Source organism: Coriobacteriia bacterium, assembly GCA_018368455.1.
Lineage (GTDB): Bacteria > Actinomycetota > Coriobacteriia > Coriobacteriales > UMGS124 > JAGZEG01.
In genome coordinates, this window is record JAGZEG010000008.1 from 115344 (window position 1) to 170233 (window position 54890).

Genomic DNA, 54890 nt, shown 5'->3' on the forward strand with positions numbered 1-54890 from the left:
CCGCCGTCGTAGTGAACGCAAGGTCGTTGATGGCGTCGAGCAGCGTGTCGCAATTGGCCGCCGCCAGCTTGTCGGCATCGATGCCCAACGTGGACAGTCGGCCACGCACGTAGGCACGCGTCTCGTCAGAGAGCAGCGGGTTGCGGCAGAACCCCCGGTAGAGCAGGTAGGAGAACTTCGAGGGCAGCTTCTTTTGGTCGCCGCCGCCCTTGAAGAACCACTGGGGACTCACGATGATCGCGACCTTGCGGTTCTTGACGCGGTAGCCGTAAGCGCCCGCGGCGATGGCGTGCCACAGCGACTGGTCGTACGCCTCTCCGATGAATGTCATGTCGACGCCGGTGACGTTCTCGCCGAACACGACCTGGGGGCACTGCCGCACCAGGCTCTTAGAGATATAGAACTCCGACGAGCCGAACGTCAGGTAGCCGTCAGCGCTCATGTTCGTCAGCGTGAAGTCGACGTTCTCGGACTTGGGGCCCGAGTAGACGTAGTCGTAGAGGCGCAGGTTGTCGGCCTGCCCCTGCGAGGGCAGCCCCCAACGGTCCAGCGCGCCCAGGCCGCCGGCCGCCAGGGCAAGCCCGGCCGCCGCGCCCAGAAAGACGCGCCGCCCCATGACGGGACCGCGATCCTCGGAAGCCACTCTGTCCTCACCAGTCGGCACGTCCGTCCCCTGTTCCTATAGCCGCTGCTCGATCTGGTAGACGATGAGGTTCACCGTGTTCATCTCGCTGCGCTCGACCTCGGTCGGCGCGATGGAGACGCCGAACTCGTCCTCGATGCGCACGAGCAGCTCGATGGCGCCCATGGAGTCGAGGAATCCCAACTCGAACAGGTCCTCGTCGAGGTGGTCGCGCACCTCATCGTCATCGCAGATGTCCTCGAGCAGGTCGAGCACTCGCCCGAGCAGCTCGTCGTGCGTCAGCTTGTCGCCAGCCATATCCCAGTTCCCTTCCACTTTCCTATCCCAGGTGCAGCATCGTCGCCATCTGGCCCGAAAAGATGGCCAAACCGATGACGACGAGCTGCAGCGTCACGAACCACGACACGACGCGGTACCACACGCTGCGGTGGTGCCGCTTGTAAAACGCCCGCTTCTCGAAGCCCTCAGTGCCCGCCAGCAGCAGGCCGTGATAGAGCCCGTAGACGAGATAGCCCGGCACGAGGCCGTGCCACACGCCCATGACCAGCATGTTGAGTACGAGGCCCACCTGGGCGCAGCGCAGGTTGCTCTTGAACCAGTGGTGCCGCAGCGCCGTGCGCGAGAAGCGCATGAACACGAAGTCGCGCAGCCAAAACGACAGCGTCATGTTCCAGCGGTTCCAGAAGTCCTTGAGATCGGTCGCCAGAAACGGCGCATGGAAGTTGCGCGGCACGCGGACGCCGAAGCAGTAGCCCGCGCCCATCGCCATGAAGCCGGCGCCGGCGAAGTCGAAGAACAGGTAGAGCGCGTAGGCGTAGGCGCACCTCACCTGGGCGAGCAGCTCCGTGCCGAGTGGGCCGCTCCCCCACGCCTGGGGCGCGTACCCCTTGTGGCAGATCGGCGCGAGCACCATGGCGTACACCATGCCGAGCAGCACGAGCAAGATGCCGCGTCCCAGCAGACCCGCGTACTCGTCGCGGCTCGGCACGCGCTCGATGTCAGCGAGGAAGCGGCGGCTGCGATCGATGGGGCCGGAGGTGAACACGGGGAAGAACAGCATGAACGCCAGGTAGTCGCGCACGCGCATGCGCTGCACAAGGCCGTCGTGCGTCTCGATGAGCACCTGGAGCGCCTTGAACGTGAGGTAGGAGATGCCCATGAAGCCCAGGATGCCCGCGCCACCGGCGTCGGAGGGCGCGCCGGCCGGCGAAGCCGAGGTCGCCAGCGACGCAGAGCCTCCTGCAGCGATCAGGCCAAGCAGGCTCGGGACGTCGACGCTCAGGCCCAGCGAGTGCGTCAGCTTATAGGTGACGAGCGGCAGCAGGACGAGCACGAGGCCCGCGTAGAAGCGCGGCCGGGAGTCAGGCCTGGCGAACAGGACGTACGTCGCAGCGAGCGAGAGCGTCAGGAACAGCAGAAACGCCAGGCCGCCCGCCACGTCGCCCCAGAACAGCAGCGCGATGAAGACGACGGAGACCACGAGGCCGTACGTGCACAGCGGCCGCTCGCGAAGACCGAGCCAGGCCGCGCCCACGACAGCGACGGCCAGCAGCACGAAGAAGCTGGGGTCGAGGTAGAACGCCATGGCGGGCTCACCGGGTCGGGTGTGCGGCAGGGGCCTGCGCGTCGGATGCAGCCTTCGAGTCGGCGACGCCCTCAGCCCTGCGCGTCTCGCGGTCGGCAGCCCCCTGCACCCCACGGTCGGCAGTCCCGCGCGCCCCGCGGTCGGCGGCTAGCAGCTTGCGGTCGACCTTGCCGTTCGGCGTCATCGGCAGCTCGTCCATGATGGCGACCTTGCGCGGAATCATGTAGGGCGGCAGCCTCTTCGCCAGCTCGTCCTTGATGTGGCGGGCGATCGCGAAGTCGTTCTCGCACGCGCCGTCGGCCGCGACCAGCGACGCGCGAGCGCCCGGGCGCAGCGCCACGCAGGCCCGCAGGTGCGTGATGCGCCCGTCCCTGCTCACGGGCACGACGGCCACCTGCTCGACGATCGGCAGCTGTGCGATGTTCTCCTCGACGTCGCCCAGCTCAATGCGGAAGCCGTTGAGCTTGATGAGCGAGTCGGCGCGCCCGCCGTAGTGAAGCGTGCCGTCCGCATCAAGAAAGCCCAGGTCACCGGTGCGATAGGCGCGTAGCGTGCGCCCGTGGCCCGCGCCCGTCTGCACGCTCGCGCCCGCAGGCTCCTCCATCTCGAAGAACGCCGCGCGGGTCTTCTCCTTGTTGCGGTAGTAACCCTTGGCGACCGACGGACCTGCGATGACGATCTCGCCTTCCTCGCCCGCTGGGCACGGCTCGCCCGTCTCACGGTCGAGCACGCGCAGCGTGACACCGGGACGGGGCCGGCCGACGGGCAGCGGCGTCGGGTCGTCGAGCATCGCGTCGGTGACCTCGCAGTATGTCACGGCAACCGTAGCCTCCGTCGGCCCATACGTGTTGGCAATGACGGCGTTGGGGAAGCGGCGACGCAGCTCGCGGGCCGTGTTGTGGTGCAGTGTCTCGCCGCAGAACAGGAAGAGCCCCACGCTGGGCAGTAGCTCGGCGGAAAAGCTCTTGTCCGCCAGGCACATGTCGGCAAACGACGGCGTCGAGACCCACACCTCGACGCCGGATGCGGCCAGGCTCTCGAAAAGGCTGCCCATGTGCACAAGCGTCTCGCGATTGACGGCGTGCAGCGTGCCGCCCGTGGACAGGGCCCCGACGAGCTCGTACTCCGACAGGTCGAACGAGTAGGGCGGCTGGTCGAGGAAGGCGCACCGCCCCCGCCGAATCACGGGCAGCGTGCCCAGCCACGCCATGAGGTGGGCCACGTTGTCGGCCGAGACCTCGATGCCCTTGGGGCGACCCGTCGAGCCCGAGGTGAAGATGATGTACTGCGTCTGGTCGCCGCACACCCACAGCGCAGGGTCAGGCACGGTGTCGCACGAGACTCCCGCAGCGTCCAGCCCCTCAAGCTGGGGGCGCACGTCGATGCGGTGGCTCGTGGGGATGGCATCGGCCACGACCTGCGGCACGTCCTCAGTCGCCAGCAGCAGCGGGTCGCCGAGCTGGCCAACGATATCGAGCAGGCGCGAAGCTGGCATCTCGGTGTCGACGGGCACGAAGGCGTGACCGCTCTTGAGGCACCCGAGGAAGCTCGCGGCCATGAGCGGGGACTTATGACCGAGCACGACGACAGGCAGGCGATCCCGCGTGCAATCGAGCAGCAGATGGGCAATGCGATTCGATACGCCGGCAAGCGCGCGATACGTCAGTGTGGGATACCCTTGCGACACAACAGCCGACTGTTCCGGCATGCGCGCGGCCATCTTCTCGAACTGCGCGACGAAACCGTGGCTCGCATCCATATGCATCTGCGCGCCCACGCTCGCAGCCAGTCCGGTCGCACCCGCCCGCTCTCCCATCGCCCATCCCCTCCAACCCAAGGTCACGGCGTCGGCAAGCGTGCAGCGCACCCGCGCGTCTGTCGGCAGCTTCGCGGCCCGTTTCTGCCCCGCAAAACCTTTCCGAAAACAGCAGAGGGCATACTTGCAGAACTGAAGCGAGGTAACCCCACGTTCACCCTGGTTTAACAGAAATACTATCAAACCTATCAGAATCAAGGCACTAAATGCAAGCATATTAGGGGCATTAATGTCATCGACATGACACATGCCGGCCTCCTACCAAGTTGGCAGCGTGGCCGGGTCGTTCCTCAGATTATCTGAAACGAAAAGCGACCCGACCACCCCCTCGCGGGTAGTCGGGCCGCCGTTGTTTGGGATCTGCGCTTACGGCGCGTCCCCAAGCCAGAGTGCAGACGCCGTTACGCCTGTGCCATCTCGCGGCCGGCGATGCGCCCGAACGTCAGGGCGTCAGCAATGGAGCTGCCCGAGCCGGGATACTCGCCGAAGATGCCGCATGCGGAGCGCCCCGCTGCATACAAGCCGGGAATGGGAGCACCCGCGAGGTCGATGACCTGGGCGCGAGCGTTAATCTTGAGGCCGCCGAGCGTGTGGAACGAGCAGTTTCGTGAGCTCGTGTCCATGGCGGAGAACGGTGGTGTCGCGATCGGGCGCAGCATGCTGGCGCTCTTGTGGAAGTCGGTATCCTCGCCCGATTCGACAAGCTCGTTGTAGCGCTCGACGGAGCGCACCACGTTGTCGACCGGCAGGCCGATCTGCGCCGCAAGCTCCTCGACTGTGTCCGCCTGAGCGACCGGCTCAAGGTTCGCGCCAAACGCCGACGCACGGATTCCCTGGAGCATCTCGTCATCGACGATAGTGAGGCACGTCTCGGGCGTCGTCTCGATGATCGTGCGGCCTGTCCACGCACCGTAGTCGTCCTCGGCAAGGATGCGCAGGCCGCGATAGTCAAGCAGCACACCGGCGGCCAGGTCGGCGTACAGGTAGAGCGCCTGGCTGTAGTTCATGCGCGACATGGAGCGCGTGGCGGCGCCGATGCGCTGTGCCATGACGATGCCGTCACCCAGGTCGTTCTCGCAGCCGGTCCGACCGCCACAGTACGTGGTGTCCGCACCGTAGTCCGCCAGCATCATGTCGTTGTACGTGAACGCGCCGGCGCAGATGACAACGCCCTTCTTCGCGCCGATCCTCTGGGTAGTCCCGTCGGCCCCCTGAGCCTCGACGCCGACCACACGACCCGTCTCGTCGGTCACCAGCGCGGTGGCTGCCATCTCGTAGAGAACGCCGCACGTCGCCTCGACGTTGGCCTCGAGCGCCTCGAACAGGCCGACGGAGGCGCCGTCGGGCGTGTGGCCGCGCGGGGCAGGCTGTGCGATGGAGGCGTACTCGAACGCCCGCTCGTTGCCGGAGTAAAACAGGCTGATGCCGTCGTGCTTGCCCTGGATGTGGTTCTCCGTGTCGGCGACGCCCGTGAAGACCATGCCCTGGGCGACGCACCAGTCGTACAGGTCGATGGAGGCCGCGCAGTAGGCGGCGAGGTTGTCGGGGTCGGCGCTGGGGCCTGCGGCGGCCGTGACGTACGTCGCCATGGCCTCGGGCGTGTCGTCAATGCCGAGCTCCTTCTGCAGTGCGGTACCGCCACCCATGTAGATCGTGCCGCCCGAGCGCAGCGTCGAGCCGCCACCGCGCGCCGCCTTCTCCAGGACGCAAACGCTCGCGCCGGCCGCCTGCGCCTCGATGGCCGCAGCCGCGCCGGCCGCACCCAGGCCGATGACGACGACGTCATACTCGCTCGCCCACGTCGGCGAGCCCGTCTCAGCGGCGAAGGTGGACGAGGTCGCCACCGTCCCCGCAGCCGTCGCAAGCGCCGCAGCGGCCACGAAACCCCGACGCGAAACGCCCGCCGCCGATGTGGCACCGCCCTGCATGTGATTCATCGTTCGTTCCATGGCAGATCCCCTTTCTTTCGACAAGATACGTACGAAGAACCCGGCGAATTACGCAAACACCCATGAAGCTAGTTACCCTTTTCATCCTTCTCTACTTAAAATATAAGCTAACTTATTTAGCTATATTCATTGTATATACGTAGAAATGACTATACGTAAACTATAATTTACGTCTTCATTTTTCTGCTCATAAGAATAGTTGCCATGGGCAGCAACCTGGCACAGCAAGTAGGCACACGCGTCCACAGGGCGCGCGAAGAGGCGGGTATCACAAAGGCCCGCTTCTGCCTCATGGTGGGCATCAGCCGCCCCTACCTCGACAAGATCGAAGCCGGCGAAGCAAACATCACGCTGCGCATCCTTGAGAAAGTCGCCCAAAGCCTCGACCTTCCCGTAGCGGCCCTCGTCACCGAGGAATAGCGCCGCCGCCTCTTATCATCTCGAGAGATCGCCCGATTCGGGCAGGCTAAGGGGATGATCCATGTCCTCGAACACGCACGGGCCCGAGTCCAACCTCATCACAAGCATGCAAGTTCGAATCCCCGCCGCCGCAGGTAAGACGAGGACGCCCGCACCAACCAACACTAAAACTAGCAAATCAATATGCCGCACTGAAGTCAGGAGCCGCCGCACTAGGGTTTGGAATCTTGGCCTCACATTTGTACGTCTCTTGTCAATATCATGTCGCGCATCCTCCCGCCTCGCCTGTGGTATACTCCACAGTTGAGCGGGGCCCGCAACCCCAAAAAACCTAGCTCAGGGGCGGGCGACGCCTGGTTTGGCTGTTAGTCCTGGCAGGGGCTAACAGCCTTTTTCATCCAGCGTGTCCGTGACTTCGGCTTTGCTGCTTCCGCCGTCAGAGAGACCGGCATCTGTAGCTCCGCCTCGTGCCTTGAACCTCCTCACTAGCTTCTTGGCCGCCGCTGCCACACGATGCACAACGTCGATCACAACGCGAAGCGCAGAGCACAACTCGTAGATGAGCCGTACCAAGTCGAGAATGTTCATGGGGCTCCCCCTCTCTCATTCGAGACGAAAGGCGTCGCCCAGCGGACCCCGCTCGCGCCCCAGCGTACCGCAGGGCTTTCGACAGAAGGTTGACGGCAATCTGACAGCGTCCTGACAGGCTATCCCGCCCCTGTGCAATCACGGCGCAGAGGCCCCTCTCCCCCTTGACCTTGAGCATGCTTCAGGCCGTATGATGCGGCGACATTTGCTGGAGAAGGAGAGAGGACACCCCGCCTATGAGCACCCCCGACGCCAACACGCCGCTCGGCCCCGACTACCTCGGCCACGCCATCCCCAAGCTCGGCTTCGGCCTCATGCGCCTGCCCAAGCTCGGCGACGCGCCTGACGCACCCATCGACGTCGAGCAGACGAGCCAGATGGTCGACGAGTTCCTCGCCGCCGGCTACACGTACTTCGACACGGCCCGCGCCTACGAGGGCAGCGAGGCCGCCATCAAGCAGGCGCTCGTCGACCGCCATCCGCGTGAGAGCTACCAGCTCGCCACGAAGCTGTTCGCTGGCATGGCCCCCGACGCCGAGGGCGCCAAGCAGTTCTTCTACACGTCGCTCGACACGACGGGTGCAGGCTACTTCGACTTCTACCTGCTGCACAATCTCGGCGACGCGCGCACGGCCGTCTACGAGAACTACGGCATGTGGGACTTTGCCGCCGACCTCAAGCGCCAGGGCCTCATCCGCCACCTTGGCTTCTCGATGCATGCCACTGCCGACCAGCTCGACGCCGTACTGACGGCTCACCCCGAGGCGGAGTTCGTCCAGCTGCAGATCAACTACGCCGACTGGGACGACGTTCAGAACCAGAGCCGCCTGTGCTACGAGACGGCCCTGAAGCACGGCAAGCCCGTCATCATCATGGAGCCGGTCAAGGGCGGCCTGCTCGCAAACCCACCGCAGGTCGTGGCCGACGTCTTTAAGCAGGCCGACGCAAGTGCCTCCTGCGCGAGCTGGGCGCTGCGCTACGCCGCCAGCCTGCCGGGCATCGTGACCGTGCTCTCGGGCATGAGCAACCTGGCACAGCTGCGCGACAACCTGGCGACGTTCAAGGACTTCAAGCCGCTCGACGAGGCCGGCCGCGCCGTCGTTGCCCAGGCCCAGGCCGCCATGGCGTCCATCGACACCGTCCCGTGCACGAACTGTCGCTACTGCACGAAAGGCTGCCCACAGGAGCTTCCGATCCCCAACCTGCTTTCTGTGCTTAACGAGTACCGCATCTACGGTGACCTCGAGGGCGCCAAGCGCAGCTACGGCTGGCAGTCTCGTCCAGGCAAGGCGTCAGCGTGCATCCAGTGCGGCGCATGCGAGAACGTGTGCCCGCAGCACCTCCCGATCATCGAGCACCTCGAGGAGTGCGCGAGCCTGTTCGAGGAGTAAGCGGCCCGGCGGGCCCGGCCGGTGCCTCTCGCGCCCGCCGGGCCACCCGCCCGTCCCGACCGCCCGCCGGGCCACCCGCGCACCGCCTCGTCAAGTGCGGGCTGACTCGCGTGTCTTTTCGCGGCTGCGCCCCGTGCGCGGAATATCTCCCTGCGGTTTTGGCGTTCAGGTTGCTGAAAGGCCGTTATCAGCCCGCACTCAACGTAGGGAGGTCAGGGTCCTGCGGCAGCGCGCTATCCCACAGGCTCCTCGTAGGTGGCGCCCGTTACTTCTTGGGCGATGGCGATGCACTGCGCTAGGTCGATCTTCGAGCCGCGCCACGTCGCCTCCGCCACCGCGATGCCGTCGAGACGGGCACCGCGCAGGTCACAGTCGGTGAAGCTCGCCCCTCGCGCCGTTGCCCGCGTGAGATCGCTACCGGTGAGATCGCAGCTCCTGAACGTGCAGTTCGTCAGGGAAACCTCGCGCAGGCGCACGTCGCGCAGCTCCTGATGGGCGAATTTGAGCCCCGCGAGGTTCGCATACGACCAATCTCCGCCGCGCACGGTCATCGCGGTGCAGCGGGCGCCAAGAATCTCGCAGCCCAGCATGCGGCAGTCCTTGAACAGCGCGTCAAAGAAATCAGCCTGCTTGAAAACGCACACGTTGAACGAGCAACCTGTCAGCGTGACGCTCTTGAACGTGCAGCCGATGAAAACGCACTTCTCGAACGTACACCCCCGCAGGTCACGCGCGTTGTCGAACGCCACGTCCCGGAAAGCGCACAGCCGAAACGTCAAGCCTGCCAGCGGTTCGTCAACCGTGTCGTCGGCATACATCTCGTTCTCGATGACGCGCCCCGCAGGCGTCTCAGGCTCATCCGCACCCAATTCCAGCTCGCCGGAATCCCAGAGCCGCGGCTGCTCGGATCCGGAATCCGTCGCATCCCCACGTATCGGCATGAACGTCAGCGACACCAGGTCCTCCTGCCCCGGGCACCGCCCGAAAGCGGCGCGCCCCTCGCCTCGTACGACCCCATAGCACATCCTGACCCAGGGTAGCAGACAGCTTGGACAGATATACAGACGCCACACGGTGCTCCCCGCCCCCGCCGCGGCCTCGCGCTCGATAGCCCTGCTGGGCGCCTACGCCTCGTAGACGACGTCGCCCATCGAGGTCGTGTCGTACATCGTGGGATCAAACTCGCTGCGGAAGGCGTCCGTGCGCAGGAGGTTCTTCGCGGCGCGGAGCAGCTCCGCCGTCTCGGGCGTGCGCACAACTGCCAGGTCAACAACTTCATCCTGCATCGGCAGGAAGTCCAGGCCTTCCATCTGTCGAAACGGCTTCTCGCTCGTGACGGCGACGTTGGCCATGCCACGCGCGACAAGCAAGGCCTGCGCAAACTCAGAGGTCACGACGCGATCGTAGCCCGCGATGTCGCTCGTTCGCGCCTCGAGGTAGGCCATCTTCTCGTCGAGCAGCACGCGCGCCGCAGCCCCGCGCTCGCGGTTGGCGATGCGCACGCCAGGCTCCAGCAGGTCTCCCCAACGATCGGGGCGCGGAGCCGCAGACGACCCCCGGCCCTGGCGTGGCACGGTAAAGCCGATGCGGCGGCGACACAGGCGAAACACGACGACAGACAAGCCGGGCAGCATTTCGCGAACATAGGGGATGTTGTAGCGCTCCTCGCCCTCCGACCAGAGGCTGATGGCGGCAGCGTGTACGGTGCCCAGGTACATTCGGGCTAGCGAGACATAGCCATTTGCCTGCGAGCGAAGCACCTTGACCCCTAGGCCTGCCACATAGTTGGCAAGCACGTCGCACGCCAAGTCCTGCCCGCCGAGCACGAGCGAGCCGCGCATCCACCCCGGAATCTCGTCGAGGACGTCAGGAAGCGCCGTCGGGACAACGTCGGGCGCAACCTGGCCCTCCCCGCCCGCGAGAGCGAGCGGCGGGATCGCGTTGCCAGCTGCTTCCCTTGCGCGCGCCAGCACGTCGTCGGAACGAAAGCGAATCTGTCGGCCGACACGATAGGACGGAATCGACCCCTCGCGCGCCAGCTTGTAGACCGTATTCTTGCTGAGGTGCAGCAGACGCATCACGTCTTCGACGCGCAGAGCCTCGCCCGGTCCCAGCGACAAGTCAGACAGGCTGTTCTCCTGCGCCCTGCTTCCCATCGCAATGCGTCCTTCCGCCAAAGCCCCGAAGCCAGAGATCCATCCCGCTCATAAGCATATGCGCTATTTTGCCATTTTGTATAGCTGATCTACACAAATTGAAGCGAGCTCCGCCGTCCAGCGCCGTTTCCCATGCCCCGCCAGCGTCGCTTCGTGACGATCCCATGCTCCATTTCTGAGCACGTTCATCCCATTTGGTGCAGCATGGTACCCATTGGTTCGTCGGCCGCTTGGCCGAGTAAACCCCAGCGCAGCCCTGGCATGCCCACGTATGATGGTCTCGTTCCGCATGCATCAAACAGCCCGCGCACATGTGGCGCGGCACATCCAGAAGGGATTCCGCCATGTTCAAGATTTCCGCTCGCAACCAGCTCGCCGGCACCATCTGCTGCGTCAAGGAGGGTGCCGTCAACGGCGTCGTCGCCATCGACCTCGGCTGCACGAAGGTCAAGGCCGACATCACGATGGAGGCCATCAAGGAGCTCGGCCTCAAGGAGGGCGTGAAGGCCACGGCCATCATCAAGGCCTCCAACGTCATGTTCGCCAAGGGCACCGATCGCCTGCCCATCTCGGCGCGCAACCAGTTCTCCGGCAAGATCACGAAGGTCGTCAAGGGCGCCGTTAACGGCCACGTGTCGCTGACCACCCCCTGCGGCCAGGTCATCTCCGGCTCCATCACCAACGAGGCCATCGACGACCTCGGCCTGGTCGAGGGCGCCGAGGCCACGGCCATCGTGAAGTCCACCGACGTGCTCGTGGGCATCGAGGAGTAAGCACTCACTAGCACGCTACTCCGTGCGGGGCGAATATCCCCGTCGCAGGACAAGCATCGCAGAGGGACGTCGTGCAAACCGCGCGGCGCCCCTCTTTTGTATGCGCGGCACCCGTTGCTGGCCAGAAATCCAGCTTGTGAACTCTCTCCCATCCCCCGGCCAGTCCGCACGCCGCAGGCCCCAACGTTTCCGCAGGTGGCAATCCCGCCCGACCGGGCGCGCCGCGAGAGCACCCATACACGGTAGCGTTTCCTGGCCGCAGACCAACGTCCCGCGTGCAAAGGCGCCCCCCTGGCAGCAGGATCTATCCTCCGAGAAGCGCGCGTGCGCCAGCTGAGCAGCAAATCCCACGACGCCCAGCCTCCGCCTCAGCGGTCGCTCGCCCAAGCAACCCCGCCAATTGCGCCCTCGTGAGGTATGCTGTCCCAAACGCAAGCATCGTGACACCTCGGAGTCCGCACGATCTCCCCGCGTTGTCCCCCGAGCAAGGAGGCGCTCAATGAGCGAGCCCGCAACGGCATGCGCGCAGCCAGCAAGTTCAGGCACGAGCTTGGAGCCGTCCTTGCCTCCCCTCGCGCAGGCGCCCTCTGACGGGGGCCCCGCACCCGCTGACGCGGCACCGCAGACGATCCAGGTGCTCAGCCGCGCGCTCGACATCATCGAGGCGCTGGCATATGCGCGAGGCGGCATGGCGCTTGCTCCGCTCGCGCGAGCGACAGGCCTCAGCAAGTCGACATGCCATCGCATCCTGCAGACGCTTGTCGAGCGGGGCTATGCCGAGCGTACGCTCGACGGCACGTACGCCGTGGGACACCAGATGTTTGACACCCTGAGTCGCCACATCGACTCGCTCGAGCTCCAGACCGAGGCCAAGCCGCACATGGCAGCGCTTCAAAGGGCAACGAACCTGACTGTCTACCTGGGCATTCGAGACGGACCGTTCATCTCCATCATCGAGCGGGCTGCAACGGATCGCTCCGACGAGGTGTTTACGCAGGTGGGCCGGCGCTATCCCGCGCACTGCTCGTCCATGGGAAAGTGCCTGATGGCCTGCCTGCCCAGCGATGAGCTCGAAAAGGTCCTCTACGGCTTTGACCTCGAGGCCTTCACGCCCAACACCATCACGGACAAGGCCGCGTTCCGTCTCCACCTGCGGAAAGTGCGCGCGCAGGGCTGGGCCACCGACATCGAAGAGTCAGCGTTGAATCACCGCTGCGCAGCCGCGCCCGTCTTTGACTATCGCGGCGAGGCGATCGCCGTCGTCGGCGTCAGCGGAACCAACGACGAGCTGCCCGACGAGGGACTCGACAAGATCATCGGTCAAGTCGTCCTCGCCGGGCAGCGCATCTCGGCGGCTATGGGCTATCGGGCATAGGGCAGGCGCCCAAGCGCGACGTTACTTTGCGGCCGCCGCCGACACGCCCGCAATGCGACCGGTGTTGAGCGTCCCCTGCAGGCAGGTGCCGGAGCCGGGGTAGTACGGGCCCAGCCAACCCGCGCTGTTGGCACCCGCTGCGAACAGATGCGGAATGGGCTCGCCCTGGCGATCAATCACGGCGCAGTCTTCGTTGATGCGCAGGCCACCGATGGCACCGATGTTCGTGTGGACGATCTTGTAGGCGAAGAATGGCGCCTCGTCGAGCGGCACGAGTTGCTTCACGCGCCCGTAAGCCACGTCCTCGCCGGCTTCGCAGCCCGCGTTCCAGGCCTCGACGGTGGCAGCGAGGTTGCTGGCCGGCACGCCCATGGCCTCCGCGAGCTCCTCGATGGAGTCGGCCTGCAGCAGGGTTCCGTCAGCCACCGCAGCCTCGCGGGCCTCGGCGCCACCCTCGATGGCGTCCGACCAGGGGCTCTGCTGCTCCATCTTCGTCATCTTGGCGTCCAGGACCATCCACGTGCAGCCGTCGAAGCCGCCCTCCTGCATGGCAGAGTTGAAGCACGAGCGCATATGGAACGCGTAGGTCGTGTCTTCGCGCACGAAGCGGTTGCCGCGCATGCTCACAAAGATGGCCGGCATCTCGGGATTCGTGTTGTTCGTGCAGCTGCCCGTTGCGAGAATGAGGTCAACGCAGCCTCCGACGCGCCCCATGTCAGCGCCCGCAGCGAGGCCCATGACGATGCCGTCGCCCGTGTCGTTGGGAGAGGTGACGACCGACTGCGTCATGAGGTCCCAGTAGTGCTGCGGGTTGTAGCGCTTGGCGAGCTCCTCGTTGTGCTCGATGCCCGCCATGGCCAGCACGACGCCGCTCAGGGCGTGGTATGCCTTGCCGTCGGCCGTCATGACGCCCACGACGCCGTTCTCGCCATCGACGACGAGCGAAGAAGCCGCCGTGCCCGTGAGGATCTGGCCACCCTTCTCCGTGACGGCAGTCTCGGCCTTCGTCGTCCACACAACGCCGCCCGTCGAGGTCGGGTCGTCGGCGTCAGCGATGATGTGGATGCGGTCGGCGATGTTCTCCTCGGGCTGGTAAGGCGTGGGCAGCGGGCCAAACACGCGGCTGTACGTGATGCCGAAGCTGTCGGCCATCCACTGGAGGTTGTCGGCGGCGTTGTCGGCCATCTGGCGCACGAGCTTCTCGTCGCACAGGCCCTCGGCGTCCGTCATCCAGAACGCAAAGTGCTTGTCGGCGTTGTCGTCCTCGACGTTGATCTTGCCGAGCTCCTTCTGCCACGTCGTGCCCGACGCCTGGATGGCGCCCTCGGCCGTCGCGGTCGTGCCGCCACAGAAGTCACCCTTCTCGAGCACGATGACCGTGGCACCCTGCTCGAGCGCCGCGTAGGCAGCCGTGAGGCCAGCGCCGCCCGCTCCGCACACCACAACGTCGGCCTCGCCGTCCCAGCTGGCGGGCACCTCCGACGTCGACTCGGCTGCCATCGAGGGATGAGCGCCCGTAGCAGCAAGGCCCGCGGCAGCGAGACCGGCCAGACCCAGGGCGCCGGCGGAGACGAAGCTGCGGCGCGTCACGTCGTTCTGCATGGTAGAAACCCCTTTCCCCTGCACGCCCCTTCGGCGTACGTTGGCAGGGATTATGCAGACTGCGACATCCCGGCAAAATCGGCCGATTCCACGTCGCACACCAATCGTTCCACGATGCGGAACGCCCGAGCGCACGAGCCCCGCCTCCGCCCGCAACCGGAAGGCAACTCGACGTTTTCGTGGAACGCAGCGGCAGCTCGCAACAGAAAAGACTCGCGCCACGCCCCCGGCAGCTTCGCGCGGCTATCATAGGCGCATTCGATTCCGGGGGTAGGCCGCCCATACGCCGCCCGCCCCGCACGAGAAGCGAGGAGATTTCCGTGGCTTTCGTAGACCGCACCACCATCGCGCAGATCTTCGCGGACGCGCAGCAGCTCGGCGGGCAGCAGCTCACCGTGGCCGGCTGGGTCCGCTCCCTGCGCGACATGAAGACGTTCGGCTTCGTGACGCTCAACGACGGCAGCTGCTTCAACAACCTGCAGGTCGTCATGAACCGAGAGACGCTCGCCAACTACGACGACATCGCCGCCCAGAACGTCGGCGCCGCCCTCATCTGCCGCGGCGAGCTGGCGCTCACGCCCGACGCCCCGCAGCCCTTCGAGCTCAAGGCGACGTCCATCGAGGTCGAGGGCCCCTCGGCGCCCGACTACCCGCTGCAGAAGAAGCGTCACACCGTCGAGTTCCTGCGCACGATCCAACACCTGCGCCCGCGCACGAACCTGCTCGGCGCCACGTTCCGCGTGCGCTCGGTTGCCGCCTACGCCATCCACCAGTTCTTCCAGGAGCGCGGCTTCGTCTACGTCAACACGCCCATCATCACGGCCTCGGACTGCGAGGGCGCCGGCGAGATGTTCCGCGTCACGACGATCGACCCGGCCAACCCGCCGCTGGCCAAGGACGGCACCGTCGACTACAGCCAGGACTTCTTCGGCAAGCAGGCCAACCTTACGGTCTCTGGCCAGCTGCAGGCCGAGAACTTCGCGATGGCGTTCGGCGACGTCTACACGTTCGGCCCGACGTTCCGCGCCGAGAACTCCAACACGCAGCGCCACGCCGCCGAGTTCTGGATGATCGAGCCCGAGATCGCCTTCGCCGACCTCGAAGACGACATGAACCTGGCCGAGGAGATGCTCAAGTACGTCATCCGCACCGTCACGGAGAAGTGCCCCGACGAGATGGCATTCTTCAACAAGTTCGTCGACAAGGGCCTGGCCGAGCGCCTCGAACACGTGGCGAGCTCCGACTTTGGCCGCGTGAGCTATACGGAGGCCGTCGAGATCCTCGAGCAGGCCGTGCGCGACGGGCACGAGTTTGAGTACCCGGTGTACTGGGGCGTCGACCTGGCAACGGAGCACGAGCGCTTCCTCACGGAGCAGCACTTCAAGAAGCCGGTGTTCGTGTACGACTACCCCAAGGAGATCAAGGCGTTCTATATGCGCCTGAACGACGACGACAAGACGGTGGCCGCGGCCGACTGCCTCGTGCCCGGCATCGGCGAGATCATCGGCGGGTCGCAGCGCGAGGAGCGTCTCGACGTGCTGGAGAGCCGCATCAACGAGCTGGGCATGGATCCCGAGCAGTACAAGTACTACTGCGACCTGCGCCGCTACGGCACGTGCCACCACGCCGGCTTCGGTCTGGGCTTCGAGCGCCTCGTCATGTACCTCACGGGCGTGAGCAACATCCGCGATGTCATCCCGCACCCGCGCACGGTGGGCAGCGCCGAGTTCTAATATCACTCGCGCCATTGGCGTGACAACGGGCCCGAACGCGGCGTGCAAAGCGCCGACGTTCGGGCCCTTTTTGTGCCGAAGAGCCGGACAACCAACGGGCATATCCACTCACAGCCAAAGACAGCCGCTAGACATGAATATTTACGCTGCTGAGTTGCGAAATCAATCCCAAGAATAGCCGCTTTACCAGGCATTTTGTTGCCCGTTATTCACGGGTATCACATGTTTATGAACGATAGATTTCATCAGAGAATTTTTGTCGGTAAACGGTATGGATTTCCTCGTGAAAGGGGTATTTAATATGCGCGAAACAAAACGAGAGAGGAGCCATCATGAACGAGTTTGACCTGGGCATCAGCCCCATCAGCCGCCCGAACGACGTTGACGCCAGCGCTGGCTCGCAGGCCCTGCGCGAGCTCACCGCCCTGCAGTCCGACGATAACCACGCCTCGCGCCGCCTGTCGTTGCGTGGCATCCTGACCAACCTGTTGACGGGCTACGACGCGGGCAACGCTCCGTTCACGATGTCGTCCGGCCGCTCCGGCATCGCCATCAGCTAACGCATGCTATAGCGTAGAGTATCGAACCCAGGGGCGCCCTGTCAGATGGCAGGGCGCCCTTTTTCTATCGCGGCGGACGTCCAACTTCATCTGTGAAACCCGTGGAGCCCCGCCCCAACCCCCGGCGCTTTCCGATGAAAGGCCCCGCTCGCCACAGGAGTAGTCCCCAGACTGTCGCGCCTACGGTACAGTGGGCTGCGTTGGGCCAAAACGCACAAGGGGGAACCGCATGGATCGACGGGGGAACAACGAAACGCAAGGCTACGCCGGCTACGGGGCTGGCGGTAGCGCAAGACGCACCACCGAGTACGCCAATACGCGGCAGAGGCAGTACAGCCCCTACGTCGTCGGCCCGGCCGGCCCCTACGCGCGCGGGGCAGCGGGAGCGACGTCCCGACCCACCGGGCACTCGGGCCGCGGTCAGCTTAGCGGCCCCGGGCAGCGCAGGCGCAACCCCATCCCTGCGATCATCGCCGCCGTGCTCGTGGTCATCGCGCTGGCGGTAGGCGCGTGGTTCGTCGTCGGGCGCCTTTCCGCCATCACCGTCACGGTCAACGGCCAGCAGGTCGAGCTCAAGAAGGGCGCCACCGTCAAGACTCTGCTCGACGAGGGTTACGCGACCCCTCAGCCCGGCGACCTCCTCGCCATCGACGGCAGCATATACTCGGCGGGAGGCGGCACGCCGTACACCATCACGGTCAACGAGGCGCCCAGCGATGAGACGCGCGCCCTCGAAGGCAGCGAGCGCGTGGTCATCGGCGATGGGGCCGACGTGACCGAGGACGTCATCGTGACGGAGGAGCCCGTCGCCCACGGGTGGTACGACGACAGCAGGGAGTTTTCGTCGTACTGGTCGGGTTCGCTGCACACGATGAGCGACGGCCGCGACGGCACGCGCACCGTACGCACCGGCAGCCTCTCGGGCATCGTGCAGACCGAGGACACCAGCGCACCGGTAGACGGCGGCTACCACGTGTTCACCGCCCAGGTTGATCGCCCGGTCATCGCGCTCACCTTCGATGACGGCCCCTGGCCCGAGACGACCTCCCAGATCCTCAACCTGCTCGAATCCTACGGGGCTCGCGCCACGTTCTTCACCATCGGCAACCAGATACCCGGCAACGAGGACGTGGTGCGGCGGGCTCGGGACCTCGGCTGCGAGGTGTGCACGCACTCTTGGGATCACGCGGCAGGATCGGGTCAGGGCGTAAACCTCACTTACATGTCCGCTGAGGAGCAGGTCGACGAGATACTGAAGGGCTACGCTGCTATCGCTGACGCCCTGGGTGAGGAGCCCACCCACATCATGCGCGCGCCGGGCGGCAACTTCTACGGGTCGATCATCGACACGCTGTGGCCCCACGTCGACGCCGAGATCGGCTGGGACGTGGACACCGAGGACTGGCGGCGCCCCGGCTCCGACGTCATCGCGCAGCGCATCATGGCGGCCCAGCCCGGCCAGGTGGTGCTCATGCACGATGGCGGCGGTGACCGCTCCCAGACCGTGGAGGCCCTGCGTCAGGCTCTGCCCGTGCTCGCCGAGCAGGGCTACGAGTTCGTGACGGTGAGTGAGCTCATCGCGATGACGCAGGCGTAGGCGCTCTGCCGCCCCGGCCGGGAGCGCATGCATACAAATATGCTGCGCCCCGGCTTCAGGCGCCTCGTTGCGGCGGCGCAAACCCAGAGAAGGACGAAGACCCCCTTCGCTGGCCAAAACTACCTTACTTTGCGAGGAAATGGGATGTCCACGAACCGCAAAAACCTCCCCTGTCGTCCAGCGCCCTTGGCCCACCTGCGAGTTTTCTACCAACAGCAGGCCCTATGGCCACCAAGGACTCGCAAAGCACGGTAGTTTTGGCCAGAGGGACGGGGCGCGGGCCTTCTCTGACGTCCGCGCGGGGTATCCAGCCTTCCCCCGCGCCTCAAACACGGCGATAGCATGCGATGCGCCGCGCAGGCGTAGGCCAACCCGCGTCGAAGCGGCCAAATCCCTAGGATCCCCCAAGCCTCGAGGGTACACTTGCCCCAGGCGCAGCTCTGCGTCCCAGCAGCCATTCCTCGCACACCGCGAGGCACACGGAAGGAAACCCCATGAGCAACAAGGGCAAGAAGGTCAAGGTCCACTACACCGGTACGCTCGATGACGGCACGAAGTTCGACAGCTCGCGCGACCGTGGCGAGCCCATTGCGTTCACCTGCATGGCCGGCCAGATGATTCCCGGCTTCGACCGCGCCGTCGAGGATATGCAGGTCGGCGAGGTACGCGACGTCCACCTGGAGCCCAAGGACGCATATGGCGAGCCCAACCCCGCCATGATGCTCCACGCAAAGGTGGGCCAGAAGCTCTACGTGTTCATGGGCAATCGCCCCGTGCCCGTGACCGTCGCCAAGGCCGAGAACGGCGAGGTCACGCTCGACGCCAACCACGAGCTGGCCGGCAAGCCGCTCAACTTCAACATCGAGCTCGTCGAGGTAGAAGGCGAGTAGGAGAAAGGTGCCCGCGGGCCCGTTCCCGCTCAACCGGGCGTGAGCGAGCCCGCAGGCATGGCGTTTCACATTTCGTCGCATTTGGCGCATACTTATCGTATGACTACTTCATTTGCCGAGCTCGGGCTTAACGAGCAGATCATGTCCGGCGTGGACGCGCTTGGCTTCACAACGCCGACGCCCGTTCAGGCACAGGCCATCCCGGTGGCGCTCCAGGGACGCGACGTCGTGGCGAGCGCCCAGACAGGCACGGGTAAGACCGCCGCGTTTACGCTGCCCACGCTGCAGCTCATCGGACGCATCACCGACCAGTGGGAGGCCGAGCACCGCGCGGCCCAGGCGAACAGGGAGACCGCCGCAGCCGCCGATGCGAACGGCCACGAGGCCCCGGGCGCCACCGAGGCGGGCGCTCCCGAGCAGAACGTCCCTGTCGACTCCCAGGTCAGCGTGTCCTCTGCCAGCACCGAGAGCGATACACCCGCGAGCGCCGAGGCCCCGCGAGGCGCAGCCAGCTCCGGCGCCGAGACCGCCGAGACCGCCGCACCCGGACAGGCAGCCGACGCCACCGATGTGCCCGCCCCCGCGAAGAAGCGTAAGCGCCGCTGCCGCAGGAAGGGCGGCTCGCCGGACGCCGGCAACCCCGCCGCCGCAGACGCCACCTTCACGCCCTCCGACCTCGGGCCGCACGCCCTCGTCATCACGCCGACGCGCGAGCTCGCGACGCAGATCGACCAGGTGGCCGGCATCGTCGCAAGCCAGACGGGCCAGTCCGTCGTCACCGTCATCGGCGGCGAGCGATACGACCGCCAGCTCAAGCACCTCTCTCGCGGCTGCGACATGCTCGTCGCCACGCCAGGCCGCCTCATCGACCTGCTCGAGCGCAAAGCCGCCGACCTCTCACACGTGCAGGTGCTCGTGCTCGACGAGGCCGACCGCATGCTCGACATGGGCTTTTGGCCCAGCGTGCGCCGCATCATTGCCAAGCTGCCCAAGGAGCGCCAGACGCTGCTGTTCTCCGCCACGATCTCCGGCGACATCGAGCGCAGCATGCCCACGATCCTGCACGACCCCGTCAACGTCGAGATCGCCCGCGTAGGCCAGACGGCCGACACCGTGGAGCAGCGCCTCGTCCCCGTCGTCCAGGGCCAGAAGGTCCAGCTTCTCAGCAGCCTCATCGCCCAGGACAAGCCCGGCCGCGTCCTCGTGTTCTGCCGCACGAAGCAGCGCGCCGACTCCGTAGCCGCCGCCCTTGAGCGCACGGGCCTGCACGTGGGCGTCATGCACGCTGACCGCCGCCAGCGCGACCGCGAGCGCGCGCTTGCCGACTTCCGCGCCGGCAAGCTGGAGGCGCTCGTGGCAACCGACGTCATGAGCCGTGGCATCGATGTCGACGGCATCGACTGGGTCGTCAACTTCGACGTCCCCATGGACACGGAGGACTACGTGCACCGCATCGGTCGCACGGGCCGCGCCGGCCAGAGCGGCATTGCGTTCACGTTCATGGCGCCCGACGAGGTGAGCCCGCTGCGCGAGATCGAGTACTTCACGAAGCAGCTCGTTCCCGTGTGGGAGCCCGAGGGCTTCGAGTTTGCCCAGGGCCGCATCGTCCCCAACCCCAAGCGCGCCTGCACGCGCTCGGCCCGCAGCATGTTCAGCGGCTCGCGCAGCAGCAGGGGGCGCGGGCCTGCGGGTGGGCGCTTCGGACGCCATACGTAAGACGCCGTGCGCCGGGCGGGATGCGATTCCGCCCGGCGCACGTCCTTCAAATCCCCCATCAGCCAGCAGCGATGCCGGCGGCCGAAAAAGCTGTCTTCACCTTTCCGAACACCGCCCGTGAGGGGTATTGTGCCGGCAACGAGCGGCCGTCGTCGCTCGCCACCTATATGCGTGCACGTCGAATGACCAGGGGGATCATTATGTCATTGCGCTCTCGTGCCAGGTCCGTCATCCTCGCAGGCACGCTTGCCTGCAGCCTCTCCATCGGCTCGCTCGCCTTCGCAACCGAAAGCGCTGCCGGCGATTCTGCGGCAGACGCCAGCGCGTCTGGCCTCGGCTCCGCCATCACCCAGATCGCCGAAACGCCCACGACGCCCGACGACGCCAACGTCGCTACGCCCTCGTACAAGACGGTCGCCAGCGGCCCGCTCACGTTCCAAGCCAGCGACGCCTGGGAGGCTTCCTCGCTCACGAGTGACCCGACGACCGGCATCTACGATGTCTATGTCGACAGCTCCACGCTCGGCGGCGTCCTGCAGGTCGTCGTCGTGCCCCAGACAGCCATCGGCCAGGAAGACGCCATGGTCGATGAGTTCCTGAACAGCATGGTCTCCAGCGCCGGCATGACGAACTACGAGGCAGATACGCCCGAGGATCGTACGCTTGACGGCACGCTCGTTCGCGACCTCGACTTCGGCGGCATCGTGTCGGACCAGGAGTTCGACGGCCGCGCCACGTTCGTCTTCGGCTCCGACTACACGGGCATCATGATCTCCGTCTATCTCGACGACGGCGACGATGCTGCCGAGAACGCGTTCGAGCACGCTCACAGCTCCGTTAGCCTCACCGTCTCCAACGCCCAGGCCGCTCAGGCTGCTGGCCTCACGCTTTCGTCAGGCAGCGCAGACACCAGCACAAGCACGGACACCACGACGCCTCCCGCCAACGAGAACGCCGGCGTGACGAACGGCGGCAGCGTCTCTTCGCCCGAGGCCGTCGCCGCAGGCACGCCCATCGACTTCGGCGGGTTCTCCTACCTGGTAAACACCGACCCGAGCGCGCTGGTTTACGGGACGGTCACGACGTACGACGGCGATCCGTTTAACGGCGCGTCCGTCGTCGGTGCCCCGGTGACCATCACGAACAACACGGGCGAGACGACGATGCCCGAGACGTTCTTCATCTCGACATACGGCCCCAACGGTCTCGAGCAGGACAATTCCGCCCTCTACTTCCTCGACGACTCGACGCTCAACGTGGCCAACATGCGTCCGGGCGCCACGGTCAACGCCATGCTGTACTTCCTGTACGAGGGCGCCGGCGAATACGTCGCCGTGTTTGACGACTACTCCGGCACGCCGCAGGAGATCTCCATCAACGTGGAGTAACAGCAGCCGGCAGACTGGTTCGTTTCCGCAAGTTTATGCACATATGCGCATTGGTTTTCCAAACCGCACGCATCCTGAGCCCCGGTTGGTATTTCCGACCGGGGCTTTTGCGTATACTGCGATAGAATAGGCGCCGTTGGTGCACCGGAGGGCGTCATACGTACCCACATACGACACCGCGCCGCCCAACCCGCCCTGTCCGCTGCAAGGGGAGACCATATGCTGACGCGTTCCAAGTTCATTGCCGCCATCGCCTCGGGCACCGCAGGAGCAGCGCTCGCTGCCATGGCAAGCGGCTGTTCGATTCTCGGCATCGAGGACCCCAACGCACAGCAGGACAACTCGACCGACGTCCTGCCTGCAGGCGCCGTCAACTTCGAGAACCTCATCGTCCAGCTCAACCTCGATACGTCGAGCTGGACGTGGACGCAGATCAACAACGTGCAGTCGCAGAACAACGGCGCGCTCGTCGTGGGCATCCCCGTCACCATCACGAACAACGATGAGGACAGCCGCGTGCTGAGCCCGCTGTACTGCAAGCTGTTCGATCCCAGCGGGGCCCAACAAGCCGACATCACCGCCTACTTCGACGACGACATCCTCGCGAAGGGGCGCGTCGAGGTCGGCTCGTCGGAGAGCGGCACCGTCCACCTGCTGTATCGCGGGCCAGGCTCCTACACGCTGGGCTTTGACGACCTGCTGGGCTCGAAGGTCGACCTCAAGGTGGATGTCCCGGAGTCGCGCTCGACCGGCATGCGAGCCATCCCGAGCCAGCTGGGCTCCCTCGACGTGAACCAGGCCATCCCCGCCGGTCAGAGCTTCGAACTGGACGGTATGACGCTGACGTTCGACGCGAACCGCGATGCCTATCTCTGGGTGCAGGCAAGCGCTCCCGGCGACCCCTCGTGGGATGGCGTGTGGTGCGTGGGCGTGCCGCTGAGCGTCGTCAACAACTCGTCGCAGACCGCCGTCGTCACGGCTGACCTCTACGGCAAGTTCAACGGCTACCTGCAGCCTCAGAACGACCCAGCCCCTCTTTTCGCCGACGACATCACGGCCCTGGGGTTCGTGCAGCCCGGCTCCAGCACGAACGGCTACATGTACTTCGTGTACCAGGACGACGGCACGTACTACGCCGTGTTCGACAACCAGGGCGCCAAGGTCGTGACGTCTGCCATCATCGCACAGTACTACTAAGGCCGCTGGGCACGGATCGCGTCCCGGGCCTCACGACGGCGACGGCGCACGTCGGCAAAGAAATCTCGAAGCACCTGGGCGCACTCCTGCTCGAGCACGCCGGGCGTCACCATGAACTCGTGGTTGAGCCGCGGGTCGTGGCTGACATCGTATAGCGTGCCAAGCGCGCCACCCTTGGGGTCGGGCGCACCGTAGACGCAGCGGTCGATGCGCGCGTTCACCATAAGGCCGGCGCACATGAGGCAGGGCTCGAGCGTCACGTACACAGTGCAGCCGGTGAGTCGCCAGCGATCGAGCAGCTCGGATGCCCTGGTCAGCGCCGCGAACTCCGCATGGCCAGACGGGTCGTGGTCGAGCTCGCGACGGTTGTAGGCACGTGCGACGATCTCGCCGGCATGGACGACGACGGCTCCGATGGGCACCTCGCCGAGTTCTGCGGCCCTGCGAGCCTCTGCAAGGGCTGCGCGCATGAACGCGGCGTCCTCGGGGCGCTCGGGGTCCATGACGCTCGCCTGATCGGGGGCGGACGCGAGGTTGCCTGCATGCCTGTTCGGGAAGTTCTCCACGTGTCGCACCGCCGTTTCTCGTGTATCGTTACTCGCTGAAAGCCCAGGCCGAATGCGGTGTCCCGGGCGCCCTGCGCAACGCGCCCCGCACCGATCATGCGTAGGTCGGTGGCCGTCTATTGTACCTGCGCAGGCGGGCTCGCGACCTTCGGGATGCATGGCTCAGCATGAAAGGGGATGCCCCATGGGCGGCGCTCACACATATGCGAGAGGCGCACATATCGCCTCGCCAGCGCAGGCGGCCAGCGCCTACTCCCGCAGCGCCTACGAGGCAGTCGGCGCCGAGCACGAGCCGTCATCTCGCACGCCGTGGGCGCTCGTCGCCGTGCTCGCCATCTTCGCCGCGGCTGTTGTCGCCGCCGTGAGTGCGTTCCTGGTGCTCGTGCTAAACGGAGCGCCGCAGGTCGCGCGTGCCGCGGCGGGCCAAGAAGAGGAGCACGTCTCAGGCGGCAGCGAGCGGGACTTTTCGCCGATGGCGATCGTGAGCGAGACAGGCGCGAGCCCCATCGGTAGCCTCGCAAGCCCAGCTCACGGCACTCGAGAGCTCGTCCCCGTCGTCCGCGAGCGCACCTACACGCGCGTCACACTATCGGCCGTCGGCGACAACCTGATGAACATGCCCGTCGTATACGCAGCCGACGCGAACGCGGGCGAGATGGGCGACGGGTGGTATGACTTCACGTCAATGTATGCCGGTGTTGCCGACATCGTCGCGAGCCATGACCTCAACTTCATCGACATCGAGACGATCCTGGGCGGCGACTATCTCGGGCTCTCCGGCTACCCCTCGTTCAACTCGCCCGAAGTCATCGCCGACCAGGTGGCCGCGACAGGGTGGAACCTCGCGACGACGGCCACGAACCACTCGTGGGATATGGGCCTCGAAGGCATCCAGAACTCGAGCGCCACGTGGGCGGCGCATCCCGAGGTGCTCACGACCGGCACGTTCACGAGCCCCGAGGATCGCGCGACGATCCGGACGGTCGAGCGCGCAGGCATCCGCTTTGCCTTCCTCGCATATACAGACTACCTCAACGGCCTCGTGCTGCCGGAGGGTCAGGCGTGGGCCATCGCGACCGCCGACCCCAACGCCATGGCCGCCGATGTGGAGCGGGCGCGCACCCAGGAGGGAGCCGACGTCGTCATCGTGGCGATGAGCTGGGGCGACGAGAACGCGACTGTGCCGAACGACACGCAGTACTTCTACGCGCAAACGCTTGCGAACCTCGGCGTCGACCTCGTCATCGGGTTCGGGCCGCACGTCATCCAGCCGATCGAGTGGGTCGCGGGGCTCGACGCAAACGGCATACCGACCGGACATGAGACGCTCGTCGTATACTCGCTGGGCAACTTCCTGAGCAACCAGCCGCTCGCCATCGAGAACGTCGAGGGCTGCTTCACGTGCGCGTTCGAGCGGCTAGGCGACGAGGGGCCCGTTCGCGTGGTCGATCCCCTGTGGACGCCGCTCGTCAACCACATCGACGGCGGCTGGCACCAGGTGTTCAAGCTGCGCGACTACACGCCGGAGCTGGCCGCGGCACACGACTCCATAGGGTACGAGGCCGACCCGCTCGGCTATGTCTACCAGGTCACGCAGGATATCATCGGGTCCAGCGGTGTGCCGATAGCGGCGTAGGGGCGGGCGGGATCGCGCGACTACACGACCGAGCTCGCGCGGCACAAAAATGCCCGGCGCGCGGCCGGGCACGTCATCGCCTTCCTGGCGGAGGGAGAGGGATTCCGCGCCCGCCTGCGGCGGTCGCACCCCGCTTCGCCCGCCTTCCGGCGGCCTCGCGCGCTCGCTACGGGCGGCGCGCAGCGCCCCCCGCTTCACGCTCGCGCCCTCCCGGGTTCTCATCCCTCCCCGGCGTCGCGCGGCACAAAAATGCCCGGCGCGCGGCCGGGCACGTCATCGCCTTCCTGGCGGAGGGAGAGGGATTCGAACCCTCGGAACGGGATCGCCGCTCAACGGTTTTCAAGACCGCCGCATTCAACCACTCTGCCATCCCTCCGCGTGTTGCTCATCATAGCGTAAGCGCGGCCCCTGCAGGGCGAGAACTCTTTTCGCGCACAACGGGCAGCGCTGGCGCATCGCACGTCCGCAATTCCCGCCCCCTTGCATGCTACAAAATGCTGCCTCGTGAATTGGGCTGATACTTTTTTCTGCGTTGTGTACGATACGAGCAACGTGCCAGGAAATTCGACACCGCTCTGGCCTGCGGTGATACTTTCTATCCTATGCGTATCACCACACTCGCAGGCAAGCAATCGTACATATCGCACCCGTTTGTAGCAGCGCAATTCACAACGCCCGATTTTGTAGCAGCGGCCACAGCTCCCGGCCCTAGAGGCCGGGAATGAGCGCAGCCCCGAGCAGGAAGATCAGCGCCGCGATGGCCACCAGAACTGCCGCGATGAGGATGACGGCGATCGGCGTCGGGATGCGATGCCCCGCGATGATCATTTCTCGGTCATGCCCGACGCCCTGGCCATAGTCCCATAGGTTCGGGTGAGCAGCACGCTCCTCAGCCTTCGCCTCTTCGACAGGACCCACGATCCTCTTTGACGTCATCGACATGGTGCGCACCTCCAGCCCGCCAGCTTGCACGCGCCATACCGCACGCAAGCGCCTTGTCCACAGCTTAGCCAATCGCACCCTACGGCAACAGATCCGCAGGTCAGCCCTTACGGCGCGCTTACAATACGATGAGGCAAACAATCCGAGACTGCCGGAAGCAGCACCAGTTGTGGCCCGACGGTGTTGGACGCAAGTGCGGCCCCGGCCCCTCTCCCCCACCCGACGCTGCTGGTACACTTTGCACGAACGCTCCGTCCCGCCTTTCCGAAGAGAGCCGCCGCCATGAAGCAGCTACGCCGTTTCCCCCAGGCAACCGTCAGCAAGAAAGCCGCCGCCTCCATCGGGCGAGGCCACCCCTGGGTGTTCGACGCCGAAGTGCGAGACGTCGCCCCGGCGCCCTCGGACGGGCGGACCGTCGAGAACGGTGACCTGGTGGACGTCGTTGACGAAAAGGGCGGCTATCTGGGCACCGGCCTCATCTCGCTGCAGTCCAAGATCCGCGTGCGCCTCGTGTCGCGCAACGCCAACGACCAGTTCGACGACGCTTTCTGGGAGCGCAAGCTGCGCTGGGCCTGGGAGTACCGCCGCACGACGATGGGCGCGCGAGCCCTGCCCAATGTCGAGCCCGACACGAACTGCTGCCGCGTCATCTTCTCCGAGGCGGACGCGTTCCCGGGCCTCATCGTTGATCGCTACGAAGACGTGCTCGTAAGCGAGACACTCACGGTGGGCATGGAGCGTCTGCGCACAAAGCTGTTGCCCATGCTCGTGCGCATCCTGCAAGAGGACGGGCAGGACGTCCGCGCCGTCTACGAGCGTAACGACGCGGCCATTCGCGAGAAGGAGGGCATCGAGCGCTACAAGGGGTTCCTCGCAGCAGAGGGGCTCGACGTGCCCCAGGGCGAAGACGCAGCCCGGCGCGTCATCTGCGAGAACGGCGTCCGCTATCGGCTCGACCTCGAGAACAGCCAGAAGACGGGCTTCTTCCTCGACCAGAAGTACAACCGTCGCGCCGTCGCCCAGCTAGCCCGGGGGCGCCGCGTGCTCGACTGCTTCACGCACGTCGGCAGCTTTGCGCTCAACTGCGCGCAGGCGGGGACGACGTTTGTACACGGCGTTGATGTCAGCGCGACGGCCGTGGACCTGTGCCGCGCGAACGCCCAGCTCAACGGCGTTGAAGACCGCACGCGTTTCTCAGTTGCCAACGTGTTCGACTTCCTGCCCGGCCTCGAGGCGGACCGCGGGCGCAACGCGGGCGGCCCGTTCGACCTCATCGTGCTCGACCCCCCTGCGTTTACGAAGAACCGCCGGACCGTCAACGAGGCGGCCCGCGGCTACCGTCAGATCAACTACCGCGCGCTGCGTCTGCTGCCGCGCGGCGGCTACCTGGCCACGTGCAGCTGTTCGCACTTCATGCCGGCCGACATGCTCGCTAAGGTCATCGCCGAAGCAGCCCACGACGCAAACGTGCAGCTCAGGCAGGTCGAGATGCGTCAGCAGGCCCCCGATCACCCCATCGTCTGGGGCATACCCGAGACCGACTACCTGAAGTTCTTTATCTTCCAGGTCGTGTAAACGCGCGGGCCCACTCTCTCTATGATGGCTGGCATCTATCTCCTATAAATCCCATAGGGATGATATTCTAAGCTCGCTGTGAGACACCGTTGGGAGCGAGGAGCGGGGGAACGAGATGGCCACTGTCAAAGCCGTGTGTGTCAGCGAACACAAGGGAACGCAGAAGACGCCCGTCGATGAGATCACACTGCGAGAGGGATGGGGCGTCGAGAGCGACGCGCATGCTGGCGCCTGGCATCGACAGGTGAGCCTGCTGTCATCGGAGAGCGTCGAGGCGTTCAAGGCGCAGGGAGCCCCGGTCCACGACGGCTCGTTCGGAGAAAACATCGTCGTCGAGGGCTTCGACTTCAAGCGGCTGCCCGTAGGGACGCGCTTCGCTGTGGGCACAGACGGCGTCGTGCTCGAACAGACGCAGGTGGGCAAGCACTGTCATTCCCGCTGCGAAATCTACCGAATCATGGGCGACTGCATCATGCCGCGCGAGGGCGTATTCGCCCGCGTCCTGCACGGCGGCGTCGTGCGGCCCGGCGACCGCATCTCTATCGAGTTCGTGCCATCCATGATGGAGGAGGCCGCCATCGCCGTGGACATCGCCGAGGCATATCCCGAGGCCATCGCCGCCGAGAGGGAGGCAAAGCGCCGCGATGAGGCACACGTCCAGCGCATGAAGGAGCGCGCCGCCGTGTAGAGCCGCCTGCGAGCTGGCCTAGCAGGCAGGCGCAGGTCGAGAGTCGCTCATCCATAGGGCCGCGTCCCATCGGAGCCGCCGAAGGGGTGCGGCCTTTCTCATGCCTCCCTTCTAGAACAAATGTTCGTTATTTTGCTCTGCCTCGTACTGCTCCGGCTCATCGGGGCGTATACTGGGTACCGAACAGATGTACGCTTCTTGATAGGGAAGCGCCGACGGCGCCCCCCTGGAGACGGAGGCCAGTATGTCCCTGCCCAGACAGTACGCATCCCACTTCGCCCGCGGCACGCTCGAAGCCATACCCACACACGCAGCGCTTCCATCATCATCCCTGCTCAAGACATATGTCGCATTCGCGAACACACGTGGAGGCGTCATCCTTATTGGAGCGCGCCTCGAGGCAGACGGCACGCTGCTGCCCGTTGGCCTCGAAGACCCCTTGGGCACAATCCGTGAGCTCTGGAGCCTGGTGAGCGACCCCGCACGGGTAAGCGCAAACATCCTCGTCAATGGCGACGTACGACTCGAGAAGCTCGGCGGAGAGTGTGTCGTGAGCCTTCGTGTGCCGCGCGCCCGGCCAGAGGTTCGCCCCATTCACATAGGGAATCACGTACTCGGCTCAACATACCGGCGCGTTAACGGGGAAACACAGCCCTGCTCCGCCGAGGAGATCGCAGAGATGGAGCGGGCATCTCGCCCCGAAGCCGACGCCGTGCCCCTGCCCGCCGTTCCTCTGTCCGCCCTTGAGCTCGACACCATAGACGCTTACCGAGCACAGCTCGGGCGCTTGCATCCCCAGCACCCCTGGCTTGAGCTCGACACGCCAGAAGCGTTGCTCCTGCAACTGGGCGCTATCGGGCGCAGTGCCAGCACCAGGCGCTTGCACCCATCCCAGGCGGGGCTGCTCCTGTTCGGACGACAAGAGGCCATCGTACAAGAGCTGCCTTTCTTTGCGCTGAGCTGCACCGAAGCAGGCGCGCCAACCGGACCATTTGCCTGCAAGTTTGCCGAAAACGACGACACGTGCACAGGCAACGTCTTCGACTTCTGGCGGCACATCCACTCTTGCTTGGAAACGCCCCGCATCAGAGAAGGGAACGTCAGCGAAACCGTCGTCCCTCTCCGCCCGGCGCGCCATCAAAACGCCATCCCCAGCGACCTCACATGCGCTGCAGCGCAGGCCAGCCAGGAACTCATTGCGAACGCGCTGGCACACGCCGACTACCGAGCGCGAGGCGGCGTGAGCGTTCAGGTCGGGCAAGATAGCATCAGCGTCGAGAGCGCGGGGCGGCTCCCCTTTAGCGAGGAGGCTATCGACCAAGGTGGGCTCATAATGCCGCGCAATCCTGCACTCAAGAGCATGCTTGAGCTCGTGGGCATCGGCAGGGAGCAGGGAGGCGGCATCACCTCCCTCCAGGCTACGTGCGCATGGTGGCCGGAACTTCGCCTCGACATAGAGGAAGACGTCGACCCCTGCCGCACGATATGCACGCTCAGCCTGCTCCGCATGCCAGGCCGGCCATACGCCCAGAGTAATCGACCTGAACTTCCCAGTCTCCCCAAGGAGAGGCGTGCCGCGTAGGAGCACCGCGGCAGGCAGAACCGAATATGTCCTTCCCGCTTGACGGGGCGCTGGCACCGGCATACTATGCATTACATACTATGTGATACATAGTATCAGACGTTGCAAGAGCCCTGCGCCAAGGGCGCACGAGGACTGGAGGGAGGAACGTGTGGACGCGCAGCTTAAGAAGGGCGTGCTAGACGCCTGTGTGCTCGCAGCAATCAGCAAGCAGGATTCGTATGGCTACCAGATCGTCAAAGACGTCTCGACATGCATAGAGATATCGGAATCGACCCTGTATCCCATCCTCAAACGACTCGAGGGAGCCGACGCACTCAAGACATACTCAGTCGAGCACAACGGTCGCCTGCGTAAGTACTACCGCATAACAGAAGCGGGACGGCAACGTATCCGGGAGTTCGTTGAGAGCTGGGACGAGATGGTACGCATCCACGATTACGTAAAGGAGGCCTGCGATGACCAAGCGTGAGTTCCTCGAGCGCCTGGAGCGGTGCCTTGCGGGCTTGGACGCCAGCGAGCGCTCGAGCATGGTCGAGTTCTACGAGGAGCAGATCGACGACCGCATGGACGACGGAATGGCAGAGGAGGCGGCTGTCGCCTCGCTCGAAAGCCCCGAGGACATAGCGGCCAACATCCTCGCCCTGCGCGCAGAGGCAGCTCGCGCCCAAGCGAGCGCCACACGGGCGGCGACCGACGGCCTCTCCTCGGCCTCCACTGGACCCGCTCGCCCCGCCACCGCTGAGGCTCCCCGGCAGAAGCGCTCGTTCCTGCGCGGCCTCGGTCGATCACTGCTCGGCTTTCTCGAAGTACTGGCCGCCATCATCCTCATTCCGGTTGCCATCGGCCTCATCGCGACGCTCATTGGCGTATACGTCGCGCTGTGGTTCGGTGCCGCCGCATTGGCCATGGCTTCGCTGGGCAGCGCGGCCATCGCCGTCATCTTCGTGATCTCGCTGTTCGCAGCGCCTCCCGCGACCGCCGCTGTAGGTGTCGGCACCGCCGGCCTCATCGTTGGGGCCCTGGGTCTGACCGTGCTGCTCGCTCTTCTCACCTACGCGTTTGGCAAGCTGCTCGTCTACCTCGTCATCTGGTGTGTGCGTCCCATGCGCCGCGCCGCGGCCCGCAGGCGCGCCCAGCGCGAGGCAGAAACGAAGCAATATCCATCCATGCCCGTACCGCCCATGCCCGTAGCAGCGCCCGCCGCTGCCACTCAGGGGCGTGCGAAGTTCCCGCTGTGGGGCAAGTTCGCAATTGTGGCGACGCTGCTCTCCCTTATAGGCGGCGGCATGGTGCTCGGCGCTGTCGTCTCCACTGGAAGCATGGAGGCCCTTGTACGGGAGGCTGGCCTGAACGGCCCCGTGCGCGAGCTCACGCTCGACGCCACCGACATCACGACAATCGACCTGTCCAGCCAAGCTTATAAGACTACCGGAAGCTATCCCATCGGCTTCAGTATCGGCGGAGGCGGAAGCGCCGACTACAACCATGTCTCCATCGGCGTCTCACCCGACAACAGGATTCACGTACGCGGCGCGGCGCAGATGTGGGGCGCCATCTTCCAGCGCAATGAGCCGTACACGCTGACGCAGCCCATCGTCGACGGCGACACCATGCGCCTCGAAAGCCAGCAAGTTGCCGGCGGTTTTACGATCCAGAACCCGTTTGCCTCGATGGCTTACGACGGCTCAGTTCACGTGCTGATCCCTCGCAACTGGAAGGGCACGGTCACGTGCGACGACAGCTCGACCGTCATATCCCGGGACAGCACGCACTATCTCGGCAACCGGTACAGCTCCCCCGTCACGATCGACGGGACCCTGGACCTGCGCGCCGGCAGCGTCAGCCTCGCCTACTTCAGCGCGGCTTCCATGAGCCTCGAGGCTACGGGGATGGAGCACGTCAGCTGGGGCGGCGTCTACCTAGACAGCGTCTCGGCAAGCGGCGAGATCAAAGTGGGCGGCCCGCGTGCCCTGCTTCGCAACGTCGATGCGACCGGCGGCCTTGTTATCGACCCCGACACCCGCATCTCCTATCCCAGCGCCGATGCCGAGGATGGCCTTGAGTACGCGCCCGAACGCACCGGCGACAGCACCGGCGATTTCGACGACACGACGGCCCGCAGCATAGCGGCGGGCAAGAGCGCCAACGCTGACGGGCAGGCGGCCAGCAGCAAGGACAACGCGAGCAGCTCCGCCGATCGCCAGTAAAGACGTAGTGGCCGGGGCGTAAGGGTAAGTTCGACGCCCCGGCCACGCTTCGCAGGCCCCAACATGCTCGGCATCAAACCGCCTCACGCAGGGCCCCGATCCCGCCTGCCGCGCGAAACGGCTCAAAACGCGGCGGAGAACTTCCGGAGCCCCGGCAGTCAGCGCTCCTATCACAGACCAGCGTACAGCAATTACAGCACACCCGCAGCCAGCTACAACCCATATCGCAGCCCACCGCAGCACCTCATTCAACACAAAGAGGCGATTGTCATGCGCACCACATTTCACGTTCCCCTCGCAAGCGCATCAAGCGTCCCGGCCGGTATGCAACCCCGTCGCGCTATGGCTCCGCTGCGTCCCACGATGACAGCAGTCAGCGCCCCCACGGCACCTGCCGTAGGTTTCGGTAACCAGGACCCCCTTCGCACAGCCATCCCCGATCCGGACTGCACGGCAACCGCACATGTAGACTCCCGGTATCACGCGCACTCCGTCGCGCAAAACACCCTGTTGTTCCTTCTATTCTTTGCGGCGTGGGTCGCCCTCCTCGGCCTTTCCGGATCCCCCACAGCTGCCCTCGTCTCTGCAACGCACGCCACTCCAGCTGTGGCGCGCCTCATCTATGAGGTCATGCCGCTTCTCACCGTACTCATCCCCACAGCAGCCTGTGGCTTGGTGTTCAGGCGCTACGCCAGGATCCCGGCACTTGTGCGCCCTCATCGCGAGGGCGTCGACACCGCCATCGGCATGGGCCTGGGTCTCGGCCTGTTCGCCTCATGCGCCGGTACCCTGTGGGCCCTTGGGAACCTGGACGTCTCTGGCGTGTCAATGTGGGACGACTCGCTGCCCATGTGGACGCTCGCACTGGCGCTCAACGCCGCATTCCAGGAGTATCTCGTGCACGGGTGGGGCTTCGACGTCCTGCTTCGTGGCCGCGGTCCTGCTGCCGCCACCGTCGTCACGACCATCCTGTTCACCTTGCTCCATCCCGGCGCGTTCGCGTCCGGCCCCATGGCCGTAGCCTGCATCGCAGCGTTCGGCGCCCTCCTTGCGGTGCTACGCCTTGTGACCGGCGGCCTGCTTGCCCCTGTCCTCGTCCATGCCGTCTGGAACATCCTGGGTGGCATCGGCCTGGGCCTCGTGACGCTGGCCGATGACTATCCGCACGTCCTGAACGCGACACTGGACGGCGGTCCCCTGTTCGCCGCCAGCATGGGCCTCGAAGGCAGCCTCGTCACGCTCCTCGTCGTGCTGGCCGCCCTCGTCGTTCTGGCCCTCATCTATCGACACCAGTGCAGGTCAATCGCACACAGCTAACAAAATGGAGCCGCGACGTCACCATCGGGCAAAGAGAGTGGTACCTTCTCCCTCGCAGAGACACGGGCCATCGGCCCCGCATCGCCAACCGGAAGAGGGCCCATGGCGACGTTCACCTGGAATCGCACACTCCTCATCGCCAACCCGGCAGCCCAAAGCGGCCGCGGCGCCCAGGGGGCTCAGGACCTCGAGCGCATGCTGCGTGGAGGAGACGCCCACACCCGGGGCATTCAGCTCCCGAGCGAGCTCGACGTCCGCCTGACGGAGCGTCCCGGCCACGCAACCGACATCGCGGCCCAGGAAGGCACCTCGTTCGACACCGTGGTAGCCCTGGGCGGCGGCGGCATCATCCACGAGGTGGTGAACGGCTTGCTGCGCATCCCCGAAGCCCGGCGACCCTGTCTAGCCGTCGTGCCACTTGGCTCGGGCAACGACTTTGCTCGCACGATTGGAATGCCGCGCAACCGCCCGGAAAGCGCCCTGCGTGCCATCGCACAAGGCATACGGCAGCGCCTCGACGTGGGTCGCGTCCGCTGCCCGGGCCTCGACGACGTCTATTTCATGCAGACGCTCTCGTTTGGGCTCGACGCCGCCATCGCCCTAGCAACGATGGAGCGTCGCGCAAAGAACGGAGCGCATGGTACGCGCCTGTTCGCCGCGACGGGATACGACATCTTCGCCCACAACCGCGAACCGTATGCCTATCGCGCAGAGCTCGAAGTCGCGAGCAAAAGCGGTGATGCCAACGAGCGGCACATCGAGCAGATCAGCGGCGAGGAGGTCGTCTTCGCCGTGCAGGTAGGCCCTACATACGGCGGGGGATTTCGCATCTGCCCGGACGCGTCGCCCATCGACGGCCTGCTCGACATATGCCGATCGGTGAGCATCCCGTCCGTCCCCCACACGCTCGCGCTGTTCTCACTTGCACGCTTTGGGCTGCACGTGCGGTCCAGCGCAGTGCGCTTCGCCAAGGTCAGGCGGCTGGTCATAGACTTTGAGCGCACCGTGCCCTGCCAGGTAGACGGTGAGAAGCTCGACGCCACGCACTTCGATATCGCATCAATTCCCGCAGTCCTTGACGTGGTCTGCGCACGCTAGAAACCCACGCGCTCACGATTTCCGAACGGCCCAAAGCACGCGGCCTGCTAGACCCGTCCCATCTACTTGGTAGCAACAAGCATGAAAAGCCCCGCACGCGTTGAGACGCTAGCACGCGCATATGCAGCGCCATCGTCTCGAACGGGCTCGCGGCCGAGCGCGGGCCCACCCGCAACGGCAACGCCCCGCCGGATGCTCTCGAGCGTCTCGTCAAAGTGCTCGTTGCAGCTCACCGTCCGAGCACCTGCCCGACGGAGCGCCTGGATGTCCCATGCGGGACGCTCCACCCGGGAAATAGGGAGACCTGCGGTAATGGCGTTGCGCGTGCGCAGCTGCTCGAGCGTCTGCGTCGGGTGCGTCGGGGTCTCCCCTCGCGCCTCCGCCGCCGCAAATGCCTGCCCATACGCGGCGTCGATGTTGACGAACGCCCCTCCCGGCCGCAGCACGCGCAGCGCCTCGGCGTATACGCGCTCGACGTCGTCAAGCACCCACGTCACGTTGCGCGTCATTACGAGATCGAACGCCTCACTGTCAAACGGCAGCTCGTGAGCATCAGCCTGGCGAAAGCTCACCCGCTCCCCGACGCCATGGCGTGCCGCGTTTGCCGAAGCTTGGGCAATCATCTCGGCAGAGAAGTCGACACCTGTAACCCGGGCACCAGCACGCGCCATCAGGATGGAGAGCAGCCCCGAGCCGCAGCCCAGATCGAGCGCCTGCACAATGGGAGCGGTCTCGTCCACCGTGCCCCCATCGGCGGAACCGGCCGCTCCCGATGTCGCCCCCTCGCACAGACGCTCCCGAGCACCCACGACGAGCCGACGCACCACCTCGGCAAACGCGCTGCCTCGGTCAGAAGCAAGCTCGCGCTCGTGTAGCTCGGAGTATTCCTCCGCTCGGCCCGACCAGTACTCGTGCGACACCTCAGTACGCTCGACGCTCTCCATCGCCACCAGCCCTCTCTTTTCGGCAACTAACCACCGGACACCGCGTCCCCGAGACCAGCCAGGCACCCCGCCCCAGAGAACGACGACCTTGGTCCGGCAAAGCACAGCAAGCCTCTCCACCAAATGCCACATGCCATGCATGGGACGGCAATTCCCAGCAAAGACTGCAGCCTCATTCGCACGTCCCTCCCAGGCGAACCAGAGCAGGAGAAAGCGTGGGCTCGCTGGCCAAAACAGCATAGCTTTGCGAGTCCCAACCTCCCGCTTCGGGGATCGCAAGCCCGCAGCCGCCACAGCGCACGCAAGAAACCGCAGGTCGCGCGAGACGCATCCCCATGCCACCGAACAGCCCGCGTCCCAAAGACTCGCAAAGCTACCCCTTTTTGACCAGCACACCCCTGCCAGCTCCTGCTCTGGCCCCAAACGGCCGTGCAGGCGCGCCGCCGACCGCGTATATCGCCACCAACCGCCCGCACCGCCGGCCTCCGCGCGGCAGCCAGTCAACCGTCCACAGGCCGTTCGCAACCCCAGCCAGCACCCTACGCCCCCGCGCCGCCAGAGGCGCGCCCGCAAATCGGCCCCGGGATGCACGTCAGGCGATCCCCCACGCGCGCAACCGTCACCTCGATGCCATACACGCGGCTCATGACCTCGTCGGTCACAACCTCTCGAGCCGGGCCAACCTCCTGCACACGTCCACCGGCCAGCACGGCCGTCGGACAGTCGAGCAACAGCGCGTGGTCGGGATAGTGCGTCGTCATGAGCACGCCAATGCCACGATCACGCAGGCGCTCGACGAGTTCGATGAAGCGATACTGATTACCGAAGTCCAGATGCGCCGTCGGCTCGTCGAGCAGCAGCGCCTCGGGCTCCTGCGCCAGCGCCGACGCGATCATGACCAGCTGGCGCTCGCCGCCGGAAATCTCGGTGTAGGGGCGGTCAGCCAAATACTCGATGCCCAGATAGGCCAGCTGCTCGTGAGCAAAGGCGACGTCGGACTCACCCGGACTCGCCAGATAACCGATGCGCGAGGTACGCCCCATCGTCACGACGTCGATAACGGCGTAGGAAAACGACGGCGCGTGCGTCTGCGGCAGGTAGGCGAAGTGGCGCGCCAGCTCAACCGGTCGATACGATCCCACGGGCCGCCCATCCAGCTCGACGGAGCCGCCAAGCGGGTGCAGGTCGCCGATGAGGTTGCGCAGCAGTGTGGACTTTCCGGTTCCGTTTGTCCCCAGGATGCACAGCACACCGGGCGATTCGTAGCTCAGCGTCACGCCATCGAGCACGAGATGCTCGGCGTTGTACCCGAAGCGCAGATCAGTAGCCGTGAGTTTCATCGAGCCCCGCCCTCCCTCGTCGTCGCGCCGCTCATCACCAGTTCACCTTCCGGCGATAGATGAAGTACAGGAACACCGGCACGCCGATGATGCCGGTCACAACGCCAATCGGGATCTCCATGCTCGTGAGTGCACGGCACACGTCGTCGATGACGAGCAGATACGCGACGCCCAGCGCAAACGACGCAGGCAGCAGGCGGCGAAAATCCGGCCCAGTGATCATGCGCGCCAGATGTGGCACGACGATGCCGACCCATCCGATGATGCCCGACACGCTCACGGCAAGCGCCGCGATGACCGACGCCGCCACGATGACGACGCGCCGGTCGCGCTGCACATCAACGCCAAACGAGCGTGCCTCGGTGTCGCCGATGGCCAGCACGTTGAGCCGCCATCGAAACGCCAGCAGCACGAGCAGCGCCACAACGTAGAGCGGCAGGATCATCAGCAGCTTGTCGTAGCTCACCGCCGAGAATGACCCCATGAGCCAGTAGACGATCTGCGGGAGCTTCTCGGTGGGGTCGGCCACGAACTTCAGCAGCGAGACAAGCGAGGCGAACAGCGAGCTTATGAGCATGCCCGCCAGCACGAGCGTCACACTGGAGCGCTTGCTGCGCGAGGCGACGAGAAACGTCAGCGCCACGGTGACGAGGCCAAAGCCGATGGCCGAGAGCTGCGTGAACACCATGCCCGCGCCCAGGATGATGCCCAGCGCCGCGCCAAAGCCCGCACCGTTGGAGATGCCCAGCGTGTACGGCGAGGCCAGCGGGTTGCGAAACACGCCCTGGAACACGGCACCTGCCACCGACAGGCCGCCGCCCACGAGTGACGCCGCAAGGATGCGCGGCAGGCGCACCTGCCACACCATGCTCGCGGCAACCGCGTCGCCGGCGTAGTCCTGCCCGGTAAGGCGCGTCCAGAGAATAGCGACGACCTCGACCGGCGAGATGGCGTAGGCGCCGATCGTCAGCGAGATAACGATCGCTAGAACGGGAATAGCCACGAGCACGGCGATGACCAGGGGATTCATGTGGCGACGAGCCCCGGAGATACCGGGCGGCACCGCAACCGGGACCGGCGCGGGTGTCGAGCTCTTCATCGGACGTCACGCTCCCTCTCACAGTTGGCCTCGCGCACGAGCGCCCAAAGAACTGCGTACAAAAGGGGCGGATCGGCCGGCGCAATTGCACCGAACGTCGACCCGCCCCACACGAACCTATCGAATCAGAGGAAAGGCCTCACTCGCAATATTAGATCTCGCCGGTGAACTCGACGCCGTAGAAGTCCTGGTAGAAGTCCTTAGCTCGGGTGAGAACCTCGTCCTCGGAGACCGCCTCGGGATAGAACTGGTGCGCCAGCCACAGCTCGCCCAGGGCCATCGAGTCGGTGTCGGGGTTGCCCCACGGCTTCGTCCAGTACGGGGCGAGCAGCACGTTGCCGTCCTTGACGGCGCGCAGCTCGGCATACTTGGCATCAGTCGTGAACGACTCGTACAGGTCCATGTAGCGATCCTGGATGATGATGACGTCAGGATCCCAGACGGCGAGCTGCTCGACAGTGTACGTGCCGTTGCCCTGGATGTCGGCAGCGGCCACGTTGACGGCGCCGGCACGCAGCAGCTGGCAGCCAACGTACTTGTCGTTGCCGTACGTCTTGTCGTCGCGCATGGGGACGAAGGCGCGCACGCGCTCCTCGTCGGGCACGTCGCCGACAGCCTCGTCGACGGTCTGGCGGCTGGCAACGCAGAAGTCCCAGATCTCGTTGGCCTTGTCGAGCGAACCCGTGAGCGCGCCAAGCGTCTTGATGGCCCACTCGCAGCCCTCGGTGTAGGCGGCGTCGGCGTCGGCCAGGCGGGGGCTCTGGGCCTCGGCCTGCTTGCCCTCGCCGCGCAGCGAGACCATGACGACGGGGATGCCCAGGTCGCGGATCTGCTTCATGGCGTCCTCGTTGGCCTGAGACGCAGCGATGACAACGTCGGGCTTGAGCTCGGCGAGCTCCTCGACGTTCCAGTCCGTCAGGTCGCCGGGCGTGGGGACATCCTCGATGCCGGGGAAGACATCGAGCATGTACTCGCCCAGATCGCTCTTCCACTTGGCCTCCGTGCCGACGACCTTATCCTGCTGGCCCAGCTGGCACAGCATATCGAGCGAGTGGTGCTGCATGCAGACGACGCGCTTGACCGGGATCTCGACCGTGACCTCGTTGTCGCCCTGGTCCTTGAACGTCCACGAGCCGCTTTCGGCAGCCGGCGGGACGAACGCGGAGGAAGCGTCGGCAGCGGCGAAGCTGGCGTCCTTGGAAGCGGACTCGGCAAGAGCCGGGCCGGCGATGGCGAGCGAGGCAAGCGCGCCGGTGGCGACCAGGCCACCACGGACAAACGAGCGACGGCTAAAGGCCTGGCGCGCGCCCTTCTGAGAGTTGGCGTTACTCATGAGACAGCACTCCCTTCTTCGGATGTTCCGACAGGCGAGCTACGACATCGAGCGCACCAAAGCCTGTCCCTGTTAGCTCGGATGATATCGCTTTTGACACACGATGACTATCGACCTTCCATAATAAGAGCGTGCCATCGATTCTCAGGAGTGACGACGACGTGCGACGAGACTGCGCGCCGCCCACAAGCAGTCAGTTCACGTCAAACCGACCCTCCGGCGCCCTGCGCGATGGCCCCGTGCGCCCTGTGCGCGCATGCAAAACCGCCCTTTGTGGCCGCAGCCGTAAAGAACGAGCGATTCTCTGGCCCAAACACGCCGTCGTGCATGGGTGAGTCGGTCGAGAGGAGCCCAGAGCGCGAAGGAGGGCGCCTGCGACCTGCGGTTTCGCCGTGCGGGCCGTCGCGCAACGGAGAGCACCCATACACGACGCGCTCCTTTGGCCAGAATCGCGACCAAACCGGAAATCCGCCGCCTGCAGCCGGGAGCACGTAGCGCCCGCAGCTCGAGCAAGCCGCGCAGCAAGCCTCAGCCTACAGTCCCAGCAGGCTCTGCAGCTCGTCGCGCGTGTGGACGTCGAGCTTCGCGTAGAGGCGCCGAGCATGGCCGCGCACCGTGTTCTCGCTGATGTAAAGCTCCTCGGCGATGAAACCCTTGCTACGTCCCTTGGCCAGCATCTTGAGCACGTCGAGCTCGCGCTCCGTCAGCGCATACTCGCGAGCGAGTTGGTCGCACCGCTCGTCGAGGGAGGCAAACTCCTCGGGTGCCACCTTGCGGCGCAGGTCGCCGAAGATACGTTGCACGTCGGAGTCGCTCGTCTCCAGGCACAATGCCAACGTCACGCCCACAACCCACAGCAGCGCGACGCCCAGCACCGGCGTCATGGCGTCGATGCCCAGCGCATGCGCCAGAACAGAACCGCCGTAGCGCCCGCCCACATAGAGGCTCCACCCCAAGCCAAACACCACGTAGGGGTGACGGTCGCAGTGGTGGGCGACGTCGCAGAGCAGCAGCCACAGCAGCATGACAATAAGGCTCGACGTCAGCATCGAGAAGAGGTTCGTAACGAGCGGACTCAGCCCCAGGCAGTCAGACGCAATGACCGAAGCGAGCGCGATAAACACGAAGCGCCACAGCTGCGGGAAGCCCAACGCCCGATTGGCACCAAACACCCAGGCGAGCGCAGCGACCGCAAAGCCGATCTCGATGGCGTGGCCAAGTAAGCGACTCGCCCACAGGACAGACGATCCCTCGATCACGACAGGCGCCACCTGCCAGACCAGACAAAACACGAGCACACACGTCGCCGTGCGCGCAAGCGAGCCGTAGCTTCCCCGCCGGTAGATCAGCTCGCCGCGCCGCTCCTCGGGCCGCACCCAGCCAACGGTCGAGATAACTCGCAGCGAGGCGAATGACACGAGCGGAAGTGCCAGTGCCAGCACGATCCCCACAGGTGCCGGCGCCACATCAAAGACGACCTTGAGCGAAGAGCCCAGCAAGTACGACCCAAACAGACAGCCCACGGCGTCGCGGATGCCCAAGTCAGCAAAAACGGCGGACCATCGCAGATAGCCCCACGCCATGCACGCGCCTGCGACCACGACGTTGACGCTCGACCAGGCCGGCGAGGCGACGCCCAGCATTCCCGCCGCGCCCGACGACACTGAGTCGGCACACATGAGCACCGTCATCGGAACGTCAAGCCGCCCGACGGAAGACTCGCCAGCGCGGGTTCGCCACACCACGGCGCACGCAAGCAACACGACGGTCATAACGCCGTAGATGCCGAGCCACCAGGGACACGCCTTGGCCTGTTGGCGCAGGGGCGACGTGTTGAACCAGTAGATCCACACGTGCATGGTCCACAAGCTGAAGAAGGGCCAGAGCCGGCGCAGGGGTAGGGCGAAGATCCCCGGCTCTCGCATAGCGTCTCGCAGCACAGAGATCCCCTCTCGAGCAATCGCGCGGAACGGCGGCAAGGAGCGTCTTCGCATCCAGCAAGCGCCGTTGCGCCGCAGCGCCATCGTGTTAGTTCGACGCGCCTCATTTTAGCGCGGGGGACCCGATCTCTGCGAGGCGCGCCATGACGGCATCCCTCACGAGCGGGGCGTCACAAGCGCATGCAATGGCAGCTGCGGCACGCGCCAGATGACACCTCCGCGCGCAGAGAGCCATCCGGCCCCAGCACCACGCGCACCGCAACGCCCATCTCGTGCGAAGCGAAGCCCGCATACCCGCAGCGGCGTGCCAGCGAAGGCCGCATTGGAGAGCCGACGGACATCGCGAAGTCCGGCATGCAGCGCCATAAGCACACGTCATCAAGCACTAACCCGGGTACATCCCTTACCGACGTCGCGCATTCTTCAATGGACACCTTTCGTGCCTAGCGCTCATCGTCCCAGCTCACGGCACTTATTTTCGATGAGCACCTTTCGGGCCTCCCCTCGCCGAGGCTCGCCGGACATCATAGGGCCCAGCACGCCGCAGCCGCCGGAAGCAAGGCAACGGAGCAACGCGGGACACCCGCGCTACGCACCCCGCGCCGCACGAACACGACGCTCCCGACAGCCCGCGGCACGCCCACTTCCAACCTGGAGCGCGTGTCATCCAGGGCCACGCCGTCACCAGGCGGCAACCCCACAACTCGCGCCCCACACGCAAGAAAGGACACCCATGGACACGAACCTGAGCACCTCGCGCCGCAGCTTCATCGCTGGAGCCGCCGCAGCCGGCGTCGCCGCCGCGACGCTCGCTACCGCACCGGCCCGCGCCTCTGAGGCAGCCCCCGCGGCCGGCGACCCCAACGCCCTGCCCGAGGCCTGGGACATCGAGACGGACGTCGTCGTCATGGGCTACGGCTACGCCGCCCAGATCTCGGCCATCTCCGCTGCGCTCGAGGGCTCGAAGGTGCAGGTCTTCGAGAAGGCTCCCGAGGCCGAGGCCGGCGGCAACTCCGCCGTGTGCTGTGGCTACTTCAACCTCGTCTCCGGCGAGGGCTCGTTCGACTACTGGAAGGCCCTTGCCGACGGCGGCGTCTCCGACGAGGAGTGCCAGGCTGTGGCCGACGCGACGGAGCTCATGCCCCAGTGGCTCAAGGACAACGTCTTCCCCGACTGCGAGATCAGCACCTACGAAGGCGACAAGGCCACGAAGACGTTCAACGGCACGAAGTACCCCAACGCCGGCACGATGAGCATCTCCATCCCGCTCACCGGCCCCGGCACCGACAAGAACATGGGCCTGGGCAACGCCATGTGGCTCGCCATCGACAAGGTCATCCGCGAGGAGCACGCCGACGCCATCACCGTCAACTTCGAGTCGCCGGTCACGCACCTCATCTTCGACCCCGCCACGAAGGAGGTCTTCGGCGTCCGCGTCCAGCAGGGCGACAAGGAGATCTGCGTCAAGGCGGCCAAGGGCGTCGTCATGGCGTGCGGCGGCTTCGAGAACAACTACGAGATGATCAAGGACTTCTACCTGCCGACGCACGAGCAGTTCCACATCGGAAGCCCGTACAACACCGGCGACGGCATCATCATGCTCAACGAGATCGGCGCCAAGCTGCGCCACATGGCGGCCGTCGAGTACGGCTCGGCCTGCCACCTGGAGCTGTCGCGCAAGTACCACCAGGCCATCCCCACGCACAACGGTGGCGACAACACCCACATGGTGTACATCAACAAGCACGGCAAGCGCTTCATCGCAGAGAACAGCCGCTGGCCTGCGCACGACAAGCGTTACCCCTATCCCTGCTTCAACCAGGCGCTCCCGACGCTCGAGGTCACGAACTATCCTTGGTGGATGGTATTCGACGAGACGCGCCGCACGAAGGGCACGATCTTTGCCTGGTCTAACCCGATCCGCAACGAGGGCTGGGCGGCCGTTCGCGGCACGTACCAGTGGAGCGACGACTGCGCACCGGAGATCGAGGAGGGGCTCGTCCTGAAGGCCGACACGCTCGAGGACCTGGGCAAGCAGATGGGCTTCGAGGGCGACGACCTGCAGGCGTTCCTCGACGAGATGGCCGCGTTCAACGAGAACGGCGCCAACGGCGAGGATCCGGTCTTCGGTCGCGAACCCACCAACGACGAGGCCGACGGCCTGGGCATGACGGTGTCCGACGCCCCGTTCTACGCCATCCAGTGCGGCATCTGCTACCTCAACACGAACGGCGGCGGCGACCGCAGCGTCGACTACCAGATCAACGACTGGAACGGCAACCCGATCCCGCGCCTGTTCGAGGCCGGCGAGTTCGGCTCGATCTTCTACCACTACTACAGCGGCGGCGGAAACATCTGCGAGGCCTTCACCTCCGGCATGAAGTGCGGCCAGAACGTCTCCGCCCTGGAGGCCTGGGCGTAAGGCCATGCAGGGCGCATTCTAGGCACCATCGGGGCCGGGCATCCTCCTTCGCGAGGGTGCCTGGCCCCTTTTGCGTCACTTGGAGCACACGGCGCGGCCGGGCTGCGCAAACGGCAACGCGCGACCAGCCTGCGAGCGGGCATTTCTTTCGCTTGTGCAAGGTCTTGCAAAATCGAAGACGGGAAATGGGCGCGAATCGCGTTCGTGCGAGGTTTGCGCGGCCATTTTTGCACCCGGAGCATGGGCGGCGCGTCATCCTCAGCACGCCTACCTGCGGTTTCCCTAAACGGTAGCCTTCCCTGCGGCCGTAGCAATCGCCGCAAACCTCGCACGCCCGCAAATCGCGCCCGATTTGGGGGCATCGTTTTGCAAGACCCAGCACAACCGCGTTTTGCGCCCGGCCGAGAAGAGGCACAGCCCTGCACCGTCCCTACTCCACGCGCGCGAGCTCCTGCACGAAGAGCGGCACGAGGCGGTTGGGCGTGTCGCGGCGATAGACGGCGTAGCGGCGAAACGTCGTGTCGCGGTCAGCCAGCTCGTGGATCGTGCAGCTCTGCTGGTAGCTGCGTGGCACGCTGCCCGAGTAGTTGACGTACTGCCGACGCGAGAACGACCACATCTCGTCGTCATCGAGCGCATGCATAAAGAACTCGTCCATCGTCGCCGCATCGATGAACCGCACGGACGGCACGTGCCGACAGCCTTCGAAAAACGAGAGCACCTGGTCAAGGTAGTTGTCAACGGAAGCCGACGGCCAGGGAATGAACCGGTTGCATATCTCGTCCGCCATGACGGGGCGCCCCTCCTCGAACGCCCCGCGTGGCAGCGCAAAGACGATGGAGTCCTCCATGAGGGGGACGACCTCGAGCTCGTCGTCGGAGTCGGCCGAGTCGCAGCCAACGTGGTAGTCGATGATGACGTCGACTTCGCCGTCGGCCAGCGCCTCGCGGCTCGACTTGCCGCGCGCCCGCTTGACCTGCACGCCGAGGTTGCCGCACACCTGCTTGAGGCGGGCCTTCGCCAGAGAGACGCCGTCGATCATCGTGCGGTCGTCCAGCGCAAACGCCACGCGCACGCAGTTCGCCTGCTCGGCCTTCAGCCGCGCGATGTGGTCGGCCATGGCCTGATAGTCGGCCACGATCGTCGACGAACCGCGCAGCACCACGGAGCCGATGGGCGTCAGAGTAAGCCCCGCACCCTCGTGCTTGAACAGCTCGCCCCCCATCTCTGCCTCGAGGGCGGACAGGTGGCGGCTGAGCGTCGAGGGCGAGAGGTGCAGCTCCTCGGCAGCGCGCGTGACGTTGAGGAAGCGAGAGAACACGATGAACTCGCGATACAGCTCAATACCCATATGGCGATTGCGACCCCCTTTGTCGCGATCATACCCGCACAGAGCTGCGGCGTTGCAGATTCTGCAATGCGCATTCTATCACGTGCACGCCCACCTGAAATCCTTGCACGCACCGTGGCACCCCTTGCAGGAACGATCAGGGACGCCGCCTCGTACAATGGGCCGCGATCGGCAGGCCACAGGACCTGCCACGCAGGGGCACGCCCCACAGGCCGGCAACCCGGGCCAAAGACAGGGCGCCCCGCCCATCCAAGAGGAGGACTCACATGCAGCGCACCACCGCATCTGTCACCCGCCGCAGCTTCCTTGCCGCCGCCGGCGCCACGCTGGCCACGGCCGGCCTCGCCTCCACCGCGCTGGCCGCCGAGGGCGCATCCGACGCCCCCGCGTGGGACCAGGAGTGCGAGATCCTCGTCTGCGGCTACGGCGCTGCCGGTGCCGCCTGCGCCATCGAGGCGTCTGACCTGGGCTCCAAGGTGCTCATCATCGAGAAGGCCGCCCTGCCCGGTGGCTCCATGGCCCGCTGCGGCGGCGCCATCATGGGTGCCGGCACGCGCGTTCAGGAGCAGCTCGGCGTCACCGACACGCCCGATGCGCTGTTCAACTGGGTCAACACCTGCGTCAACCAGCACTACAACCTGTGCCCCGAGGAGATCATCCGCGCCTACGCCGACATCGCCGGCGAGGACGTCAACTGGATGATGGACCTGTGCGAGAAGTACTGCGGACACGAGCTGTTCGAGGTCGAGTGGGCCGAGGAGAACTCCAACGCCCAGGGCAACGAGGCCACGGGCGACAGCGGCAACGGCGTGACGTCGGGCTGCCTCAACGCCGTTGGCTGCGAGTACGACAAGTTCGGCATCACGCGCGACGAGGCCGTGCCCCGCTCGCACTGGGCGCATTCCTACGACGGCGCCCCCAACTCCGGCCCCGAGCTGTTCGACCCGATGTACGAGTGCATCAACAGCAAGATCGAGGAGGGCTCCATCGAGGTCCAGTACAACACGGCCCTCAAGGACTTCGTGCTCGGCAGCGACGGCGCAGTCATCGGCGTCATCGCCGAGACGGCTGACGGCGAGATCCGCATCAAGGCCTCCAAGGGCGTCATGCTCGCGACGGGCGGCTTCTGCGCGGCCGACGATATGAAGATGCGCTTCTGCCAGGACTCGCTGGGCTACGTCACGTACATGTGCCACGACTGCACCGGCGACGGCATCAAGGCCGCCATGCGCATCGGTGCCGACCTGTACAACATGTGCAACTACTACCCGATCGAGGTCGCGCAGGTCTACACGTTCGCGCCCAAGTACAACGACGTGTACAACTCGTGGCTCGACATGGACGAGACCGGCACGATGAACGTCCCGGCGCACAACATGGCCGAGTGCCACGGCGGCGTGCGCATCAACGCTGACGCCCAGGTGCTCGACGTCGACGGCAACGTCGTGCCCCACCTGTATTGCTCCGGCAATGACACCGGCACGAACATCTTCGGCGTACCCGGCAACTACCCTGGCTGCGGCTGCTACGTGAGCTTCGCGCTGGCATTCGGCCGCATCGCCGCCCGCAAGCTCGTCGAGGAGCAGGAGGGCGTGAACGCCGAGGTCGCCACCGACCCGTTCACGAGCGAGGACGTCGTCATCAAGGTTGACGAGAGCGCCGAGGCTGAGGCTGAGGGCCCGGTCGACCTGACCGGCAAGACGTTCAAGGACGGCGAGTACAGCGGCGAGGGCCAGGGCCGCGGCGGCAAGATCAACATCACAGTCGAGGTCAAGGACGGCGTCATCTCCGTCAAGGAGCTGACGCACGAGGCCGAGACCCGCGGCATCGGCGCCGAGCCCATCGAGGACGGCACGTACTCCGCGCAGATCGAGGAGGCTCAGGGCACCGACATCGACGGCCTGTCCGGCGCCACGCTCACGACGAACGGCGTCGTCGAGGCGCTGACGAACGCCCTCGCGCAGGCCGTGGAGGAGTAACAGGCGCGCCGCTCCGGCGAAAGCCGCGCGGCAACAGGTGAGCGCCACGAGCGCGTGCGATAATCTAGCGGAGAACCGCGCTGGGTTTCGCGCGCGTTTTTCTGTTTGCAGGGCCCCGGGTGCCGCGTCGCCTGTCAGGATGGCGCCATGCTACCCGCAGAAGACCACGCTGCCCGCGGAGATTGGAGGGGAGCCGCCATGGGATCTCGCCAGCTGCGCTATGTCACGCACGTCGCGCGCACGGGCAGCGTCTCGCAGACAGCGCGCGAGCTCTTCATCTCGCGGCAGGCCATCTCCAAAGCACTGCTCTCACTTGAACGGGAACTCGGCTTCGAGATATTCGACCGCGAAGGTGGCATGGCACCCACCCCCGAGGGTGCGGCGGTGCTCGGCCACATGGCGAGCCCTCGCCGAATTCGAAGAAATCGAGCTGTACGCGCGCTCACTCAGGCAACACGACCAACGGGGCGACGGCCAAACCCTCTCCGTCGCATACAAGTCGTTTCCTCTGGATTACCTGTTCTTTCACGAGGGCAACCCAGCATTTAATTTTATCGAAGAGTTCGCGCGGCGCTCGCCAAACCTACGTATGACGACGTTCAGCATGCCCGACTCCTCCATTCTGGACTCCATTGAGGCGGGGGCACTTGGGGCCGGCGTCGTGCAGGGGTCCTATACGCGCCCCGGCCTCTCGACGCTATCGCTGGGGCTCAGCGAGACACGCGTCATCGTCCCCCGCGAGAGCCCACTGTGCGCCAAGGCTCCGCTACACATCGCAGACCTGGAAGGAGTAGCCATCCGCAGCCCGCTCGACCTTGACCAGTTCACCTCGCGATTCATTGAGCGCTGCAGAGTAGCCGGATTCGAGCCGAGCTTCCACATACAGCCGCGGCCCCGAACCCAGGCAGCGCATCTGCGCCATCCAGGTCCGGGGCCGCATACCACCATCAATCCGGCGCGCCTACGCGTCGCGACCTGCCCAAGCTGACCAGCGAGCTCCTCGATGGTGTCCGCCTTCTTGACGGCGCCGCGCTCAACCGCCTCGTCGACCTCAGCCAGCCAGTCCGCGGAGACAAGGCCGCCGTTCTCGATGAGGACGCTGGGGTCGCTAATCGGGATGCGGCAGGTGTCCGTCGTCGTGGGCGCCAGCACCTCGTTCTCGAAAATCGTCGTCGGGAATGTCGAGTCGCAGATGGAGTACACCTTGTGGCCGACCGCCGACATCCAGGCCGCCGTGTTCGTCAAATCGCCCATCTGACCGCCGGGGTTGGCGTAGAGCTCCTGGATCGGAGCGTTGAACGGCTGGCGGTTGCCGTTCTTGCCGATGATGAGCCAGAGGTTATGAAACAGCTGGCGCTCGCCATGCCAGAAGTAGTGGTAGAAGCTACCGTCGCCGCCGGCCGTCATCTCGTCGATGGCGCCCTCCCAGTTGCACCAGGAGTCGTAGCCACAGAAGTCGGCGCCCAGGCCCAGGCCCATGCGGAAGACCTCGCCGGTGTGCGTGGGGACGGGACCGCCCAGCACGGTGCCCTCGTAGGCGCTGGGCAGATAGGCCTTGATGAGGTCCTTGTTCATGCCGAAACCGCCAGCGCACAGGATGACGCCCGTGGAGGCGCCCAGGTACTTCGCATCGCCGTTCTCGTCAATCACCACGACGCCGACGACGCGCGAGCTATCGCTCACAAGCTGCGAGCACTCCGTGAACAGGCGCAGGTCAGCGCCGGCGGCGCGAGCCGCGGCCTCCATGGCGTTCGTGGGGTTCTCCATACCCAGGACGTGGTTCTGCAGGCCGTTGGCCACGTCGGCGTCGCGCCACACCGCGCCGTCGCACACCATGTTCATGCCGTCCGTGCCCATGATGAAATCGCAGGCCTCGCCGGACATCTGGAGCATGTTGCGCAGGAACCACTCGTCGATGGAGAAGTTGTTGTCGGCCTCGTACATGCGAACGAAGGCGTTGAGGTCGGGCGGGAAGGTGGGCAGCGCGAACTCCATGGCGTTCTGATCGGCCGAGCCGCCGTAGCAGTTGGCAAACACGCACGCATGGCGCCCGGCACCACCGGTGATGGCGTCCTTCTCGACGGCGATGACCTTGTAGCCCTGCTGGGCAAGGTAGGCCGCCGCCACGAGGCCGCCACCGCCCAAGCCGACGATTACGACGTCGGCCTCGTCATCCCAGGCGGCCGGGGGCTCGGCGGGAGCGATGGGCGCAGCCTGCGGCAGGTTAGCGCCAGCGATGCCGCGGTCAAGCAGACGCTGCGTGACGGCATCGACGCCTGAGGACGCAGGGGCATCGGAAGCGGTAGGGACATCCGAGGTGGAGGAACCAGCTGCGGGCTCCGAAGCCAGTGCGACGGCCGAAGAAGCGCCAGTGAGCGCAGTGGCGGCCAGCCCCGCGACGCCCGCCGCTCTGCCGACGAAGCCACGGCGCGTGACGCCGGCGGTCGGCTCCGCGTGCGACTGCTCGGCAGCCTGAGAACAGGTGGCGTCCGGCACTCCAGAGAGGTCGTGATCAATCATGGCTATCTCCCCTTTGCATCATGTGAGCTGGCGTTTCCCTTCGCCAGCACCTTCAGGGAGAACCGTATCATCCCGGCGAGCGAGGCCCCTGCCACCCCCTCGTTGACGCCCCGCACCGAAAAGTTGACAAGCTCCGGGGCACGAGCGGCCAACGCCCACGCCCACCCCTCCTGGGGTAAGCACACTTCCGGCCGACCTCATGCCCAACGGCATCGTTAAATCTAGGCGCGAGGAGGCGTCGAGCCCCGCTCGAGACATCGTGTATACCGATTCCAATTTGCCAGACCAACAGAATCCCATCGGCTCTACACCCTGGTTTTTACGTCGTTTGACCATCAACAAATCCCAAACCGCTACACTTGGTTGAATTCGACTCTACGAAGACGGTTCGAGAGACCTGGGGTTACCAATAATGCATAGACTCACTTCATCGGGCCGAAAACAAACAGCGGGCATCGCCTGTACGGCAAGCTTTGCTTGTTACTGGGCATGGACATTTTGCACGCTCATTGCTCAGCAAACTCCAAATGTATCGAATCCATTAGACAGCGTCTGGTTTGTCAGCGCGGTCGCCCACATCGTTACGCTGTGCGCCTTGTACGCGCTTAGTCGCAGGAAAGCCCCCCATACCCGTACTTCACCTGCTATAGCAGGCGCCCCGCTCCTCATGCTCGCCGGCCACATCGCCCTTGCCACTCCCGCAGCGGGGATGGAAGCCCAGACCATCATGCGCCTATTGGGGGCAGCGCTCACCGGCATCGGTGCGGGAGGCTTCATCGTTTGCTGGGCAGAGCTATTCACAGGCCTTCCCCATCCTCGGGGATGGCAATGGCCCCTGCTCGCCGGAATCCTTGCAGCCACCCTCCTCGACATTCCGCTTGTTTTGCTTCCCCAGCCCATTCCGAATATGGTGCTCGCATTACTACCCATCATCGGTGCGCTTCTTATCCGCACGGGCACCACCTCCCAGGGCCCCACAGCCAGCGTATCGCCCAATTCGGCCAAATTCTTCGACCGTTCCGGCATCCAGGCCAAATGGGCCAGAGAGCAAGGACCGCACAACGGAACACCCCCGGCGAGAAGGCAGCCTCCCTTCCTCACTGCCTCCTCCGTACGCTTTGCCCTCTTCTGTCTCGCCTACTCTCTGCCGCTTGGCCTGTTCCAAAACCTCGTGGGGTCTTCCCGCTCTGACGCATCCTGGTGGCTGCCCCTTCTCGGTGGAAGTGAGGCACTCACCCTCGCCGTCGCCGCCGTCGACGAGCTCGTGCGCCGACGTCTCGGGTCCTCGGCAACCATCGGCGCCATAGTCATGCCCGTCGCCATTGCCGGCTTGCTCCTATGCGCTTCAACCAGCAGCGTAGGATTGGCATGGACAGGTCTGCTATTTTTCTTTTCTCAGCAGCTGCTCACCGTCATCGTATACGCCAGGGCATGCGAGGCGGCCCATCTGCGCCTACTTCCTGTCGCGTGCACGCTCGCGCCCGTCATCGTCATGACTGACGTTGGACTCGCCGCGGGCATGGTCGTGGCAGCGCTGGGAGCCAGCCCATCCGGCACGCCAACGTCCCCTCTCGTCCTGGGAGTCGCCTATGCCCTAATTCTCGTTGGCTTCTTCTCCTCGAAAGCTCTGCGCCCCGGCCAGGCGCTTATCCCCACCTCAAAGCGCTCCGACAACGACGAGCCTCCGGAACTCGTAGCAGCGCGCGTTGCCCGAAGCTACGAGCTCACACCGCGCGAAGAGAACCTCCTTGAGCAGCTCCTCCGCGGCAAAAGCGTTCCAGGCATTGCTCGAGACCTGTCTCTCTCCGTTAACACCGTGCGCTCCCACGTTGCCCACATCTATCAGAAGACCGGCGTCCACAGCAAAGACGAGCTCCTAGTTCTTGCAGCTCAAACAGCCTCATCCAATCTTGGTGAGACACGTCATCGCTAAATTCACCAGCACAGCATGCTGCCCTGAGACGCTGCGAAGGAGATGCTGTCACTCGTACGCGGCAGCGCGCCGCATCACCTTCGTGATTCGTAAGGAGAGAACAGCCATGACCAGTTCCCACATCGAACGCATGAGCCGCAGAACGTTCGCCAAGGGCGCAGGGGCCCTAGCGGCAGCAGGAGCCATTGGTGCAGCCACCCTGACCATCTCTCAACCCGCCATTGCCTCCGAGGCTTCCGAGGCCTCTGATGCCAAGTCTTCCTCTCCGGCGGCCGCCGACTCCACTGAGACCTGTGACATCGTCGTCATCGGCGCGGGAGCCGCCGGCCTTGCCGCCTGCGTCGAAGCCGCCGAGCTCGGCGCCAGCGTTATCTGCGTCGAAAGCCAGGCGACATCCGGTGGCAACGTCAAGGGCGTCGAGGGGTGCTTCGGCATCGGTTCGAGCATGCAGAGCAAGCAAGGCATTGAGATTGACCCTGGAGCCACGATTCGCTCGGAGCTCGAGGCGTCTCAGCTGCGCGCCAGCGGCCCCGGGTACGTCGACATGGTGCACGCCTCAGGCGCGAACATCGACTGGATGCTCGAAAACGGCGTCACGTTCAGCGACGTTGATGCCGCTATGGGCACGCTCAAGGTGTTTCATCGCTTCGCAAGCGGCACTGGTCAGAGCGACTACGTGGAGCCGATGACCTTCAAAGCCGAGGAGCTCGGCGTCACATTCCTGTATGAGACAGCCGCCACATCGCTTGTTCAGGACGCCTCGGGAAAGGTGAGCGGCGTTCTTGCCGAAGGTCCCGACGGCATCGTGCAGATTGATGCAAAAGCCGTCATCCTCGCCACCGGAGGCTTCGCCGACAACGACGAGATGATGGCGGAGTTTTGCCTCACAGACAACAAAATCTCGCGTGGCGGGTTCCCCGGCCATGACGGCTCGGGGCACAAAATGGCCATCGCCGCCGGTGCTCGTAGCTACCTATCCAACGCTGCCTTTCTCGCTGCCCACATCGTCAAGGGGCTGCCCGGCTATTACCAGAACGGCAAGTGGAGCTTTGTCATCGGCGTCAACGCCCCGTATGCGGTGTGGGTAAACGAGAAGGGTGAGCGATTCATCAACGAGGACTGCTCCGCCGCGAACATCATGCTCATGGCAGTGCCATCCTTCCGCAACAAGAGCACTCACGTCATCATGGACGCAGCCATGGTCGAGACCTTCATGGCAGGCGACGCCGAAGCCCAAAAGCAGCTCGATGACGGCCTTGCCTCCGGCGAGATCGTCAAAGCCGACACCATCGAAGAGCTCGCCGAAGCCATGGGCGTCGACGCTGACACCCTGTGCTCGACAATCAAAGAGTACAACGGCTTTGCTGAGATTGGTTCCGACCATAACTACGGCAAGGCGCCAGAATCCCTGCAGGCAATCGAACAAGCCCCATTCTACGGCATCCACGTCATCACCGAAATCAACGCGAGCGTGGGGTCCATTTACACTGACCGGACATTCCACGCGATTGATGAAGAGGGACAGCCTATCGCCGGGCTGTACGTTGTCGGCGTGGAGGGCGCCATGCTTTGGAGCAACATCTACACGATTAACGTCTCCGGAGGCTGCAACGCCAATAACGTCTACTCCGGGCGCACCGCCGCTCAGGATGCCGTGAGCACCTACCTGGCATAAGAAGGCAGGCCTGGCGGACGGCGCGCACTCGTCCACCGACCAAGACGAAGTAAGCCCTGCCCGCCGACAAACAATGCGGCCTCGCATCAGGGGAGCGCGTGACACTTTGGCCGGCCAATGGACAATCTCCGTTGGCCGGCCGCTTGCCCGGGATCGCTAATCTCCTGCGGGGAGGCCCGCGTCACTGGTGGGAGGCTGCTTCTTCTTGAGTGGGAACGTCTCGCTGACCGTAATGGCGGCGAAGATGAGGACGAAGCCCAGCAGCAGTCGCGGCGTGACCTGCTCGCCGTAGAGCAGCACCGAGAAAATCACGCCAAAGACCGACTCGAGGCTCAGCAGCAGCGAGGTCTGGGTCGGCGGCACGTGAGCCAGCGCCAGGTTCTGCGCGCCAAACGCGAAGATCGACGCGAACAGGATGAGAAACGCCATCTGCGCGACGACAGCCGGCGAGAAAACAGACAGGGTCGGCGCCGTCTCGGTGAGCGCGCCCATGCCCAAGCCGCACAGACCCTCCGTGAGAAACTGGATGACGGTGAGCACCAGCGCATCGGCAAAGCGGGAGAACTTCGAAACGAGCACGATATGGACGGCGAACATCAGCGCACCCACGAGCGTCATGAGCTCGCCAAAGCCGATGTGCAGACCCTCGCCGCTGCTGCTGACCGACACGAGCCAGATGCCCGCCACTGCCAACAACGCCGCGCCCACGTTGAAGACGCTCGGCCTGCGTCGCGCGACGATCCACCAGATGAACGGCACGATGACGCAGTACGTCGCCGTGAGAAACGCGTTGATGCCCGGCGTCGTATGCTGCAGCCCCACCGTCTGCGTCAGGAACGCCGAGAAGTCGAAGACGCCGAGCAGCACACCCGCCCCCAGCGTCCGCAAGCAAAACTCGGTTGCCACGCGACGACGCAGGATGGCAAGCAGGATCAGACCCGCCAGCGTAAAGCGGATGCCGAGTAGCCACGCCGGCTCCAGCACGCCCACGACGTCCTTCATGACGACAAAGCTGCCGCCCCAGATCATCGTGGCGATGACGACAAGCACCTTGTACGTCCAGGTGGGCAGCGTGTCGAGCGAGCGGGCAGATCCTGTCACGGCAGCGTCCTCTTCTTGGGATGGGATTGGCCGCACATCGACGTGCGGCAGCCGTCGCATCATACCATCCCACACGCAAGAAACCGGGGAGTCGCGAGGGCGCCACCCCCGAGCCTCCTGCTACAAAATGGCGCCTCGTGAAATGCGCTGCTACAAATGCGGCGATAGGGGATGCGGCAGATTTCTTGGACCAATCCTACACCGGCAGGCCCAGCCTCGCCCTCCTGCCGTCGATCGTCTCGTAGCGGGTCCGGGTGCGC

Annotated in this window: 43 protein-coding genes, 1 tRNA gene and 1 pseudogene (1 of these 45 only partly in view); 25 read left to right on the forward strand and 20 right to left on the reverse strand. The window is 65.3% G+C overall.

The genetic code is table 11. From position 1 onward, the window contains the following. From dltD to KHZ24_06610, 5 genes are all read right to left on the reverse strand, one after another. Positions 1 to 616, reverse strand: the 5' portion of a protein-coding gene (gene dltD / locus KHZ24_06590) for a D-alanyl-lipoteichoic acid biosynthesis protein DltD (protein ID MBS5450866.1). The gene continues 590 nt to the left of window position 1, outside the view; only the first 616 of its 1206 coding nucleotides appear in the window; the start codon lies at positions 614 to 616; its stop codon lies off the left edge, out of view. A 63-nt stretch (positions 617 to 679) separates the two neighbouring features. Further along, positions 680 to 940, reverse strand: a complete 261-nt coding sequence (dltC, locus tag KHZ24_06595; protein MBS5450867.1) for a D-alanine--poly(phosphoribitol) ligase subunit DltC — start codon at positions 938 to 940, stop codon at positions 680 to 682. Positions 941 to 962: 22 nt separating this feature from the next. Continuing rightward, positions 963 to 2228: a D-alanyl-lipoteichoic acid biosynthesis protein DltB gene (dltB, locus tag KHZ24_06600; protein MBS5450868.1), complete on the reverse strand. Its 1266-nt coding sequence runs from the start codon at positions 2226 to 2228 to the stop codon at positions 963 to 965. Between the two features lie 7 nt (positions 2229 to 2235). Continuing rightward, complete coding sequence (dltA, locus tag KHZ24_06605) at positions 2236 to 3987, reverse strand: D-alanine--poly(phosphoribitol) ligase subunit DltA (GenBank protein ID MBS5450869.1); 1752 nt, start codon at positions 3985 to 3987, stop codon at positions 2236 to 2238. 458 nt (positions 3988 to 4445) lie between these two features. Continuing rightward, a complete protein-coding gene (locus KHZ24_06610) occupies positions 4446 to 5993 on the reverse strand; it encodes an FAD-dependent oxidoreductase (protein ID MBS5450870.1) in 1548 nt (515 codons plus the stop codon). Positions 5994 to 6197: 204 nt separating this feature from the next. On the opposite strand from KHZ24_06610, the gene KHZ24_06615 reads away from it, so the two are divergent. Then, complete coding sequence (locus tag KHZ24_06615; protein MBS5450871.1) at positions 6198 to 6413, forward strand: helix-turn-helix transcriptional regulator; 216 nt, start codon at positions 6198 to 6200, stop codon at positions 6411 to 6413. A 381-nt stretch (positions 6414 to 6794) separates the two neighbouring features. On the opposite strand, the gene KHZ24_06620 is transcribed toward KHZ24_06615, so the two are convergent. Next, positions 6795 to 7001: a hypothetical protein gene (locus KHZ24_06620; protein ID MBS5450872.1), complete on the reverse strand. Its 207-nt coding sequence runs from the start codon at positions 6999 to 7001 to the stop codon at positions 6795 to 6797. A gap of 236 nt (positions 7002 to 7237) precedes the next feature. Between KHZ24_06620 and KHZ24_06625 the strand changes: the two genes are divergently transcribed. Beyond that, entirely contained in the window at positions 7238 to 8392 is a 1155-nt protein-coding gene (locus tag KHZ24_06625) for an aldo/keto reductase (GenBank protein ID MBS5450873.1), read from the forward strand. Between the two features lie 233 nt (positions 8393 to 8625). Here the strand turns inward: KHZ24_06625 and KHZ24_06630 are convergent, their stop codons facing one another. Beyond that, on the reverse strand, positions 8626 to 9348 hold the full coding sequence (locus tag KHZ24_06630) for a pentapeptide repeat-containing protein (protein MBS5450874.1): 723 nt from the start codon (positions 9346 to 9348) through the stop codon (positions 8626 to 8628). A 168-nt stretch (positions 9349 to 9516) separates the two neighbouring features. Beyond that, positions 9517 to 10548: a helix-turn-helix transcriptional regulator gene (locus KHZ24_06635; GenBank protein ID MBS5450875.1), complete on the reverse strand. Its 1032-nt coding sequence runs from the start codon at positions 10546 to 10548 to the stop codon at positions 9517 to 9519. A 344-nt stretch (positions 10549 to 10892) separates the two neighbouring features. On the opposite strand from KHZ24_06635, the gene KHZ24_06640 reads away from it, so the two are divergent. Together KHZ24_06640 and KHZ24_06645 are read left to right on the forward strand one after the other, a co-directional pair. Further along, complete coding sequence (locus KHZ24_06640) at positions 10893 to 11321, forward strand: TOBE domain-containing protein (GenBank protein ID MBS5450876.1); 429 nt, start codon at positions 10893 to 10895, stop codon at positions 11319 to 11321. Between the two features lie 499 nt (positions 11322 to 11820). Beyond that, a complete protein-coding gene (locus tag KHZ24_06645) occupies positions 11821 to 12696 on the forward strand; it encodes an IclR family transcriptional regulator (protein ID MBS5450877.1) in 876 nt (291 codons plus the stop codon). A 21-nt stretch (positions 12697 to 12717) separates the two neighbouring features. Here KHZ24_06645 and KHZ24_06650 read toward each other — a convergent pair whose 3' ends face one another. Continuing rightward, entirely contained in the window at positions 12718 to 14298 is a 1581-nt protein-coding gene (locus tag KHZ24_06650) for an FAD-dependent oxidoreductase (protein MBS5450878.1), read from the reverse strand. A 344-nt stretch (positions 14299 to 14642) separates the two neighbouring features. Between KHZ24_06650 and asnS the strand changes: the two genes are divergently transcribed. From asnS to KHZ24_06685, 7 genes are all read left to right on the forward strand, one after another. Next, the gene (asnS, locus tag KHZ24_06655) at positions 14643 to 16031 is read left to right on the forward strand and encodes an asparagine--tRNA ligase (GenBank protein ID MBS5450879.1); all 1389 of its coding nucleotides are present in this window, start codon (positions 14643 to 14645) and stop codon (positions 16029 to 16031) included. Between the two features lie 332 nt (positions 16032 to 16363). Continuing rightward, complete coding sequence (locus KHZ24_06660; protein ID MBS5450880.1) at positions 16364 to 16591, forward strand: hypothetical protein; 228 nt, start codon at positions 16364 to 16366, stop codon at positions 16589 to 16591. 229 nt (positions 16592 to 16820) lie between these two features. After that, on the forward strand, positions 16821 to 18188 hold the full coding sequence (locus KHZ24_06665; protein MBS5450881.1) for a polysaccharide deacetylase family protein: 1368 nt from the start codon (positions 16821 to 16823) through the stop codon (positions 18186 to 18188). A 494-nt stretch (positions 18189 to 18682) separates the two neighbouring features. Further along, entirely contained in the window at positions 18683 to 19078 is a 396-nt protein-coding gene (locus KHZ24_06670; protein MBS5450882.1) for an FKBP-type peptidyl-prolyl cis-trans isomerase, read from the forward strand. Between the two features lie 99 nt (positions 19079 to 19177). Next, positions 19178 to 20794 carry a DEAD/DEAH box helicase gene (locus KHZ24_06675; GenBank protein ID MBS5450883.1) on the forward strand — a complete coding sequence of 539 codons (1617 nt, stop codon included), beginning with the start codon at positions 19178 to 19180 and terminating at the stop codon, positions 20792 to 20794. 200 nt (positions 20795 to 20994) lie between these two features. Beyond that, on the forward strand, positions 20995 to 22182 hold the full coding sequence (locus KHZ24_06680) for a hypothetical protein (protein MBS5450884.1): 1188 nt from the start codon (positions 20995 to 20997) through the stop codon (positions 22180 to 22182). 219 nt (positions 22183 to 22401) lie between these two features. Beyond that, the gene (locus tag KHZ24_06685) at positions 22402 to 23379 is read left to right on the forward strand and encodes a DUF4352 domain-containing protein (GenBank protein ID MBS5450885.1); all 978 of its coding nucleotides are present in this window, start codon (positions 22402 to 22404) and stop codon (positions 23377 to 23379) included. Here KHZ24_06685 and tadA read toward each other — a convergent pair. Next, positions 23376 to 23882 (reverse strand): tRNA adenosine(34) deaminase TadA, encoded by a 507-nt coding sequence (gene tadA, locus KHZ24_06690; protein MBS5450886.1) that lies wholly within the window; start codon positions 23880 to 23882, stop codon positions 23376 to 23378. The two genes, KHZ24_06685 and tadA, sit on opposite strands and share 4 nt — an antisense overlap. A 247-nt stretch (positions 23883 to 24129) precedes the next feature. On the opposite strand from tadA, the gene KHZ24_06695 reads away from it, so the two are divergent. Then, on the forward strand, positions 24130 to 25581 hold the full coding sequence (locus tag KHZ24_06695; GenBank protein MBS5450887.1) for a CapA family protein: 1452 nt from the start codon (positions 24130 to 24132) through the stop codon (positions 25579 to 25581). A gap of 285 nt (positions 25582 to 25866) precedes the next feature. Here KHZ24_06695 and KHZ24_06700 read toward each other — a convergent pair. Both KHZ24_06700 and KHZ24_06705 read right to left on the reverse strand, forming a co-directional pair. Continuing rightward, positions 25867 to 25957 (reverse strand) — tRNA-Ser (locus KHZ24_06700). 332 nt (positions 25958 to 26289) lie between these two features. Next, positions 26290 to 26523 (reverse strand): hypothetical protein, encoded by a 234-nt coding sequence (locus KHZ24_06705; GenBank protein MBS5450888.1) that lies wholly within the window; start codon positions 26521 to 26523, stop codon positions 26290 to 26292. A 282-nt stretch (positions 26524 to 26805) separates the two neighbouring features. On the opposite strand from KHZ24_06705, the gene KHZ24_06710 reads away from it, so the two are divergent. From KHZ24_06710 to KHZ24_06740, 7 genes are all read left to right on the forward strand, one after another. Beyond that, positions 26806 to 28098, forward strand: coding sequence for a class I SAM-dependent rRNA methyltransferase (locus KHZ24_06710; GenBank protein ID MBS5450889.1), 1293 nt, complete (start codon positions 26806 to 26808; stop codon positions 28096 to 28098). Between the two features lie 115 nt (positions 28099 to 28213). Next, on the forward strand, positions 28214 to 28786 hold the full coding sequence (locus KHZ24_06715) for an MOSC domain-containing protein (GenBank protein ID MBS5450890.1): 573 nt from the start codon (positions 28214 to 28216) through the stop codon (positions 28784 to 28786). Positions 28787 to 29030: 244 nt separating this feature from the next. Beyond that, positions 29031 to 30368 (forward strand): hypothetical protein, encoded by a 1338-nt coding sequence (locus tag KHZ24_06720; protein ID MBS5450891.1) that lies wholly within the window; start codon positions 29031 to 29033, stop codon positions 30366 to 30368. Positions 30369 to 30519: 151 nt separating this feature from the next. Then, positions 30520 to 30840, forward strand: coding sequence for a PadR family transcriptional regulator (locus KHZ24_06725; protein MBS5450892.1), 321 nt, complete (start codon positions 30520 to 30522; stop codon positions 30838 to 30840). Beyond that, positions 30827 to 32578 carry a DUF1700 domain-containing protein gene (locus KHZ24_06730; protein ID MBS5450893.1) on the forward strand — a complete coding sequence of 584 codons (1752 nt, stop codon included), beginning with the start codon at positions 30827 to 30829 and terminating at the stop codon, positions 32576 to 32578. The genes KHZ24_06725 and KHZ24_06730 overlap by 14 nt, the downstream gene beginning before the upstream one ends. Positions 32579 to 33184: 606 nt before the next feature. Continuing rightward, on the forward strand, positions 33185 to 33895 hold the full coding sequence (locus KHZ24_06735; protein MBS5450894.1) for a CPBP family intramembrane metalloprotease: 711 nt from the start codon (positions 33185 to 33187) through the stop codon (positions 33893 to 33895). A gap of 102 nt (positions 33896 to 33997) precedes the next feature. Beyond that, entirely contained in the window at positions 33998 to 34993 is a 996-nt protein-coding gene (locus tag KHZ24_06740; protein ID MBS5450895.1) for a diacylglycerol kinase family lipid kinase, read from the forward strand. Positions 34994 to 35055: 62 nt separating this feature from the next. Here the strand turns inward: KHZ24_06740 and KHZ24_06745 are convergent, their stop codons facing one another. The 5 genes from KHZ24_06745 to KHZ24_06765 form a co-directional block, all read right to left on the reverse strand. Beyond that, positions 35056 to 35937 carry a class I SAM-dependent methyltransferase gene (locus tag KHZ24_06745; GenBank protein ID MBS5450896.1) on the reverse strand — a complete coding sequence of 294 codons (882 nt, stop codon included), beginning with the start codon at positions 35935 to 35937 and terminating at the stop codon, positions 35056 to 35058. Positions 35938 to 36476: 539 nt separating this feature from the next. Then, the gene (locus KHZ24_06750; protein ID MBS5450897.1) at positions 36477 to 37277 is read right to left on the reverse strand and encodes an ABC transporter ATP-binding protein; all 801 of its coding nucleotides are present in this window, start codon (positions 37275 to 37277) and stop codon (positions 36477 to 36479) included. Positions 37278 to 37311: 34 nt separating this feature from the next. After that, entirely contained in the window at positions 37312 to 38307 is a 996-nt protein-coding gene (locus KHZ24_06755) for an iron ABC transporter permease (GenBank protein ID MBS5450898.1), read from the reverse strand. Between the two features lie 220 nt (positions 38308 to 38527). Beyond that, positions 38528 to 39709 (reverse strand): ABC transporter substrate-binding protein, encoded by a 1182-nt coding sequence (locus tag KHZ24_06760; GenBank protein MBS5450899.1) that lies wholly within the window; start codon positions 39707 to 39709, stop codon positions 38528 to 38530. A gap of 533 nt (positions 39710 to 40242) precedes the next feature. Further along, a complete protein-coding gene (locus tag KHZ24_06765) occupies positions 40243 to 41649 on the reverse strand; it encodes a response regulator transcription factor (GenBank protein ID MBS5450900.1) in 1407 nt (468 codons plus the stop codon). Positions 41650 to 42382: 733 nt separating this feature from the next. On the opposite strand from KHZ24_06765, the gene KHZ24_06770 reads away from it, so the two are divergent. After that, positions 42383 to 44071, forward strand: a complete 1689-nt coding sequence (locus KHZ24_06770) for an FAD-binding protein (GenBank protein ID MBS5450901.1) — start codon at positions 42383 to 42385, stop codon at positions 44069 to 44071. A gap of 430 nt (positions 44072 to 44501) precedes the next feature. Here KHZ24_06770 and KHZ24_06775 read toward each other — a convergent pair whose 3' ends face one another. Next, a complete protein-coding gene (locus KHZ24_06775; GenBank protein ID MBS5450902.1) occupies positions 44502 to 45422 on the reverse strand; it encodes a LysR family transcriptional regulator in 921 nt (306 codons plus the stop codon). A gap of 266 nt (positions 45423 to 45688) precedes the next feature. On the opposite strand from KHZ24_06775, the gene KHZ24_06780 reads away from it, so the two are divergent. The 3 genes from KHZ24_06780 (at position 45689) to KHZ24_06790 (ending at position 48389) form a co-directional block, all read left to right on the forward strand. Then, positions 45689 to 47401 (forward strand): FAD-binding protein, encoded by a 1713-nt coding sequence (locus KHZ24_06780; protein MBS5450903.1) that lies wholly within the window; start codon positions 45689 to 45691, stop codon positions 47399 to 47401. Positions 47402 to 47599: 198 nt separating this feature from the next. Continuing rightward, positions 47600 to 47950: a LysR family transcriptional regulator gene (locus tag KHZ24_06785; protein ID MBS5450904.1), complete on the forward strand. Its 351-nt coding sequence runs from the start codon at positions 47600 to 47602 to the stop codon at positions 47948 to 47950. A 40-nt stretch (positions 47951 to 47990) separates the two neighbouring features. Further along, positions 47991 to 48389 (forward strand): hypothetical protein, encoded by a 399-nt coding sequence (locus KHZ24_06790; GenBank protein ID MBS5450905.1) that lies wholly within the window; start codon positions 47991 to 47993, stop codon positions 48387 to 48389. A gap of 2 nt (positions 48390 to 48391) precedes the next feature. On the opposite strand, the pseudogene KHZ24_06795 reads toward KHZ24_06790, so the two are convergent. Beyond that, positions 48392 to 49921, reverse strand: a pseudogene (locus tag KHZ24_06795) (FAD-binding protein). Positions 49922 to 50588: 667 nt separating this feature from the next. On the opposite strand from KHZ24_06795, the gene KHZ24_06800 reads away from it, so the two are divergent. Together KHZ24_06800 and KHZ24_06805 are read left to right on the forward strand one after the other, a co-directional pair. After that, a complete protein-coding gene (locus tag KHZ24_06800; GenBank protein MBS5450906.1) occupies positions 50589 to 51854 on the forward strand; it encodes a response regulator transcription factor in 1266 nt (421 codons plus the stop codon). A 106-nt stretch (positions 51855 to 51960) separates the two neighbouring features. After that, entirely contained in the window at positions 51961 to 53529 is a 1569-nt protein-coding gene (locus KHZ24_06805) for an FAD-dependent oxidoreductase (protein MBS5450907.1), read from the forward strand. A gap of 156 nt (positions 53530 to 53685) precedes the next feature. Here KHZ24_06805 and KHZ24_06810 read toward each other — a convergent pair whose 3' ends face one another. Then, positions 53686 to 54630, reverse strand: coding sequence for a DMT family transporter (locus KHZ24_06810; protein ID MBS5450908.1), 945 nt, complete (start codon positions 54628 to 54630; stop codon positions 53686 to 53688). Positions 54631 to 54890 lie beyond the last annotated feature (260 nt).

What these genes read in the sequence shown, in the direction of transcription:
- dltC (MBS5450867.1), bottom strand. Translation starts at nt 940, where the DNA reads ATGGCTGGCGACAAGCTGACGCACGACGAGCTGCTCGGGCGAGTGCTC.
- dltB (MBS5450868.1), bottom strand. Translation starts at nt 2,228, where the DNA reads ATGGCGTTCTACCTCGACCCCAGCTTCTTCGTGCTGCTGGCCGTCGCT.
- dltA (MBS5450869.1), bottom strand. Translation starts at nt 3,987, where the DNA reads ATGGATGCGAGCCACGGTTTCGTCGCGCAGTTCGAGAAGATGGCCGCG.
- KHZ24_06610 (MBS5450870.1), bottom strand. Translation starts at nt 5,993, where the DNA reads ATGGAACGAACGATGAATCACATGCAGGGCGGTGCCACATCGGCGGCG.
- KHZ24_06615 (MBS5450871.1), top strand. Translation starts at nt 6,198, where the DNA reads ATGGGCAGCAACCTGGCACAGCAAGTAGGCACACGCGTCCACAGGGCG.
- KHZ24_06620 (MBS5450872.1), bottom strand. Translation starts at nt 7,001, where the DNA reads ATGAACATTCTCGACTTGGTACGGCTCATCTACGAGTTGTGCTCTGCG.
- KHZ24_06625 (MBS5450873.1), top strand. Translation starts at nt 7,238, where the DNA reads ATGAGCACCCCCGACGCCAACACGCCGCTCGGCCCCGACTACCTCGGC.
- KHZ24_06635 (MBS5450875.1), bottom strand. Translation starts at nt 10,548, where the DNA reads ATGGGAAGCAGGGCGCAGGAGAACAGCCTGTCTGACTTGTCGCTGGGA.
- KHZ24_06640 (MBS5450876.1), top strand. Translation starts at nt 10,893, where the DNA reads ATGTTCAAGATTTCCGCTCGCAACCAGCTCGCCGGCACCATCTGCTGC.
- KHZ24_06645 (MBS5450877.1), top strand. Translation starts at nt 11,821, where the DNA reads ATGAGCGAGCCCGCAACGGCATGCGCGCAGCCAGCAAGTTCAGGCACG.
- KHZ24_06650 (MBS5450878.1), bottom strand. Translation starts at nt 14,298, where the DNA reads ATGCAGAACGACGTGACGCGCCGCAGCTTCGTCTCCGCCGGCGCCCTG.
- KHZ24_06660 (MBS5450880.1), top strand. Translation starts at nt 16,364, where the DNA reads ATGAACGAGTTTGACCTGGGCATCAGCCCCATCAGCCGCCCGAACGAC.
- KHZ24_06665 (MBS5450881.1), top strand. Translation starts at nt 16,821, where the DNA reads ATGGATCGACGGGGGAACAACGAAACGCAAGGCTACGCCGGCTACGGG.
- KHZ24_06670 (MBS5450882.1), top strand. Translation starts at nt 18,683, where the DNA reads ATGAGCAACAAGGGCAAGAAGGTCAAGGTCCACTACACCGGTACGCTC.
- KHZ24_06675 (MBS5450883.1), top strand. Translation starts at nt 19,178, where the DNA reads ATGACTACTTCATTTGCCGAGCTCGGGCTTAACGAGCAGATCATGTCC.
- KHZ24_06680 (MBS5450884.1), top strand. Translation starts at nt 20,995, where the DNA reads ATGTCATTGCGCTCTCGTGCCAGGTCCGTCATCCTCGCAGGCACGCTT.
- KHZ24_06685 (MBS5450885.1), top strand. Translation starts at nt 22,402, where the DNA reads ATGCTGACGCGTTCCAAGTTCATTGCCGCCATCGCCTCGGGCACCGCA.
- tadA (MBS5450886.1), bottom strand. Translation starts at nt 23,882, where the DNA reads ATGGACCCCGAGCGCCCCGAGGACGCCGCGTTCATGCGCGCAGCCCTT.
- KHZ24_06695 (MBS5450887.1), top strand. Translation starts at nt 24,130, where the DNA reads ATGGGCGGCGCTCACACATATGCGAGAGGCGCACATATCGCCTCGCCA.
- KHZ24_06705 (MBS5450888.1), bottom strand. Translation starts at nt 26,523, where the DNA reads ATGTCGATGACGTCAAAGAGGATCGTGGGTCCTGTCGAAGAGGCGAAG.
- KHZ24_06710 (MBS5450889.1), top strand. Translation starts at nt 26,806, where the DNA reads ATGAAGCAGCTACGCCGTTTCCCCCAGGCAACCGTCAGCAAGAAAGCC.
- KHZ24_06715 (MBS5450890.1), top strand. Translation starts at nt 28,214, where the DNA reads ATGGCCACTGTCAAAGCCGTGTGTGTCAGCGAACACAAGGGAACGCAG.
- KHZ24_06720 (MBS5450891.1), top strand. Translation starts at nt 29,031, where the DNA reads ATGTCCCTGCCCAGACAGTACGCATCCCACTTCGCCCGCGGCACGCTC.
- KHZ24_06730 (MBS5450893.1), top strand. Translation starts at nt 30,827, where the DNA reads ATGACCAAGCGTGAGTTCCTCGAGCGCCTGGAGCGGTGCCTTGCGGGC.
- KHZ24_06740 (MBS5450895.1), top strand. Translation starts at nt 33,998, where the DNA reads ATGGCGACGTTCACCTGGAATCGCACACTCCTCATCGCCAACCCGGCA.
- KHZ24_06745 (MBS5450896.1), bottom strand. Translation starts at nt 35,937, where the DNA reads ATGGAGAGCGTCGAGCGTACTGAGGTGTCGCACGAGTACTGGTCGGGC.
- KHZ24_06750 (MBS5450897.1), bottom strand. Translation starts at nt 37,277, where the DNA reads ATGAAACTCACGGCTACTGATCTGCGCTTCGGGTACAACGCCGAGCAT.
- KHZ24_06755 (MBS5450898.1), bottom strand. Translation starts at nt 38,307, where the DNA reads ATGAATCCCCTGGTCATCGCCGTGCTCGTGGCTATTCCCGTTCTAGCG.
- KHZ24_06760 (MBS5450899.1), bottom strand. Translation starts at nt 39,709, where the DNA reads ATGAGTAACGCCAACTCTCAGAAGGGCGCGCGCCAGGCCTTTAGCCGT.
- KHZ24_06770 (MBS5450901.1), top strand. Translation starts at nt 42,383, where the DNA reads ATGGACACGAACCTGAGCACCTCGCGCCGCAGCTTCATCGCTGGAGCC.
- KHZ24_06775 (MBS5450902.1), bottom strand. Translation starts at nt 45,422, where the DNA reads ATGGGTATTGAGCTGTATCGCGAGTTCATCGTGTTCTCTCGCTTCCTC.
- KHZ24_06780 (MBS5450903.1), top strand. Translation starts at nt 45,689, where the DNA reads ATGCAGCGCACCACCGCATCTGTCACCCGCCGCAGCTTCCTTGCCGCC.
- KHZ24_06785 (MBS5450904.1), top strand. Translation starts at nt 47,600, where the DNA reads ATGGGATCTCGCCAGCTGCGCTATGTCACGCACGTCGCGCGCACGGGC.
- KHZ24_06790 (MBS5450905.1), top strand. Translation starts at nt 47,991, where the DNA reads ATGACGACGTTCAGCATGCCCGACTCCTCCATTCTGGACTCCATTGAG.
- KHZ24_06800 (MBS5450906.1), top strand. Translation starts at nt 50,589, where the DNA reads ATGCTCGCCGGCCACATCGCCCTTGCCACTCCCGCAGCGGGGATGGAA.
- KHZ24_06805 (MBS5450907.1), top strand. Translation starts at nt 51,961, where the DNA reads ATGACCAGTTCCCACATCGAACGCATGAGCCGCAGAACGTTCGCCAAG.